This window comes from Fructilactobacillus sp. X3R2C1 (assembly GCF_059901235.1).
Genome location: NZ_JBWXVA010000006.1, coordinates 1 through 57,671 on the forward strand (window position 1 = coordinate 1; position 57,671 = coordinate 57,671).

Annotated in this window: 60 protein-coding genes, 1 other RNA gene and 1 other annotated feature (1 of these 62 running past the window's edge); of the genes, 7 read left to right on the forward strand and 54 right to left on the reverse strand. The window is 38.9% G+C overall.

What is annotated here, in order from left to right; all coding sequences use genetic code 11:
- The 17 genes from AC6UDB_RS06320 to AC6UDB_RS06400 all read right to left on the reverse strand — a co-directional run.
- Window positions 1-1,940 (reverse strand): KxYKxGKxW signal peptide domain-containing protein (locus tag AC6UDB_RS06320; RefSeq protein ID WP_500709473.1); only part of this gene is annotated, 1,940 nt, incomplete at its 3' end.
- A 772-nt stretch (window positions 1,941-2,712) separates the two neighbouring features.
- Window positions 2,713-2,982 carry a CsbD family protein gene (locus AC6UDB_RS06325; RefSeq protein WP_500694432.1) on the reverse strand — a complete coding sequence of 90 codons (270 nt, stop codon included), beginning with the start codon at window positions 2,980-2,982 and terminating at the stop codon, window positions 2,713-2,715.
- A gap of 147 nt (window positions 2,983-3,129) precedes the next feature.
- A complete protein-coding gene (locus AC6UDB_RS06330) occupies window positions 3,130-3,669 on the reverse strand; it encodes an HdeD family acid-resistance protein (protein WP_500696117.1) in 540 nt (179 codons plus the stop codon).
- 44 nt (window positions 3,670-3,713) lie between these two features.
- Window positions 3,714-6,581 carry an excinuclease ABC subunit UvrA gene (gene uvrA, locus AC6UDB_RS06335; protein ID WP_500696118.1) on the reverse strand — a complete coding sequence of 956 codons (2,868 nt, stop codon included), beginning with the start codon at window positions 6,579-6,581 and terminating at the stop codon, window positions 3,714-3,716.
- A 9-nt stretch (window positions 6,582-6,590) separates the two neighbouring features.
- The gene (gene uvrB / locus AC6UDB_RS06340) at window positions 6,591-8,606 is read right to left on the reverse strand and encodes an excinuclease ABC subunit UvrB (protein ID WP_500709474.1); all 2,016 of its coding nucleotides are present in this window, start codon (window positions 8,604-8,606) and stop codon (window positions 6,591-6,593) included.
- Window positions 8,607-8,758: 152 nt separating this feature from the next.
- The gene (gene trxB / locus AC6UDB_RS06345) at window positions 8,759-9,691 is read right to left on the reverse strand and encodes a thioredoxin-disulfide reductase (protein ID WP_500694436.1); all 933 of its coding nucleotides are present in this window, start codon (window positions 9,689-9,691) and stop codon (window positions 8,759-8,761) included.
- Window positions 9,692-9,707: 16 nt separating this feature from the next.
- On the reverse strand, window positions 9,708-10,217 hold the full coding sequence (locus AC6UDB_RS06350) for a thiol peroxidase (RefSeq protein WP_500694437.1): 510 nt from the start codon (window positions 10,215-10,217) through the stop codon (window positions 9,708-9,710).
- Window positions 10,218-10,335: 118 nt separating this feature from the next.
- A complete protein-coding gene (galU, locus tag AC6UDB_RS06355; protein WP_500709475.1) occupies window positions 10,336-11,235 on the reverse strand; it encodes a UTP--glucose-1-phosphate uridylyltransferase GalU in 900 nt (299 codons plus the stop codon).
- A gap of 23 nt (window positions 11,236-11,258) precedes the next feature.
- Window positions 11,259-12,275 carry an NAD(P)H-dependent glycerol-3-phosphate dehydrogenase gene (locus tag AC6UDB_RS06360; RefSeq protein ID WP_500706801.1) on the reverse strand — a complete coding sequence of 339 codons (1,017 nt, stop codon included), beginning with the start codon at window positions 12,273-12,275 and terminating at the stop codon, window positions 11,259-11,261.
- Window positions 12,276-12,301: 26 nt separating this feature from the next.
- Window positions 12,302-13,114 (reverse strand): prolipoprotein diacylglyceryl transferase, encoded by an 813-nt coding sequence (gene lgt / locus AC6UDB_RS06365; RefSeq protein ID WP_500709476.1) that lies wholly within the window; start codon window positions 13,112-13,114, stop codon window positions 12,302-12,304.
- An 11-nt stretch (window positions 13,115-13,125) separates the two neighbouring features.
- On the reverse strand, window positions 13,126-14,142 hold the full coding sequence (gene hprK / locus AC6UDB_RS06370; RefSeq protein WP_500694441.1) for an HPr(Ser) kinase/phosphatase: 1,017 nt from the start codon (window positions 14,140-14,142) through the stop codon (window positions 13,126-13,128).
- A 116-nt stretch (window positions 14,143-14,258) separates the two neighbouring features.
- Window positions 14,259-15,416 (reverse strand): PDZ domain-containing protein, encoded by a 1,158-nt coding sequence (locus tag AC6UDB_RS06375; RefSeq protein ID WP_500706803.1) that lies wholly within the window; start codon window positions 15,414-15,416, stop codon window positions 14,259-14,261.
- Window positions 15,417-15,434: 18 nt separating this feature from the next.
- A protein-coding gene (prfB, locus tag AC6UDB_RS06380; protein ID WP_500709477.1) for a peptide chain release factor 2 occupies window positions 15,435-16,551 on the reverse strand; the annotation gives its coding sequence in 2 pieces (ribosomal slippage) (window positions 15,435-16,478 and window positions 16,480-16,551; 1,116 coding nt in all).
- Window positions 16,552-16,603: 52 nt separating this feature from the next.
- Window positions 16,604-18,970, reverse strand: coding sequence for a preprotein translocase subunit SecA (secA, locus tag AC6UDB_RS06385; RefSeq protein WP_500694444.1), 2,367 nt, complete (start codon window positions 18,968-18,970; stop codon window positions 16,604-16,606).
- Window positions 18,971-19,102: 132 nt separating this feature from the next.
- Entirely contained in the window at window positions 19,103-19,636 is a 534-nt protein-coding gene (gene hpf, locus AC6UDB_RS06390) for a ribosome hibernation-promoting factor, HPF/YfiA family (RefSeq protein WP_500709479.1), read from the reverse strand.
- An 88-nt stretch (window positions 19,637-19,724) separates the two neighbouring features.
- Entirely contained in the window at window positions 19,725-20,414 is a 690-nt protein-coding gene (locus AC6UDB_RS06395; RefSeq protein ID WP_500709480.1) for a ComF family protein, read from the reverse strand.
- On the reverse strand, window positions 20,407-21,747 hold the full coding sequence (locus tag AC6UDB_RS06400) for an ATP-dependent helicase ComFA (protein ID WP_500709481.1): 1,341 nt from the start codon (window positions 21,745-21,747) through the stop codon (window positions 20,407-20,409). The genes AC6UDB_RS06395 and AC6UDB_RS06400 overlap by 8 nt, the downstream gene beginning before the upstream one ends.
- 46 nt (window positions 21,748-21,793) lie before the next feature.
- Between AC6UDB_RS06400 and AC6UDB_RS06405 the strand changes: the two genes are divergently transcribed.
- Window positions 21,794-22,426, forward strand: a complete 633-nt coding sequence (locus AC6UDB_RS06405) for a YigZ family protein (RefSeq protein WP_500709482.1) — start codon at window positions 21,794-21,796, stop codon at window positions 22,424-22,426.
- Window positions 22,427-22,455: 29 nt separating this feature from the next.
- Here AC6UDB_RS06405 and AC6UDB_RS06410 read toward each other — a convergent pair whose 3' ends face one another.
- Window positions 22,456-23,607 (reverse strand): glycosyltransferase family 4 protein, encoded by a 1,152-nt coding sequence (locus AC6UDB_RS06410; protein WP_500709483.1) that lies wholly within the window; start codon window positions 23,605-23,607, stop codon window positions 22,456-22,458.
- Between the two features lie 202 nt (window positions 23,608-23,809).
- Between AC6UDB_RS06410 and AC6UDB_RS06415 the strand changes: the two genes are divergently transcribed.
- Both AC6UDB_RS06415 and lrgB read left to right on the forward strand, forming a co-directional pair.
- Window positions 23,810-24,184 (forward strand): CidA/LrgA family protein, encoded by a 375-nt coding sequence (locus tag AC6UDB_RS06415; RefSeq protein ID WP_500709484.1) that lies wholly within the window; start codon window positions 23,810-23,812, stop codon window positions 24,182-24,184.
- Window positions 24,185-24,238: 54 nt separating this feature from the next.
- Complete coding sequence (gene lrgB, locus AC6UDB_RS06420; RefSeq protein WP_500694451.1) at window positions 24,239-24,976, forward strand: antiholin-like protein LrgB; 738 nt, start codon at window positions 24,239-24,241, stop codon at window positions 24,974-24,976.
- Between the two features lie 53 nt (window positions 24,977-25,029).
- Here lrgB and kimA read toward each other — a convergent pair whose 3' ends face one another.
- From kimA to AC6UDB_RS06520, 20 genes are all read right to left on the reverse strand, one after another.
- Window positions 25,030-26,865, reverse strand: coding sequence for a potassium transporter KimA (gene kimA / locus AC6UDB_RS06425; protein WP_500709485.1), 1,836 nt, complete (start codon window positions 26,863-26,865; stop codon window positions 25,030-25,032).
- Window positions 26,866-27,014: 149 nt separating this feature from the next.
- Window positions 27,015-28,640 (reverse strand): chaperonin GroEL, encoded by a 1,626-nt coding sequence (groL, locus tag AC6UDB_RS06430; RefSeq protein ID WP_500694453.1) that lies wholly within the window; start codon window positions 28,638-28,640, stop codon window positions 27,015-27,017.
- A 34-nt stretch (window positions 28,641-28,674) separates the two neighbouring features.
- Entirely contained in the window at window positions 28,675-28,959 is a 285-nt protein-coding gene (groES, locus tag AC6UDB_RS06435) for a co-chaperone GroES (RefSeq protein WP_500694454.1), read from the reverse strand.
- Between the two features lie 144 nt (window positions 28,960-29,103).
- The gene (locus AC6UDB_RS06440; protein WP_010021811.1) at window positions 29,104-29,739 is read right to left on the reverse strand and encodes a redox-sensing transcriptional repressor Rex; all 636 of its coding nucleotides are present in this window, start codon (window positions 29,737-29,739) and stop codon (window positions 29,104-29,106) included.
- A 151-nt stretch (window positions 29,740-29,890) separates the two neighbouring features.
- Window positions 29,891-30,919: a tRNA (adenosine(37)-N6)-threonylcarbamoyltransferase complex transferase subunit TsaD gene (gene tsaD / locus AC6UDB_RS06445; protein WP_500709486.1), complete on the reverse strand. Its 1,029-nt coding sequence runs from the start codon at window positions 30,917-30,919 to the stop codon at window positions 29,891-29,893.
- A gap of 20 nt (window positions 30,920-30,939) precedes the next feature.
- A complete protein-coding gene (gene rimI / locus AC6UDB_RS06450) occupies window positions 30,940-31,536 on the reverse strand; it encodes a ribosomal protein S18-alanine N-acetyltransferase (RefSeq protein ID WP_500696132.1) in 597 nt (198 codons plus the stop codon).
- Window positions 31,520-32,245 carry a tRNA (adenosine(37)-N6)-threonylcarbamoyltransferase complex dimerization subunit type 1 TsaB gene (gene tsaB, locus AC6UDB_RS06455; RefSeq protein WP_500709487.1) on the reverse strand — a complete coding sequence of 242 codons (726 nt, stop codon included), beginning with the start codon at window positions 32,243-32,245 and terminating at the stop codon, window positions 31,520-31,522. The genes rimI and tsaB overlap by 17 nt, the downstream gene beginning before the upstream one ends.
- A gap of 1 nt (window position 32,246) precedes the next feature.
- Window positions 32,247-33,014 carry an acyl-[acyl-carrier-protein] thioesterase gene (locus AC6UDB_RS06460; RefSeq protein WP_500709488.1) on the reverse strand — a complete coding sequence of 256 codons (768 nt, stop codon included), beginning with the start codon at window positions 33,012-33,014 and terminating at the stop codon, window positions 32,247-32,249.
- 16 nt (window positions 33,015-33,030) lie between these two features.
- Window positions 33,031-33,912 carry a 16S rRNA (cytidine(1402)-2'-O)-methyltransferase gene (gene rsmI / locus AC6UDB_RS06465; protein ID WP_500709489.1) on the reverse strand — a complete coding sequence of 294 codons (882 nt, stop codon included), beginning with the start codon at window positions 33,910-33,912 and terminating at the stop codon, window positions 33,031-33,033.
- A 5-nt stretch (window positions 33,913-33,917) separates the two neighbouring features.
- The gene (locus tag AC6UDB_RS06470) at window positions 33,918-34,244 is read right to left on the reverse strand and encodes a DNA replication initiation control protein YabA (protein WP_500694460.1); all 327 of its coding nucleotides are present in this window, start codon (window positions 34,242-34,244) and stop codon (window positions 33,918-33,920) included.
- Window positions 34,241-35,281: a DNA polymerase III subunit delta' gene (holB, locus tag AC6UDB_RS06475; protein WP_500709490.1), complete on the reverse strand. Its 1,041-nt coding sequence runs from the start codon at window positions 35,279-35,281 to the stop codon at window positions 34,241-34,243. The genes AC6UDB_RS06470 and holB overlap by 4 nt, the downstream gene beginning before the upstream one ends.
- A gap of 12 nt (window positions 35,282-35,293) precedes the next feature.
- A complete protein-coding gene (gene darA / locus AC6UDB_RS06480) occupies window positions 35,294-35,620 on the reverse strand; it encodes a cyclic di-AMP receptor DarA (RefSeq protein WP_500694462.1) in 327 nt (108 codons plus the stop codon).
- A gap of 11 nt (window positions 35,621-35,631) precedes the next feature.
- Window positions 35,632-36,282, reverse strand: coding sequence for a dTMP kinase (gene tmk / locus AC6UDB_RS06485; protein WP_500709491.1), 651 nt, complete (start codon window positions 36,280-36,282; stop codon window positions 35,632-35,634).
- A gap of 97 nt (window positions 36,283-36,379) precedes the next feature.
- A complete protein-coding gene (locus AC6UDB_RS06490) occupies window positions 36,380-36,625 on the reverse strand; it encodes a YaaL family protein (protein ID WP_500696139.1) in 246 nt (81 codons plus the stop codon).
- A gap of 10 nt (window positions 36,626-36,635) precedes the next feature.
- The gene (gene recR / locus AC6UDB_RS06495) at window positions 36,636-37,235 is read right to left on the reverse strand and encodes a recombination mediator RecR (RefSeq protein WP_500694465.1); all 600 of its coding nucleotides are present in this window, start codon (window positions 37,233-37,235) and stop codon (window positions 36,636-36,638) included.
- Window positions 37,236-37,249: 14 nt separating this feature from the next.
- Window positions 37,250-37,567, reverse strand: coding sequence for a YbaB/EbfC family nucleoid-associated protein (locus AC6UDB_RS06500; protein WP_500696169.1), 318 nt, complete (start codon window positions 37,565-37,567; stop codon window positions 37,250-37,252).
- Window positions 37,568-37,581: 14 nt separating this feature from the next.
- Entirely contained in the window at window positions 37,582-39,381 is a 1,800-nt protein-coding gene (gene dnaX / locus AC6UDB_RS06505) for a DNA polymerase III subunit gamma/tau (protein WP_500709493.1), read from the reverse strand.
- 132 nt (window positions 39,382-39,513) lie between these two features.
- An RNA gene (gene ffs, locus AC6UDB_RS06510) (signal recognition particle sRNA small type) lies at window positions 39,514-39,600 on the reverse strand.
- A gap of 50 nt (window positions 39,601-39,650) precedes the next feature.
- Complete coding sequence (gene tadA, locus AC6UDB_RS06515; RefSeq protein WP_500694467.1) at window positions 39,651-40,112, reverse strand: tRNA adenosine(34) deaminase TadA; 462 nt, start codon at window positions 40,110-40,112, stop codon at window positions 39,651-39,653.
- On the reverse strand, window positions 40,105-40,719 hold the full coding sequence (locus AC6UDB_RS06520; RefSeq protein WP_500699867.1) for a class I SAM-dependent methyltransferase: 615 nt from the start codon (window positions 40,717-40,719) through the stop codon (window positions 40,105-40,107). The genes tadA and AC6UDB_RS06520 overlap by 8 nt, the downstream gene beginning before the upstream one ends.
- 159 nt (window positions 40,720-40,878) lie before the next feature.
- Between AC6UDB_RS06520 and nrdH the strand changes: the two genes are divergently transcribed.
- The 3 genes from nrdH to nrdF all read left to right on the forward strand — a co-directional run bounded on the left by nrdH (window position 40,879) and on the right by nrdF (window position 44,379).
- Window positions 40,879-41,109 carry a glutaredoxin-like protein NrdH gene (gene nrdH, locus AC6UDB_RS06525; protein ID WP_500699868.1) on the forward strand — a complete coding sequence of 77 codons (231 nt, stop codon included), beginning with the start codon at window positions 40,879-40,881 and terminating at the stop codon, window positions 41,107-41,109.
- A gap of 79 nt (window positions 41,110-41,188) precedes the next feature.
- Window positions 41,189-43,354, forward strand: a complete 2,166-nt coding sequence (gene nrdE, locus AC6UDB_RS06530; protein ID WP_500699869.1) for a class 1b ribonucleoside-diphosphate reductase subunit alpha — start codon at window positions 41,189-41,191, stop codon at window positions 43,352-43,354.
- Between the two features lie 17 nt (window positions 43,355-43,371).
- A complete protein-coding gene (gene nrdF, locus AC6UDB_RS06535) occupies window positions 43,372-44,379 on the forward strand; it encodes a class 1b ribonucleoside-diphosphate reductase subunit beta (RefSeq protein WP_500694471.1) in 1,008 nt (335 codons plus the stop codon).
- Between the two features lie 47 nt (window positions 44,380-44,426).
- Here nrdF and mprF read toward each other — a convergent pair whose 3' ends face one another.
- The 14 genes from mprF to AC6UDB_RS06605 form a co-directional block, all read right to left on the reverse strand.
- Window positions 44,427-47,012 (reverse strand): bifunctional lysylphosphatidylglycerol flippase/synthetase MprF, encoded by a 2,586-nt coding sequence (gene mprF / locus AC6UDB_RS06540; protein WP_500709495.1) that lies wholly within the window; start codon window positions 47,010-47,012, stop codon window positions 44,427-44,429.
- A 124-nt stretch (window positions 47,013-47,136) separates the two neighbouring features.
- On the reverse strand, window positions 47,137-47,502 hold the full coding sequence (gene rplL, locus AC6UDB_RS06545; RefSeq protein WP_500694473.1) for a 50S ribosomal protein L7/L12: 366 nt from the start codon (window positions 47,500-47,502) through the stop codon (window positions 47,137-47,139).
- Window positions 47,503-47,540: 38 nt separating this feature from the next.
- Window positions 47,541-48,059, reverse strand: coding sequence for a 50S ribosomal protein L10 (gene rplJ, locus AC6UDB_RS06550; protein ID WP_500694474.1), 519 nt, complete (start codon window positions 48,057-48,059; stop codon window positions 47,541-47,543).
- Between the two features lie 26 nt (window positions 48,060-48,085).
- Window positions 48,086-48,202: a sequence feature (ribosomal protein L10 leader region), on the reverse strand.
- 56 nt (window positions 48,203-48,258) lie between these two features.
- A complete protein-coding gene (gene rplA / locus AC6UDB_RS06555) occupies window positions 48,259-48,951 on the reverse strand; it encodes a 50S ribosomal protein L1 (protein ID WP_500696148.1) in 693 nt (230 codons plus the stop codon).
- Window positions 48,952-49,042: 91 nt separating this feature from the next.
- Window positions 49,043-49,468, reverse strand: coding sequence for a 50S ribosomal protein L11 (gene rplK / locus AC6UDB_RS06560; protein WP_010021774.1), 426 nt, complete (start codon window positions 49,466-49,468; stop codon window positions 49,043-49,045).
- A 124-nt stretch (window positions 49,469-49,592) separates the two neighbouring features.
- On the reverse strand, window positions 49,593-50,153 hold the full coding sequence (gene nusG / locus AC6UDB_RS06565; protein WP_500696800.1) for a transcription termination/antitermination protein NusG: 561 nt from the start codon (window positions 50,151-50,153) through the stop codon (window positions 49,593-49,595).
- A gap of 102 nt (window positions 50,154-50,255) precedes the next feature.
- The gene (secE, locus tag AC6UDB_RS06570; RefSeq protein ID WP_500694477.1) at window positions 50,256-50,435 is read right to left on the reverse strand and encodes a preprotein translocase subunit SecE; all 180 of its coding nucleotides are present in this window, start codon (window positions 50,433-50,435) and stop codon (window positions 50,256-50,258) included.
- A 14-nt stretch (window positions 50,436-50,449) separates the two neighbouring features.
- Window positions 50,450-50,599, reverse strand: a complete 150-nt coding sequence (gene rpmG, locus AC6UDB_RS06575; protein ID WP_500694478.1) for a 50S ribosomal protein L33 — start codon at window positions 50,597-50,599, stop codon at window positions 50,450-50,452.
- A gap of 48 nt (window positions 50,600-50,647) precedes the next feature.
- Window positions 50,648-51,229, reverse strand: coding sequence for a sigma-70 family RNA polymerase sigma factor (locus AC6UDB_RS06580; protein WP_500709496.1), 582 nt, complete (start codon window positions 51,227-51,229; stop codon window positions 50,648-50,650).
- 192 nt (window positions 51,230-51,421) lie between these two features.
- Entirely contained in the window at window positions 51,422-52,174 is a 753-nt protein-coding gene (rlmB, locus tag AC6UDB_RS06585; RefSeq protein WP_500701487.1) for a 23S rRNA (guanosine(2251)-2'-O)-methyltransferase RlmB, read from the reverse strand.
- Window positions 52,164-52,589, reverse strand: a complete 426-nt coding sequence (locus tag AC6UDB_RS06590; RefSeq protein ID WP_500696797.1) for a Mini-ribonuclease 3 — start codon at window positions 52,587-52,589, stop codon at window positions 52,164-52,166. Before AC6UDB_RS06590 ends, rlmB begins: the two co-directional genes overlap by 11 nt.
- 4 nt (window positions 52,590-52,593) lie before the next feature.
- Window positions 52,594-54,003, reverse strand: coding sequence for a cysteine--tRNA ligase (cysS, locus tag AC6UDB_RS06595; RefSeq protein ID WP_500709497.1), 1,410 nt, complete (start codon window positions 54,001-54,003; stop codon window positions 52,594-52,596).
- An 87-nt stretch (window positions 54,004-54,090) separates the two neighbouring features.
- Complete coding sequence (radA, locus tag AC6UDB_RS06600; protein ID WP_500699878.1) at window positions 54,091-55,473, reverse strand: DNA repair protein RadA; 1,383 nt, start codon at window positions 55,471-55,473, stop codon at window positions 54,091-54,093.
- A 15-nt stretch (window positions 55,474-55,488) separates the two neighbouring features.
- Entirely contained in the window at window positions 55,489-56,025 is a 537-nt protein-coding gene (locus tag AC6UDB_RS06605) for a dCTP deaminase/dUTPase family protein (RefSeq protein ID WP_500699879.1), read from the reverse strand.
- Window positions 56,026-56,182: 157 nt separating this feature from the next.
- Here AC6UDB_RS06605 and rpiA point away from each other — a divergent pair, with 157 nt between their 5' ends.
- A complete protein-coding gene (gene rpiA / locus AC6UDB_RS06610; RefSeq protein WP_500696793.1) occupies window positions 56,183-56,872 on the forward strand; it encodes a ribose-5-phosphate isomerase RpiA in 690 nt (229 codons plus the stop codon).
- A gap of 91 nt (window positions 56,873-56,963) precedes the next feature.
- Here the strand turns inward: rpiA and AC6UDB_RS06615 are convergent, their stop codons facing one another.
- Both AC6UDB_RS06615 and AC6UDB_RS06620 read right to left on the reverse strand, forming a co-directional pair.
- The gene (locus AC6UDB_RS06615; RefSeq protein ID WP_500701483.1) at window positions 56,964-57,635 is read right to left on the reverse strand and encodes a 2,3-bisphosphoglycerate-dependent phosphoglycerate mutase; all 672 of its coding nucleotides are present in this window, start codon (window positions 57,633-57,635) and stop codon (window positions 56,964-56,966) included.
- Between the two features lie 23 nt (window positions 57,636-57,658).
- On the reverse strand, window positions 57,659-57,671 hold the end of the coding sequence (locus AC6UDB_RS06620; RefSeq protein WP_500706817.1) for a DMT family transporter. Its footprint extends 965 nt past the window's final position; only the last 13 of its 978 coding nucleotides appear in the window; its start codon lies off the right edge, out of view — the gene reads right to left on this strand; it ends in the stop codon at window positions 57,659-57,661.

Below are 57,671 nucleotides of genomic sequence, written 5' to 3' on the forward strand. Positions count from 1 at the left end.
TCTGAACCTGGATCCGTAATTGGGTATGGATAAGTCCCATCTGGACCTGGTTTTAATGGTTGACTTGGATCATGGGGATCCATTGGAATCATGCCAGGAATATTAGGTAATTGAGGCTGTTGTGCTTTAGTAGGATCGTCTGGTTGCGTTTCGTATGGAACATCGTGGGATCCATTGTCAATCGGATTGCCATTGGAATCAACTGGAACTAATTTTCCCAGTTGAGCAACTTGATAATCGATCTTACGGGTTTGTGGAACATAAATTGGTGATAGAAGAACATAACCGTAACCTCTAACATTCCAGGAATACCTCTGGGTAGCTGGATCATAGTTGTAACTAGCATCAATATGATAAGTCGTTTGGCCATCGGTACCAGCAATTGCGTTTCCATTAGGATCGAGTAATTGAACACTCATACCACCATGGTCATCGGTTTCCGTATAAACTTCTGTATATCCACCCTTAAAATGTTTTTGCCACTGGGTACCCACAACCCCGAAATTTGAAATGGTTCCTGAAGCATTTGATGGCTTTGTGGAAATATAATAAGTGGTTGGAATTTCTGGTGGCATACCCGTAATATCATATGTCTGACCAGACATTCCGGTAAACTGATGGGTAGCCATCACTGCACCAGTATCTCTGTTAGTCCACGTGACGGTTTGTGTAACCAATTGAGGAGTGAATACTGATATTTGTGCAAGTGTAGAATTGACACCTTCCGTATTATCGTAAAACCAATCCTTCGTAAAGGTGTAATAACCATTGTTTAATGACATACCAGTACTATTGTCATTCCATCTTCGATAAACAAGACCATCAAGAGTGTTGGAATTAATGGTTTGCCCATTTTGATTAAGAACATAAGTCTTAATCAAGTTTCCATTAGCGTCAATTTCATTTACATAAACAATACCATCACCAGTACGATCAGTTGACCAAACAATCCACTTTAGTTTACTGCGGTTGTTAGAAGAAGAATTTATAGTAACAAAACCATACGTAAAGTGTTGTTCGTCTGGATCAACCCAAGGAACATTGTTAGCTTGATAGTTAGGATCATTAACAGTAATTTTAAATGGTTCAGCAGCAAGATCAGTAGTGGCATTCTTTAGCTGATTCTGGGGATCATTGGTAGCTAAAGCTGCCGCCGTTTGATTCATGGTTGCTGCTTGATCATCAGTCTTTTGGTTGGCAGCTACCGCAGCGTCTTGTTTGTTTGCTGTGTTATCACTTGTAGCTGCCTCCTGGTCAGACTTTTGATCTGCTGATTGATCTCTTAATGCATCGGCTACTTTATTAGTAGTGTCATCATTCTTAGTTGCGTCTTGTTTAGTGGCATCAGAGTCAGCTTTTTTATCAGTTGATTGATCCTGTGTGGCATCTTTCTTCTGGTTAGAAGCATCGTCGTTCTTGGTGGCGTCTTGGTCAGTCTGCTTGTCAGCTGATTGATCTTGTGCGGCATCTTTCTTTTGGTCAGATGCATCATTATTTTTAGTGCCACTTTGGTCAGTCTGATTATCTGATGTGGTGTCATTATTTTTGGCTATGTTTTGATCAGAAGACTTATTTTGTGATGAGTCGGTCTGCTTAGCTGAAACATCATCATTCTTGGTAACATTCTGATCAGTTGTATCGTTTTGTGATGAATTAGCTTGTGTATTTGCTGCCTCATCACTCTTGGTGACGTTCTGATCAGTTGCCGGATCATTGGTAGTCTGATTTTGCGGTACTGTTACTTGCTTATCAGACGAATCACTATTTTGTGAATTCATCTGAGCGTTGTTAGTAACGTCCGCTTTCACATTATGTTGATTAGACATAAGGATTCCGCCTGAAATCCCGGCTGAAAACATGGTGACTGTAATGGCGCTGAACAGCCATCGTTTACCAGCCTTATACATCTTATAATGTGTTTTGCTATCACGATTAAACATATAAATAAAAACCTGCCCTTCTAATTTCAAATTAATCTATACTTACCGGCCTACTTAGCCTTAAGTAATTATTGCACAATCTGAAATTAAATTGAACACAATCGTATTTTATACAATATGAGTAAAACAAAGGCATACATAGCAGTGTTTTCCACGATTAACCAATGCGTGGAGGTAATTGTTTCTCATTGTGTGTAAATAAAACGAAAAATCGTAATAGTTTTGTAACATTAGCTGCGTAAGTCCAATGATAGCAACGTAATTCTTACTTTTTCCTAATAATAATTTTAAATGTTAATTAATGATTGTACATAATGAAAATGACAGCCAAATTCAACGCCAAGTATAGCAACAAGATACTCCGCAAGCCCCGTTTACTCGCACTATGTGAGAATTACCGTGAAAATTAATTTGCTAATAAATCATTAGCAAAACATAAAATCATTTCTTGTGATGTTTGCCAACATTGGTTTTTACTGGGTTACATGGTCGCTTGTGAATAAAATTATAAAAGAAATCACATTATATTAATTATAATTAAATTCACATTCATTATTCTCTTAATGTGTAAAAAGCCTTAATTACCCGAAAGAGTTAGAACAATTCTCGCTAGTGAATAACTCTCTTCAAACGGTTTGATGATAAACGAATTTCTAAAAAAAAGGATTCATACCAATTTAAATCGGTATGAATCCTTAGAAGTATAAATTTATATAAAAATCTAAATATTATACGACGCTTTATTATTGCTAATCGCTTTTTTCCCATCTAATTATTCGTTATCAAGGTCACTGTCGATGTCATCTTTAACATCTTGGGCTTTGTTCATAAAGTTCCCCTTACTGCTTTGTAGGTCACCTTTGATCTTATCCATGGTGTCACCAGAGATTGCACCCTTAATTTGCTGTGCCTTACCTTGGGCAACGTCACTCAAGTTATCGATGCGGTCAGCAATATCGTCTAAATCATAACGATCTTCAAGTACTAAGTAACCTAACACGATGTTTGCACCCAAACTAAAACCTAAAAGTAAATTCTTCATAATGACCCTCCTAATATTGATTAATAATTCAATATAATAGTATCATGCCTGTAAAATAATAACTAGTAAAGACTTCCCCCATTAAGATATTAATTAAGAATTAATCCAAAAAAGACACCTCATTAATTTAAGGTGTCTTAATTAATTTTATAGTTTGTGAGCAAATGCCAGCATAATCATGTTAATTCCTGCCACTAACAGGACAATTCCCACAATTATAGCTAAAACCTTAGCAGCTAGACTTGGGTCTAACAGTAAGAAAATTCCTAAAAATAGTGTAATAAGATCAAAAACAAGTGACGTCCAGAAGACCCCACCGTTAAACTTACGAATGTGATCAACTACAATCAACTGACAGATTGAGTAAACCAGAATCCAAACTGCAAATAGGATCCCGAGGGTAAAGGTCCCAGCATGAACGTTAAACAGGAACAATAGTGCTAACAAGATTTCAATCGCACCACCAATTAACATCGTAAAACTTCGATAGCCAATTTCTTGACTTAACTTTCGATAGACCCAAATTGATTTTACTCCGGCAACTAATGCAACGACGGCGAATATGATTGCCAAAACAGCAGCACTTGTAGTTGGGTGGAAGAACATCAAAACAGCGGCTAATAATAAGACAACGCCAAATAGACATTCAAACCAATCAAATCCCCATTTTTTATCTTCGTACATCATAAATATGACCTCCAATTGTTTGTTTCAACCATATTTTACCACATCTACTTTTGCTGATGCTGTTGAGCTTCAATGGTTCGCTTGGTGTCACGCTCTAGGACGGGTTTTAAATATTCACCAGTATAACTATTTTTCAGTTTGACAATCTGTTCGGGTGTTCCGGTTCCAACTACGTATCCACCAGCTGCTCCACCTTCTGGACCTAAGTCGATCACGTGGTCAGCCTCTTTAATAACGTTTAAATTGTGTTCAATGATCAGAACGGTATTTCCCTTATCAACAAGTTTAGAAAGGACCCCAATTAATCGCTTAATGTCGTCAGTATGAAGTCCCGTAGTGGGTTCGTCAAGAATATAAAAGTTATTTCCAGTTGAACGCTTATGGAGTTCAGAAGCTAACTTCATTCGTTGTGCTTCTCCACCTGACAAGGTATTAGCTGGTTGACCTAATTTCACGTAACCAAGTCCCACGTCAGAAATGGTCTGCAACTTTCGCGTAATCTTTGGGATGGCTTTGAAAAACTCTAACGACTCATTCACGGTCATGTCAAGAACTTCAGCGATATTTTTTCCCTTGTATTGAATCTCAAGCGTTTCAGAATTATACCGTTTCCCATGACAAACTTCACACGGAACGTAAACATCGGGTAGAAAGTTCATCTCAATCTTCAAGATTCCATCACCATGACAAGTCTCACAACGACCACCCTTGATGTTAAAACTAAACCGTCCCTTTTTATACCCGCGAAGTTTGGCCTCGTTAGTTTGGGCAAACAAGCCTCGAATATCATCAAAGACTCCAGTGTATGTAGCTGGATTACTTCGAGGGGTTCGGCCAATCGGACTTTGATCAATACTTACTAGTTTTTCAATGTTCTTCCATCCAGTGATTGATTTATACTTACCTGGTTTTTCCGAATTATGATTCAACTTCTGGGCCAAGGCTCGTTTTAAGATATCATTAACCAACGTAGACTTTCCGGAACCAGAAACTCCCGTCACCACGTCAAACTTACCAAGTGGAAATTTAACGGTAATGTCTTTGAGATTATTTTCTAAAGCACCCTTTAGGGTGACGTTCTTGCCGTTCCCTTTTCGTCGTTTTAAGGGAACGGGAATAAACTTTTTTCCAGAGAGATACTGACCAGTTAATGATTTCGGATTTTGAGCCACTTGTTCTGGAGTTCCGGTGGCAACAATCTTACCACCCTTCTCTCCTGCTCCTGGGCCAACATCAATTAAATAATCGGCTGAACGCATCGTATCTGAATCATGTTCAACAATGACCAATGTATTACCTAGATCACGCATCTTTTTCAGGGACTTAATTAACCGATCATTATCACGCTGATGAAGACCAATGGAGGGTTCATCAAGTACATACAAAATTCCTGAGAGATTTGAACCAATCTGAGTTGCAAGTCGAATTCTCTGTGCTTCACCACCAGAAAGCGTTCGGGCCGATCTGGAAAGGGTCAAATAATTCAATCCAACGTTTTCCAAAAATTCCAGTCGGTCACAGATTTCCTTAATAATTGGATGAGCAACAACCGTATCTTGTTCACCAAAAGTAAGGTGACTAAAGAATTGGCGTTCGTCAGCAATATTCATATCAGAAACCTCACCGATGTGTTTACCATCAATTTTAACGGCCAAAGCCTTTTCGTTTAATCGGTACCCATGACAAGTCTGACAAGTTAATTCTGTCATGTACTTTTCCATTTGTTCTCGAGTGAAATTACTGTTGGTTTCATGATAACGGCGTTTAACGTTGTTAAGGACTCCTTCAAAGGGAGCATCAACATCACGAACTCCACCAAAATCACTCTTGTAGTGAAAATGGAACGTTTTCCCCTTGGAACCATTCATCAATAGATCACGCTGTTTCTTTGGTAATTTACGGTATGGAGTATCCATATCAATATTAAAGGCTTTACAAGCCTGCTCTAACATTGCTGGATAGTATTTTGAGCTAATTGGATTCCATGGTTCAATTGCTCCCTCATTAAGCGTCTTATCTTGATCTGGGACCACTAAATCGTTATCGACTTCCAACTTAACTCCTAATCCATCACACTCAGGACATGCTCCATATGGGGCATTAAATGAAAAAAGACGTGGTTCCAGTTTCCCAACCGTAAAACCACAAATCGGACAAGAGTAATGTTCCGAAAACACCATCGGCTCTCGCTTACCAAGAAAGTCGGCAATGGCATATCCATCACTTAGACGTAAAGCTGTCTCAAGTGAATCTGACAATCGTGAATTAATCCCGTCTCTAACGACAATTCGGTCAACTACCACGTCAATGTTATGACGCTTATTTTTATCTAAATCAAAATCTTCGGTCGCATCATGGATTTCACCATCCACTCGGACTCTCACGAAACCTTCGCGCTTAATTTTTTCAAAAACTTTTTTATGTTGTCCCTTTTTATCACGGACAACTGGTGACATAATCTGCAATTTAGTTCGTTCAGGGAGGGCCATGATTTCGTCAATCATTTGATCGACGGATTGACTAGTAATGACCGTTCCATCATTTGGACAAATTGGCGTCCCAACTCTTGCCCACAATAAACGTAAATAATCATTAATCTCAGTGACAGTTCCAACGGTTGAACGAGGATTTTTTGAAGTTGTTTTCTGATCAATTGAAATGGCTGGACTAAGTCCCTCAATCGAATCAACGTCAGGTTTATCCATTTGACCCAAAAATTGTCTAGCATAAGAGGAAAGACTTTGGACATAACGGCGTTGACCTTCAGCGTAAAGGGTATCAAAAGCTAAAGAACTCTTACCTGAACCAGATAAACCGGTCATTACCACCATTTTATTCTTGGGGACATCAACATTTACGTCTTTTAGATTATGTTCACGGGCGCCTTTAATTTTAATGACGTCATTTGCCATCTAACCACCTCACTTTTTCTTTTTCTCACCCTTAAGCTGCATCACGGTATCCCTTAAGTTAGCAGCTTGCTCAAAATCAAGTTTTTTGGCTGCCGCTCTCATTTCGTCCTCTAAATTATCAATCATTTCCTTTTGATCCTTAGCACTCATTTGGTCAAAATCGGATTCAACAAAGCTTCCATTAGTATTATCATCGTTGTTTTTCTCGCCCTGTTTATACGCAGAAATGGCCTTAGGAATTGGTTTGATAATGGTCTTAGGGGTAATGTTGTGTTCCTGATTGTACTTCATCTGAATGGAACGACGACGGGCAGTTTCATCCATCGCGTACTTCATCGAATCGGTAACGTTGTCCGCGTACATAATAACATGTCCGTGTGAATTACGAGCTGCTCTTCCAATTGTTTGTACAAGGGAACGTTTGTCACGCAAAAAGCCTTCCTTATCAGCATCCAAGATTGCAATCAATGATGTTTCGGGAACGTCAATCCCTTCACGCAACAGGTTAATTCCAACTAAAACATCAAACTTACCCAAACGCAAATCACGTAAAATTTGGGTTCTTTCGAGGGTTTTAATATCACTGTGCAAGTATTTTACTTTAATTCCCAAATCTTTTAGATAATCGGTTAAATCTTCTGCCATCTTCTTGGTTAAGGTCGTAACGAAGGTACGCTCGTTATTTTGAACTCGTTTATTGATTTCACCAACCAAATCATCCATTTGATCTTTCGTGGGACGAACTTCAACGGTTGGATCAAGTAGTCCAGTTGGACGAATAATTTGTTGGACAACGTGATTAGTCTTGTCCTCTTCATATGGACCCGGAGTGGCTGACATATAAACTACTTGATTAACCCGTTTTTCAAACTCAGGTAACTTTAATGGTCGATTATCAAGCGCGCTGGGAAGTCTAAATCCATAATCAATTAATTGCTGCTTTCTAGCCTTATCACCGTTAAACATTCCACCGATTTGCGGAACCGTTCGATGTGATTCATCAATGAACATCAAATAATCTTTGGGGAAAAAGTCCAATAATGTGTATGGAGCTTCGCCAGGTTTTCTGCGGTCCATATAACGAGAATAATTCTCAATCCCAGTTGTATATCCCATTTCACGCATCATTTCAATGTCATAGGTGGTCCGTTGCTTCAATCTTTGAGCTTCAAGTAGTTTGCCCTTTTTCTCAAAGTTAGCAACCTGTTTTACCATTTCATCCTTGATTTCAGGTAAAGCCACATCCATCGTTTCCTTGTTAGTCAAGAAGTGAGTGGCAGGAAAAATTGTAATCTGTTTTCGTTCACCGATAACTTCACCAGTCAACGTGTCAACTTCAGTAATTCGGTCAATCTCGTCACCGAAAAATTCGATCCGATAGGCATGTTCATTTCTAGAAGCCGGAAAGACTTCTACTACATCACCATGTACACGAAAGCGACCACGTTGAAAATCAATGTCGTTTCGATCGAATTGAATGTTAACCAACTGACGCAAAAAGACATCGCGCTCTAGTTGTTGTCCAACGTGCAACGAAACCGTATGGTCCTGATATTCTTTTGGACTTCCTAAACCAAAGATTGAGGAAACTGAAGCCACAACGATAACATCGTTTCGTTCTAGTAGAGCACTCGTTGCTGCGTGGCGGAGTTGATCAATCTCGTCATTAATCGAAGCATCCTTTTCAATATAGGTATCACTGGAAGGAACATAGGCCTCAGGCTGATAAAAATCATAATAACTCACAAAATATTCGACCGCATTATTAGGAAACAACTGCTTGAGCTCACTATAAAGTTGCCCAGCTAAAGTTTTATTGTGCGATAAAACCAGCGTTGGCTTGTTAATGTTCTTAATGACATTTGCCATGGTGTAGGTTTTACCAGTTCCAGTAGCACCCAAAAGGACCTGATCACGATCTCCATTTCTAATTCCCTGGGTTAATTCTTTAATGGCTTCCGGCTGATCACCAGTTGGAGTAAATTTCGAAACTAGGTCAAAATTATTATTCGTTTTTTTAATCATATTGGCACCTCTTCTTAAACTCGGAAAAAAAGGAGAAAGCATTAACTTTCTCCCGTTACTTATAATAATTCTAGCATACGAACATACTTTCGCAAAGCAATTAGACCAAAGCTTCCATACAAAAAGAGCAGATCGACTCTGCTCTTTTTCGTTTAATCTTTAGTTTTAAGCTCTTCGACGTAATTGAAGACGCCCTGACCTGCAGTTCCGCCATCGCCGACCGCAGTCGTAATTTGACGTAAGTGTTTCTTTCGTACGTCACCAACCGCGAAGACACCGGGAATCTTAGTCTTCATTTCATCATCGGTGTCAATCCAACCTTGTTCATCAGTAATTCCAAGGTTCTTGAACGCATCAGTCATTGGTAAAATACCAACGTAAATAAAGACACCAGAAGCTTTAATGTTTGAAGTTTCACCGGTTTGGTTGTTTTTAATCGCAACCCCGGTTACTTTTTGACCGTCACCTTCAATATCAGTAACGTTACTGTTCCAGACAAAATCGATATTGTCCTTATCAAAGGCCCGCTTCTGCAGAATCTTCTGGGCCCGAAGTTGATCACGTCTGTGAATGACCGTAACGTGCTTTACGATATTGGATAGATAAGTAGCTTCCTCAATTGCAGAGTCACCACCACCAACGACAACAACGTCTTCGCCTTTAAAGAAGGCGCCATCACAAACCGCACAGTAAGAAACACCTTTTCCACTGTAGTCTTGCTCACCGGGAACTCCGAGTTTCTTGTACTCAGAACCAGCACCAATAATTACAGAAGGAGCCTCATAGTCACCGTCTTCAGTCTTAACAATCCGTTTATCGCCATCAATGTCAATGCCAGTAACGGTTCCGTAGCCATACTCAGCACCAAACTGAGTACTCCCATCGTACATTTTTTTAGATAGATCTGGTCCTAAGACTGATTTAAATCCAGGATAATTCTCAATTTCGGCAGTGTTGTTCATCTGTCCACCATAGATCCCACGATCAAGCATTAATACAGATAGTTCGGCTCGTGATGCATACAATGCCGCCGTCATTCCGGCTGGACCAGCACCGATTACAATTACATCATACTTTTTTGCCATTATATCGCCTCAATCATTATTTATTGTTTGTTACTTTCTTTAACTCGTCAAGAACTGGTTCGTAGTTTGGTTGATGAGTAATTTCTGGAACTGCTTGACAATACAAAATTTTGCCTTCAGCATTTACCAAGTAAACCACCCGAGCTAAGTGACCAAAAGCCGGGATGTATAAGTGCATGGCTTTTCCAAATGAACCATTAAAATCAGAAAGAATTTCCATGTTGTTGACACCGTGAGCGGCACACCAATTTTTTTGGTATTCAATTGGGTTATTTGAAATGGTAACAAATTTAATGCCCTTAAACTTTGATGCTTCCTGGTTAAAACGAGCAGTTTCTAAACTACATACCTTTGTCTTTAAGTTAGGAACCACACTAATCAACGTTGTCTGACCCTTTAAATCATCAGTCGTAACATCTTTCCCTTCAGCATTTTTTACGGTAAATTTTGGTAGATAATCGCCAACCTTTGGTTGATCATCACCCATTAACCATGATACTGGTAGTCCACCTAATTTAATTTTCATAACCAAAAACCTCCTTGACTAATATCAATTGTACAAAATTATATTATCATAAACTGAATTAAATGTTTAATCATTATACTTCAAAATAAAAAATGCCGGCAAAAGTCGGCATTTTAATCTAATTTTTCTTTTGTTCGTCTTCCTTAGTCAGCTTTTGACCAAGGTTCTTAATGTATTCACGTAATTCTTGCTCAATTTCAGGGTGTTTTAAACCAAAGGTAATGTTAGTCTCAAGCCAGCTAAGCTTATTGCCAGTATCGTACCGATCACCCTTAAACTCATGAGCAAACACTCTTTGAGTTTGATTTAAAGTATTGATGGCATCGGTTAGCTGAACTTCATTCCCCTTACCTGGCTTAGTGTGTTCCAAAACGTCAAAAATCTGTGGAGTTAACAAGTAACGTCCAATAATTGCTAGATCACTAGGAGCATCCTTGGGGTCTGGCTTTTCAACGAAGTTTCTCACATTATAAAGTCCCTTTGAAACCTCGCTAACTGGTTCAATTACTCCGTATTTAGAAGTCTCCTTATGAGGGACTTTCATAACGGCAAGGGTTGAAGCTCCCGTCTTTTCGTAACTATTCATCAATTGTTTGGTGAGCGGAGTCGTATCTTCCATCAAGTCGTCTCCAAGCATAACCACAAATGGATCATTTCCAATGAAACTTTTGGCCGTTAAAACAGCGTCGCCAAGTCCACGTGGATAAGATTGTCTAATAAAGTAAATGTTCATATCATTAGTCTTCTGAATTGACTTGAGCATCTTTTCTTTACCCTTTTTTTCAAGGTTTTCTTCAAGCATTACGTTTGAATCAAAATGATCTTCAATGGCACGCTTGCCCTTACCAATCACAATGACAATGTCTTTGATTCCAGAAGCCTTAGCTTCTTCAACAATGTATTGAATGGTTGGAATATCAACAATTGGTAACATTTCCTTTGGAAGTGCTTTCGTTTCAGGTAAAAATCTTGTTCCTAAGCCAGCGGCAGGAATAACAGCTTTAGTTACTTTTTTCATCTTCTTATATACCCCTTTTAGAATTAACCTTGTTCTGAACGTCCCTCTCTAGACATTAAATTAGAAATCGCGTCAGAAACGGTTTCTTCATTATTAATTACTGCATGAATTGCGGATGTAATGGGCATTTCTACCCCACGTTGTTTTGATAATTCAAATGCAGCTTGATTGGTGTCGATTCCCTCGATCACCATGCCCATGTCTTTAACAACGTCATCCAATTTCTTACCCTTGCCGAGCTGATAACCAGCCCGCCAATTGCGAGAATCAGAACTAGTTGCGGTGACAATCACGTCACCTACACCAGACAATCCGCTAAAAGTTAATGGGTCCGCACCAAATGATACACCTAAACGTGATATTTCCGCAATACCACGGGTCATGAGGGCTGCTTTTGCATTATCACCGTAGCCCAAACCTACCAAGGCTCCAGCTCCTAATGCAATAATATTTTTTAAAGCCCCACCAAGTTCAACCCCAATAATGTCGTTATTAGTATAAATTCTGAAATAATCATTCATAAACAATTTTTGAAAATGCTCAGCAGATGGCATATCATCACTGGCGACTGTAACTAAGGTAATATCACGTCTAGCAACATCTTCAGCTTGACTAGGTCCAGAAAGGGCTGAAATCGACTTACGATTTTGAGGATCAATTTCTTCTTGCAATACCTGAGACATTCGATCATAGGTACCCTTTTCAATGCCCTTACTTCCATGGATGATATATGGTTTCATTTCTAACTTGCCCAAAATTTTGTTAGCTTGATTTGCAACCGAACGAGTTGCCTGTGATGGAACAATGAATAAAACATCATCGGCTCCTTTAAGTGCCTCTTCCATGTCAGCATAAGCTTTCATCTCTTTTGGAAAGGTAAAGTTCTTGATGTAATGGGAATTAGTGTGCTGATTATTTAACTCATCCACCTGTTCCTTGCTTTTCGACCAAATTTTAACTTCATGCCCATTTTCAACTAAAATATCGGCGAGCATGCTGCCCCATGATCCTGCACCGAGTACTGCGATTTTTTCTGTCATTATTTAAATTATCTCCTACAAATCACTTAACTACCGTAGTACCAGACTAACTGGTCGTTTCGTCTACGATAAATTAAAACAAATAGTGCTACTACGAATAATAAAATGGAAAGCAACTGTGATACCCGGATTACCCCGAATAACATTAAACTATCGGTCCGCATGCCCTCGGTGAAAAAACGTCCAAACGAATACCACATCACGTAACTTAAAAAGACTTCCCCACGCTTAAAGAACTGCGGGGCATGTCTCATAATCATCAAGACAGCAAATCCTGCTAAATCCCAAAGTGACTCATATAAAAACGTTGGCTGGCGGTACGCCCCGCTAATAAACATTTGATTGATGATAACGTCAGGTAAATGTAAATGCTGTAAAAATTGAAGTGATGTTACCGCTCCAAATGCTTCCTGATTCATGAAATTACCCCAACGGCCAATTCCTTGAGCCATAATGACGGTTGGAGCGGCAATATCTAAAATCTGCCAGACTGACAAATGATGTTTAAAACAAAACCACCAAATAAATAATCCAGCCCCGATTAAAGCTCCATAAATGGCAATTCCACCATCCCAAATTTGAATAATCTCATCTAGATGATGGCGATAATATCTCCATTGAAAAACCACATAATAGATTCGAGCCGAAATAATCGCAATTGGAATCGCCCACAAAATCAAATCATATAAGACATCTTCATTTAAGTGTTGTCGCTTAGCTTCTTTCATTGAAAGGTAAACGGCAATCAAGACAGCGGCAGCGATAAAAATACCATACCAGTGGACCGCAATTGGTCCGAGATGAATCGCAACCGGATTTAATGCCAATATGCTAAACACAACTTCCACTCCTATTCAGGATCCTTATTAGCATCTTGGCTAATATCTTTCTTATTTTGTTCAACTGCTTGTTCTTCGTGTTTTTGCTCCTGGTTGTTTTTAGAAGCATTTTCTTTGATCAACTCATTTAAGTTGTTATCAAAGACCTTAGTCGCATCGTATCCCATTGAACGAGCCCTAAAGTTCATCGCAGCGGTTTCAATAATAATGGCTAAGTTTCGTCCGGGTTTTACCGGAATTGTCAATTTCTTCAAATCAACGTCAAAGATTCGAGTTGTTTCACGGTCGGTCCCAAGCCGATCATACTTAGTATCCTTGTTCCACTGGTCCAAATGAACGATTAAGTCCACTTTTGATTGGGAACGAACGGCACCCGCACCAAATAGGTTCATCACATCAATAATGCCAATCCCACGAATTTCTAGTAAGTGATTAAGAATCTTGGGAGCTTGACCAATCAAGGTTTGCTCATCTTGTTGATAAACCTCAACTCGATCATCAGCAATTAAACGATGACCACGCTTAACAAGTTCTAGCGCCGTTTCACTCTTACCAATTCCAGAATCACCGGTAATTAAAACACCAAGTCCATAAACTTCAACCAAAACCCCATGAATGGACTTTCGTTCGGCTAACTTAGCTTCAAGATACGTCGTCATATTGCTTAGAATTCTAGAGGTGGTTAACTTTGAACCTAAGATTGGAATGTGAGCCTTTTTGGCGGCTGCCACTAACTGCTCAGGTGGTTCTAGTTGAGTAGAAATAACAAATGCAGGCGTTTCTGGTTGACACATTTTGGTCATTACTTCTTTTAATTTTTCATCACTCATTCCCTTTGCAAATGAGGTTTCAGTTATCCCAAAGATCTGAATTCGCTTGGCTGGGTAGTAGTTAAAATATCCAGTCAATTCCAGTCCCGGACGTGAAATGTCACTAGTGGTAATGGGACGGTCTAAATATTCACGACCCCAAAAGACACTAAGATGAGTGTTCTTTACTAAATCAGCTACCGTTACACTCTGAGCCATTGGACCTACCTCCAAATAAAATTAATTTACTTAATTCTAACACAATCAGACCTAATTTAGGCGGTTCTTAATTTTATGCAAAATAAAAGAAGCGCCCATTAACTAGGTGCTTCTAACTAATTATTTTGAAACATTTCAATTCCAATCTCATGCGGTGAACCATCGTAAATTGCCGTTTCTTTAATCTCTAATTGATTCTTACGATTTTTAACCTTCATGTGAACAAAGGTCGGATCATCTTGTAAAGCAGAATACAATTGACTTTCCGAATTTACCGGAACGTTGTTAACTTCAACAATTAAGTCACCCGTTTTAAGTCCCATCTTATCGGCTGGAGTGCGGGGTTTAATCCCAATGATTCGGATTCCATCAACCGCTTGACTAATCTGATTTCCGGTCTTTCGGTCAACGCGATGGAAGTGATACATGATGATTACATAAACCACTGCCAATAAAGCAATCGCGATGATAACGTAGTAACTATTTCTCATAAAGTAAGCACCCGCCGTTAGTAAAATGGCTAACAATGCGAGTTCTCCAATCGCGTTTGAAATCCGTGGCATTAATTCATTTGGCAAATGGTTAACAAACTTGAAGCGAAAACCAATCAAAAACGGAACAACCAAGAAGGTTACATGTGCACCAAAAATATTAAAAACTGGCCACATTGGTACGATCGTTTCGATTAATTTACCAGGAATCATCAGTACCAGCGGAATCACAGCTAACTCATTGTATCCATAAGATGCCACTCGGTTTCCGCGCCGATTCTTTGAAACCTGAGGAGAGTTAATTGTCCTACCATTCATCTTCAAAAAGATAAACATTAGAACCAGCATGATTGTGATTAAGGCTAAGTAATTGGCCGATCTTGATGCGTTCATATTCACGGCACCAATAAAGTCGCCACCCTTAATCATCGGGATTGAATAATCATTGAAGAAGACCCCAACAAAAACTGATCCAAATAAAATCAATGTCGGCACTAAGATTCCTGGGATCAGTAAACTAATGGCGATCAATAATTCATATAATAAAATCCAATTTAAGGACACTTCAATCCCAACCAAAGCAGTTAAAATTGATCCAACAATTCCCAGCACAATTAATGATTTAAAAAAGACCCATCCTTCGTGAAATTTAGGGTTAACAGCACTTTCAAATAAGCGTCGTTCTCGATTTACTCTTCGATTATAAACGAAGAAAACGCGAATAAGTGCAAACCAAAAAGCTGGCATAAAGACAAAAAACAAAATATTAGTCGCAACTGACATAATGAACTTCCTTTTTCGTTATTTTGGGTTCTTCTGTTTTAAATTCCACTGCAAATACGCGTTAATGAATGGATTCAAATCACCATCCATCACTGCTTGACCATTACCAGTCTCATAATTGGTCCGATGATCCTTAACCATTGTATAGGGATGAAAAACATAAGAACGAATTTGTGAACCCCAACCAATATCAAGCTGCTTACCCTCAATCTTGGCTTTCTCTTCTTCTTTTTTCTCTTGTTCACGTTCGTACAACTTTGATTTTAACATATTCATCGCTGTAACTCTATTCTGTAATTGTGAACGTTGGGCCTGACTTGAGGTGACAATTCCAGTTGGTAAGTGGGTAATTCGAACCGCTGAAGAGGTTTTATTAATATGCTGACCACCAGCACCGCTCGACCGAAAAACATCAATCCGGAGATCTTCTGGGTTAATGTCAACGTTCACAGTTTCATCAAGCTCTGGCATAACATCAACGGAGGCAAACGACGTATGACGCCGCCCTGCTGAATCGAAGGGTGAGATCCGCACTAACCGGTGAACGCCTTTTTCTGATTTCAGGTAACCATAGGCGTTGGTTCCAAATACTAAAAATGTCACACTGTTGATCCCAGCAACGTCACCTGGTTGATAGTCTTCGACTGAAACCGAAAAGCCGTTTTGTTCGGCCCATCGTTGATACATCCGAAATAACATGGACCCCCAGTCTTGTGATTCAGTTCCACCAGCTCCAGGATGGATCTCAACAATTGCATTATTTTCATCGTATTTCCCATTCAAAAGTAAACTCAGCTGATAACTACTAAGTTCCTTTTGGGTCTTGGCTAATTCGTCATCGAACTCTTTCTTTAAATCATCATCACTAACTTCTTCAAGGAGTTCGAGGTTAACCTTTAAATCTTCCACCTTTTTAGCCAGTGAATTAAAATTATCATATTTTAATTTTAATCGATTGTTCTCATCAATTAATTTCTGGGCTTTTCTTTGGTCATCCCAAAATCCCGGTTCAGCCATTTTAGCCTCATTAACCGAAATATTTTCACTTAGTTGATCCAGGTCAAAGTGACCCCCTAAAGCCAGCTACGGCTTTTTTAATCTTTTCGACCTGTCCACGTGCTTCACTTAATTCCATTTCATACTCCTGAAGATGAAAAAACGGAGACCAAAAGTCCTCCGTTCTTAAACTATCTTTCCATATTTTGTCTGATCTCAGCTTTCATAAACAACCTAGTGACATCGTAGTCAATATCAGAGACCATTTCTTCAAACATTCTAAATCCTTCACGTTGATACTCAACTAATGGGTTTAATTGACCATAACCACGAAGACCGATTGACTCTCGTAATTGGTCCATTGAATCGATGTGGTCAGTCCAGTGTGAATCAACCACCCTAAGCACAACCACTTTTTCAAATTCAAGCATCTGTTCGGGATCCTGGAGCTCTTTTTCTTTCTTATCATACTCAGTATCAACGAGTCCCATCAAGTATGCCTTAATTTCATCACTTGATTTTCCTTTTAAGTCATCAATGCTGATTTGATCGGGACTAACTAATGAATTAATCGCAAAATCAAGGATGGTTTGGAGATCCCATTTCTTTTGATCTCCCTGAGTGTGCAAGTTGACAATTCGATTAACCGTTCGTTTGATCATTGGCATAATAACCCACTTAAGTGACTTATTTTCGTCAATCACCTTACTACGCTCGCCATAGATTACATCACGTTGTTGACGCATCACATCATCGTACTTTAACACGTTTTTACGTGAATCATAGTTATTACCTTCAACTCGTTTTTGAGCCGATTCGACCTGCTTCGTGATCATGTGACTCCGGATAACCGCATCATCGCCCTCAACCTTCATTGAGTCAAGAATACTTTTAACCTTATCAGACCCAAATCGACGCATCAAATCATCTTCAAGTGAAAGATAGAATTGGGAATAACCAGGATCACCCTGTCTTCCAGAACGTCCACGTAATTGATTATCAATTCTTCGTGACTCGTGTCGTTCGGTCCCGATAACCGCTAATCCACCTAATTTGACCACTCCAGGTCCAAGCTTAATATCAGTTCCACGACCGGCCATGTTGGTTGCAATGGTAACAGCTCCTTTTTGACCGGCGTTAGCAACAATGTCAGCTTCTTTGGCATGATTTTTTGCATTCAAAACTACGTGAGGAATTTTTTCTTCATCAAGTCGCTCTGAAAGATATTCAGAAGTTTCAACCGCAACCGTACCAATCAGGATTGGTTGTCCCCGTTTGTGTAAATCTTTAATTTTGGCAATAACAGCGTCAAATTTTGATTCCAAACTTGGATATAAAACATCTGGCTCATCAATTCTAACAACCGGTTTATTGGTTGGAACCGCAATGACATCCATGTTGTAAATTTCTCGAAACTCATCCTGTTCCGTTTTAGCGGTACCAGTCATTCCAGCTAACTTACTGTACTGTCTAAATAAGTTTTGATAGGTGATGTTAGCCATCGTCTTGCTTTCTTCTTGGATGGTAACACCCTCTTTAGCCTCAAGTGCTTGGTGAAGCCCATCTGAAAAACGACGACCTTCCATGATTCTTCCGGTAAAGGAATCAACGATTAAAACCTCGTCTTTTGAGACAACATAGTCTTTATCCTTTTCCATCACGTAATTGGCACGTAAAGCCTGATCCAAATGGTGGGTTAAAGCAGTGTTTTCCGTATCGTAAAGGTTATTTAAATTGAAGTACTTTTCGGCTTTTTCAATTCCAACATCCTTCAAAGAGACCGTTTTAGTCTCTAAATCAACCTTAAAATCCGTTTTAGGATTTAGTGTCTTGGCAAATTTATCTGCCTGCATGTAAAGCTTGTTTGACCCACGAGCTTCACCAGAAATGATCAATGGGGTTCTGGCTTCATCGATTAAGATCGAATCAACTTCGTCGACGATGGCAAAATTAAGTGGGCGTTGAACCCGATCTTCTTTATAAACCACCATGTTATCCCTTAAATAATCAAATCCAATCTCACTATTAGTTGAATAAGTGATGTCGCTATCATAGGCAGCTCGTTTTTCTTCCGGATTCTTATCAGCCGAGTTCACCCCGACCGTTAAGCCCAGCCAATTGTATAACTGGCCCATTTGAGTGGCATCACGTTGTGATAGGTATTCATTAACCGTAACGACATGAACACCTTTTCCTGATAAAGCATTCAGGTAGACGGGCATTGTAGCCGTTAACGTTTTCCCTTCACCAGTCTTCATCTCAGCAATATTACCCTCATGAAGGACAATTCCACCCATAATCTGGACTCGAAATGGATTTAACCCGAGCACTCGTCTGGCACCTTCACGGGCAACCGCAAAAGCCTCAGGTAACATGTCATCTAAGCTTTCACCATTTTGATAACGCTTTTGAAATTCTGGGGTTTTAGCTTGTAATTCTTTATCACTTAATTTTCGATATTGTTCTGAGTATGAGCTGACCTTATCGGCGAGCTTTCCTAATCGTTTCAGTTCGCTTTTGTCGCTTTCAACCCATTTCTTTAAAAGGTTTGTTGCCATTGATTGATTTCTCCTCTAGTGTCTAAACCGTTTTTGTTTCTCGAATGATCAGTCTATTTTCTTATTCTAACATTTTATCAAATCAATTAAAAATTCATCACAAAAAAACAGAAATATGCTATTTCTGTTTTTCTAACGATCGGTTTTAATTAGTCCATAGTCTCCATCATGTCTTCGATAAACAATGTCAGTGGTGCCATCGGTGACATCAACATAGACAAAAAAATCATGCCCAATCAAATTCATCTGAATAATGGCATCTTCCGAAGTCATCTTCTGTAAAGGAATCCGCTTTTTCCTAACGATCTTAGATTCGGCTAATCGTTTATTGGGATCATTAAAAACGTGGGATAACTTATGCTCAGTTAATTCTTCATTTACCTTTGAGCCATATTTATCGATCTGCTGCTGGATATCGTGAATCGCGATATCAATGCTTTTGTGAATGTCATCAGAGTTGCCCTCACCTCGCAGTAAAAAGTTCGGTAGGATAATAGTGATTTCAGCTTTGATTCGTTCGTTAGAATAGTTCATAAGATCAACATGAGCAGTCCCTTTCACGTTTGCATCAAAACGTTTATCAATTGTTTTGACGTGATGATTAATGTAATCACGGAGATCACTGGTGATTTCAACATCATCACCTCTTAATTTAGTTTCAAGCATTTTAATCTCTCCTATGCTTAGTATCATTGTCTTCAAACGAATCTCTTATAACTATTATAAATTCTAATCGATTAAATAACAATCAATACTAACGTGCAAGGGTAATACTTGAGACTTTCTTAACCCCATACGAATATAACAGTTTGGCCGCTAAGTGCAGGGTGGTTCCAGTCGTATACACATCATCAATCAAACAAACCTTTCTCCCACGTAGGTTGTTAGTCGACCACTCCGGCTCAACGTAAAATGGTTGTTTTAAATGCATCCTATCAAATTTATCTTTTTTAGACTGGGGTAAGCCCTTTTTTGACACCGCTCCTAAGACCTTTTGATATTTCACACCAGCTAACCACCCCTCAACCTGATTAAACTTTCGCACCTCAAACGTTTTCTTACTAATCGGGATGGGAACAATCATACCGCCGTCGTTATGGTCAAATATAAAAGACTGAAACTGACTTTGAAATAGTCGCCTTAACCGATAATCACCCTGAAACTTGTACCGAGCCATGTAATCACTCACTTCATCGTATGGAAACAACGCGTAGTTAATTAATTTGGGACCAGATTGATCTTCCCAAATCTTACAATCATCACACAACTCTAATTTTGCTTGCTGCTTGCCACAATCTGGACACGCCGTTTTTAAATCAATGGGGCAAAAAAGTTTTTGACATTCATCACACATAATTGGCGGGACAAAGGAACGAAAACTTAAAATAAAGGAAATTCTCACATCACTTCTAATAATTTGATTACACCATAAACATTTATTCATGACTTTTTAATTTCATCCCTCTGCGATTCATAGCCTTAATCTCATTTTGGGCGCTAGTAATTCGTCTTGAAAAACTTCCCACAAAAAAATCAACGTTACCGGTCGGTCTGGTCTTTTTTCGGCCCACTCTTCCTGCCATCTGAACTAATGACGACGTAGAAAAGACCTTATCGTCGGCCCCCAGTACCATTACATCAATATCCGGAAAAGTCACTCCTCGTTCTAAGATGGTCGTAGTCACTAAAAATAACACTTGCTGGTCACGCATGGCTTGAACCTTTTCCATTCGTTTCTTGTCCGCCGAATAAACAGATTCCCATACCTTTGAACCACGGATTTGTTTGCTTAAAATCCGATCAACCACCGGTAAATCTTTAATCTTAGGAACAAACAATAAAAATCTTCTTCCAATTGCAACGTTACGCTGACACATTTTAATTAATTGATGGGGTAACCTTCCCTTTGATAATTGCATCCGCCACTTTCTTGACAAGTGAACTTTAATCACGGGCAACAAATGACCATGAAACCTGATCGGCAAATAACTCATATCTCCATTTCCACGCGTGATTTGGGTTTTCAGTCGTTTACTTGGAGTGGCACTTAACATGATTCTTTGACCCGTAGTCTTTAAAGCATGCTTTACGGAAAATTCCAGGTTAACGTTATTAACGAATGGAAACGCATCAACTTCATCAATAATCAACAAATCAAAAGCATGAAAGAAACGCATGAGTTGGTGGGTCGTACAGACAGTCAGTTGACAATAATGGTACTTGTCTTTACTTTTACCATGCAATAAAACCATATCAAGGTTAGAAAAAGCCGCTTTAAGACGCGGATAAAGTTCCGAACACACGTCCACTCTGGGAGAAGCAATGGCAATTCGAAATTTACGTTCAATCGCCCATGTTAATACCGGAAAAAGCATCTCGGTCTTACCCGCTCCAGTAACCGCCCACAGTAGATGATCACGGTGATGTTTTACTGATTCAATCATCCTTAACGCACAGTCTTTTTGATTTACAGTTAGCGTCCCATCCCAAGTCAAAACATTACTTGGAACCACAACACGATTTGTTTCTAGGACACTAACCAGTTTCATCGAAGAATCAATTCGCCCCATTTCGATGCAATTGGGGCAGTAAAAAATATGATTGGGAAGTTCACATTTTGATTTTTCACAATTGAATCCACATCGGTTACAATGAATAGTAGTTTGATTAACCGTTACCGCTAATTCAAAATTAAGAAGTGGATCACTTAAAAGCATCGGATCAATCAAAGTGCTTGGCGTAAGTCTTCCCATTAGTTCTTTTTGATCTTTGATCATTAACTATCCGCCTCCATTTTTAAATACGAAGAACAGGAATAATTTAATGCAAAATTCTTTTTTAACCATTAAACAAGCTGGTCAAAATGAAATTATTATCAAAAAATCAAAGTTTATTGCTTCTGTATCTCGTGTCACGGACGAAGCGAGTGCTCAAGCATTCATCGCCAGTATCAAAAACCAAAATAAAAAGGCTAACCACAATTGTTTTGCCTATGTCATTGGCCCAAATGATGATGTCCAGCGAGAAAGTGACAACGGCGAACCCAGTGGGACTGCCGGCATTCCAATCCTGGAGGCCATTAAAAACATGGAGCTTCACGACACAGTAATCGTAGTAACAAGGTACTTTGGTGGCATCAAACTAGGTGCTGGTGGCCTAATTCGAGCATATAGTAACTCGGCATCGGATGTGATTGAAAGGGTTGGAATTAGTAAAATGACGCTTAAAACTGCACTTACTATTTCAGTATCCTATAAGTTAAATGATAAACTCCAATATTTTCTTAAACAAAATAATCTACCAATTACTAACGTTGAATATGACACCAGTGTTCGGGTAAGCACCGCCATTTCAAATCATGTGATTGATGACTTCAAAACAAAAATCAACAATTTGCTTGCAGGAGACGTTCAATTCAAGATTGGTAAGGAAGCTTATTTTGAGAGTCCAGTTTAGTCTAAAAAGAGTAGTTCACCTTCAATGAACTACTCTTTTTTGTTTGATTTGGTTTTATGCTTTGCCTTGGTTTTAGTGATTTCGGTTTCGTGATTAGCCTTACTGGTTGTTCCAGTCACAACGCGTTTAATCAAATTAAGCAAGGGTTGCCGGTTCTTTCCGACTAATCCAATGGCTTCCACAAAAAGCTCAATCCCAATCAAAGTGGCAACCGTCAACAACACTGATCCCCAGAAACTGGACAATGGATAGAGTAAAGAGATGAAAGCGAAAATTAACGCAATTCCGTAAATCACCAAAACCGTTTGTCGATGGGTCAAACCAATCTGCATCAACCGATGATGTAAATGGTGCTTATCAGCGTGAGAGATAGGCTGTTTGTTCAAAATCCGCCGTAAAATTGCATAAGCGGTATCCGAGATTGGAACTCCCAAAATCACAACGGGAATAATGACTGATATGAAGGTGGCGTTTTTAAGACCTTGTAAGGAAAAAACCGAGATCATAAAGCCAATTAATAGGGATCCCGTATCCCCTAGATAGATTCGAGCTGGGAAAAAATTATACGGTAAAAAGCCCAAACAGGAAGCGGCAAAGGTAAAAATCATGATTGACACGTAAACGTTACCGACGTTTAAAAAGAATAAGCCGATGATTCCCATCGTAGTCAGAGCAATAATGGCAATCCCCGTCGCTAGTCCATCCAGTCCATCGATTAAATTAATTGAGTTCGTAATCCCGAGAATCCATATCCAGGTAATTGGTAGACTTAACCATCCCAGACTAACATCACCAAAGAATGGGAGCGTGATAGAACTCATCTGAATGCCCGCAAAAATGTACACCCATAGTGCCGCTAGTGAGATCCCAATCACCTTTTGCCGTGGCGTCAATTCAAAAATATCATCAATGACCCCCGTCATAATGATAATAATTTCTCCGCCCAGAATTCCCCACAACTTACTAGATGGAATTTGGTTTCGCAAAAAAACGCAAGTCGTAATGGTATAAGCAATAAAAATTGCCAGACCACCTAACGTTGGCATTGGAATTTTATTTACACGTCTTTTATTCGGTTTATCAATGGCGCCAATTTTGAATGCTAAAATTCTGATAAAAGGGGTTAAAACCGCCGACATTATCATCGTTGCAAACAAATAGACGAATATTTCAAATTTCAATTAAGTATGGCCTTCCACGATTAAGTTTATATTCAATTATACAAACGGAAAATAACAAACACAAGCTTCCCTTTATTTAATTTATGATAATTAAATCTAATGATAACAATTAAAATTTTGGTTTGTTTTTTAGTTCATTTCATATATTATATTAAATATAGAAATAGCTAAATCAATCACATACTTTTGAAAGGAGTCAAACATGCAAAATAAAGAAGAAAAATCTCAAAAAGATGCTCCATTGTTAACTCAACTCGGTATCTTTGGGGTCATTTTATTCGTCTCAAGTCTAATCTCAGCACTCTTTCCAGCCAACTTTCCAGTTCCAACCCCAGTAATTGGGTTGGTGATATTATATTTGTTATTGACCTTTAAAGTCATTAAACCAGAACAGGTCGAAAAGGTCGGATCATTTTTTATTGGAATCCTAGGATTCCTTTTCGTCCCTTCTGGAATTCAATTAGCGGCCTCCCTCGACATTATGAAACATTCTGGCGTCAAACTAGTGATTATGATCATTATTTCGACAGTCGTCATGTTGGTGTCGGTGGCTTTAGTTGCTACTTTTTTGATATGAGCCCGCAATAAAATTTTTGGCAAAAAACAAGACATTGATAAGGAGTAACCAAATATGCAAACGGAACTATTAAAATTTTTAGGCAATCCAATGTTTGGAATTGCTCTATCATTGGTGGTCTATCTGATTGGATCATTTCTATTTAAAAAATTTAACGGCTTTTTTCTTTTTCAACCATTATTTGTTGGGATGGTGCTCGGGATCTTTGTTCTCTGGTTAATGAGCAAAGCAACGGGGATTAACATTACCTGGATTTACACCAACTTGTATAAGCCAGGTGGTGATATTATTTTTTGGTTCCTCTTCCCTACCACGATTGCTTTCGCAGTCCCACTCTTCAAGCGAAACGACATCGTGAAAAAGTACTGGTTTGAAATTTTGTTATCACTAATAATCGGTTTAACCATTTCGGTAATCATCATGTACTTTGTCTCCAAGTTAATTGGATTAAACAAGTCGGAAATTGCTTCCATGCTTCCGCAGGCTGCCACTACCGCAGTTGCAATGCCAATCGCTCAAGGCATTAACGGTGTGCCAGCAATTACCGCCATGGCATGTATCTTAAACGCTGTTATTATTTACGCACTTGGCGACTGGATCATTAAAATATTCAGATTGAAGAACCCCATCGGAATTGGATTGGGGCTTGGAACGGCAGGACACACCCTTGGATCAGCTAAAGCCCTTGAGCTTGGTGAAGTTCAGGGCTCCATGGCTGCGATTGCGGTGGTCATTATTTCGGTGGTCGTTGATATCATCGTCCCACTATTTGCTCATATTGTGAACCTTTAAAGTCAAATCAAAAAAGCTAGGCGATGTTAAACATCGCCTAGCTTTTTGTTCTATTATTCACTTAAATGATAGTTATACGTCGACACAATGATGTCCTGACGTGAATTCAAGGCACTTCTTAATCGAACAGCGGTCTGGTTATGAAGGACTTGTTGCCAGTAGTGTCTTGGTACAAATTGAGGAACCAGAACCGTCGTAGTATAATTACGATCCTCATCCTGTTTCGCAATAACGTCACAGAAACGAAGCACCGGATCGACAACCGAACGATACGAGGTATGAATATCGACAAATCGAATGTCTGGATACTCTTCTTTAAACTTCGTTGAAATTTTCTCTTCTTTTTGCGGATTATCGGCAAACGAAACGTGCATGGCAATAACGTTGTCACCAATCGATCTCGCATAGTTAATTGCTTGTCTAGTAACTTGGGTAACATTTCCCACTAACACGATTACCGTTGAACCAGCATAGGTATGATTCTCATAATTCGGATCAGTTGAAATACGCAGCTGCTCAGCAATTCGTTGATAGTGAAGATGAATTTTGTAAAACATCAAAAGGAGCAACGGCATGATAATGAGGTATGGCCAAACGTTTGCAAAATGAAGTGCAAACAGGAAGAAGACTAACATCACTGAGATGAACGCTCCAATAAAATTAATGACAGCCTTCACCGGCCACAAGCCATCTTTATTTCTGAACCAGTGAACAATCATTCCAGATTGAGACAACGTAAATGGAACAAACACACCAACAGCATAAAGTGGAATTAAGAGATTGGTTTTACCCTTAAAGAGGACAATTAAAACAATCGCCCCTAAAGCTAACGAAATAATTCCATTTGAATAACCTAGTCGGTCACCCTTATCCAGGTAGGCATGTGGCAAATATTTATCCTTAGCCATGTTGTAGGCCAAAATTGGAAAGGCAGAGAAACCAGTGTTAGCAGCAACAGCTAAAATCAAGGCAGTTGCAAGCTGAAGTAAGTAGTACATGATTCCGTGACCAAAGACATTGGTACCAATCTGTGATAAGACGGTATCCTTAGCGTTAGGAATAACTCCCATGTAGTAACTTAGAAAGGTAATCCCAGCAAAGAAGATTCCTAAAATAATGGCCATGATACCTAATGTATTGGCAGCGTTCTTTCGTTTTGGTTGTTTAAAGTTCGGAACCGCATTACTAATGGCTTCAACTCCAGTTAACGATGCTGAACCAGATGAGAATGCCTTAAAGAATAATACCAAGGTCATTCCCTTAACTGAGGTATTCAGTGGAGCATACGCATGATAAGTAATTTTATTAGTTAAAATATTATAGGCACCAACAATGATTAAAATGATAATCATCACAATAAATAGGTACACTGGAATGACCAGGAATGAAGCTGAATCATGCATTCCACGAAGATTCAAAATCATGATAAATATTACAATTAAGATTGCAATCGGAACCTGATAATTATATAGCGCAGGGATAGCAGAAGTAATCGCTTCAGTCCCAGAAGTCGTTGAAACGGCAACCGTTAACATATAATCAACTAATAGGGACCCACCGGCAACTAAACCAGCAGTGTCACCCCAATTGGTTCGGGCAACAACGTAGGCACCTCCACCAGATGGATAAGCATAAATAATCTGTCGATAAGATAATGTGATTGCGGCTAACAGAACCAACACTAGCAGTGCGACCCACATTTGATACATTAATGCCGCGGTCGATAAGGTAATCAAAACGGCAGTAATCTGTTCAGTACCATAAGCAACTGATGATAAGGCATCAGATGATAGCAAAGCTAAACCTTTGAACTTAGTGAGAGATTGACCAGAGCCTTCCGTTGTCTTAAGCGGACGTCCAATAATTAATCTTTTTAAATACCGCCACATTTAATCCATACTCCTTTAATATGTCATATTTAACCTAGTAAAACCGTAATTTTAAAGTCAAATGCAATTGTACTACATTAAACTAGATAATTCATCATAATTGGAAATAAAAAAGAGTCCATTCGGACTCTTTTTTATTAAAACTTAAATTACATCATTCCACCCATTCCAGGTTGTTGTGGAGCAGCTGGTTGATCATTATCATTTTTTGGTTGTTCGGCAACAACGGCTTCAGTAGTTAATAGAAGAGCTGAAACAGATGCAGCGTTTTGAAGTGCTGAACGGCTTACCTTAGTTGGGTCAACGACACCAGCTTTGATCATGTCTTCGTATTTGCCAGTCAATGCATTGTAACCAATGCCTGGTTTTTCGTCTTTCAAATGATCCACAATAACTGAACCGTCAATCCCAGCATTTTCAGCAATTTGTCTTACTGGTGCTTCTAGGGCTTTAACAACAATGTTAACTCCAGTTGCTTCATCACCTTCAGCGGGGATTTTATCAACGTCATTCAAGATGTTGATAAAGGCTGTACCACCGCCGGGAACAAATCCCTCTTCAACAGCGGCTCTAGTAGCATTCAAAGCATCTTCAATCCGGTACTTACGTTCTTTAAGTTCAGTTTCAGTGGCTGCACCAACTTTGATAACAGCAACTCCACCAGCCAACTTAGCTAAACGTTCCTTCAACTTATCACGGTCAAAGTCAGAATCAGTGGCATCAATTTGTTGTTTGATTTCATCAATTCGTTTGTCGATAGCTTCTTTGCTACCCTTACCTTCAACGATAGTTGTGCTGTCTTTAGTAACGTTAACCTTATTAGCTTGACCTAATTGATCAATGGTAGTGTCTTTTAGATCTAATCCAAGATCAGAAGTAATTACAGTACCACCAGTCAAAGTAGCAATGTCTTGGAGTTGTTCTTTACGACGATCACCAAAGCCAGGAGCCTTAACAGCTACAACATTAAAGGTTCCACGCATCTTGTTCAAAACTAAGGTTGGAAGAGCTTCTCCACCAATATCATCAGCAATGATCAAGAGTGAACGACCTTGTTGTACGACTGATTGAAGTAATGGCAAAATGTCTTGGATATTAGTGATTTTCTTGTCAGTAATTAAAATGTAGGGATTATCTAGGTTAGCTTCCATTTTTTCTTGGTCGGTAACCATGTATTGTGACATGTATCCACGATCAAATTCCATACCTTCAACAACGTCTAAACTAGTGTCAACACCACGTGATTCTTCAATCGTAATAACACCATCATTACCAACTTTTTCCATTGCGTCGGCAATCAAATTACCAACCTTTTCGTTAGCTGATGAGATTGAAGCAATTTGAGCGATATCTTCCTTGCTAGTTACTTGGTGACTCATCTTGTGAAGACTGTCAACGGCTGTTCTAGTAGCCTTTTCGATTCCTTGACGAACTCCAACGGGATTGGCACCAGCGGTAACGTTCTTCATACCCTCTTTAACGATTGCTTGGGCAAGAACAGTAGCAGTAGTAGTACCATCACCGGCAACGTCATTCGTTTTAGAAGCAACTTCAGATACTAACTTAGCACCCATATTTTCAAAGTGATCTGGAAGATCAATTGCCTTAGCAATGGTAACACCATCATTTGTGATTGTTGGATCTCCAGCTTTTTCTTCTAGAACAACGTTACGTCCCTTTGGACCCATAGTTGTTTTTACAGTGTCAGCTAACTTGTCAACACCATTTAACATCGAATTTCTAGCATTTTCAGAAAACTTAATTTCTTTAGCCATTATTATCACCTCATATTAATTAATTTATTTTTTATTATTTAACGATTGCAAGCAAATCTTTTTCGTGCATTACAAGGTATGGAGTACCATCATATTCAACCTTTGTCCCTGCATACTTATCAAACATGACCATGTCGTCTTCTTTAACAGAAGGGGCAACTTTTTGTCCGTTATCAAGAACTCGACCTTCGCCTACAGCGACAACTTTACCCATCTGTGGTTTTTCTTTAGCGTTATTTGCTAAAACAATTCCACCGACGTTTTTTTCTTCTGGTTCTTGCACTTCGACAATTACGCGATCTCCTAATGGTTCTAACACGTTAATCCCTCCAATAAATATCTTTATTAAATTTTAGCACTTGCACTTATCAAGTGCTAACTTACATTCTTAATATATTATTTTTTCACAACTAATGCAAGAACTTTGCCCGATAAAAATAAAAAAGCATCCAAAATTGGATGCTTAATCTTTATCATAATGATCAATAAAATAGATCAATGTTTGCAGTTCATTAGTTAAATCAACATTATGAACTCTAATTTCCTTTGGAACCGATAATCGGACTGATGTGAAGTTTAAAATTCCCTTTACACCCGCCTTGGCAACTTGATCAGCAACTTGTTGAGCAACTTTACCAGGAACTGTGAGAATCACAACGCTGATTTGTTGATCTTTAAGCTGTTTTACCAATTGATCCATTGGGTAAATTGGAACCCCACCTTGAATGGTATTAACATTTTTAGGATTAACGTCAAAAGCAGCGGAAATTCTAATATTACTATCCATGTGGAAGTTAAAATTCAAAAGGGCATGACCCAAGTTACCAACACCAATCAATGCTACATTGGTTAATTGATCTTGGTTCAAGATCTTCTTGAAAAATTCTAGTAAACTGTCTACGTCATATCCATAACCTCGCTTACCAAGGGCACCAAAATATGAAAAGTCACGACGAATTGTAGCAGAATCCACTTGAATTGCGTCGGCCAATTCATTTGATGATATTCGTTTCTTTCCACCGTCATGTAAAATATTTAAATAACGATAGTAAAGCGGCAATCGTTTCGCGGTTGCACGTGGAATTTTTGTCTCAGCCATTTTCAAATCTCCTATTATTATTGTCGAGATTAATAAGTCACAAAATTAATTCTAACATAAAGAAATTGTTTGTGAAATAATATAAAAATGAAATCAGCTGAAAAGCCCCACAGGGCAGGATAAATTAATTTAATAATTTGTTGTTAACGATTTATTTTTCATTTTCAGCCCACTCAAATTCTAATCCTGGATCAGCATTTAGTGAAGCTTTTCCTTTTTTCTGATGGTGCTGCATTGCCGCTGCAGCAGCTCCTATCATGGCTGCATTATCTCCACACAACTTAAGCGGAGCCTTGACAAATTCCACATTTTCCTTACTAGCAATTGCATCTAGTCGATTTCTAATGCCCTTATTCGCGGCAACTCCGCCAGCTAAAATAAACTCTTTTACAGGATAATTTTCAAGCGCACTTTGTGATTTTTTTGCCAAAACGTCCACTACGGCAGCTTCAAAACTAGCAGCTAAATCGTTCTTATTTAGAGTCTTTCCAATCTGATCGGCATGGTGAACGGTATTGATAAAAGCACTTTTAAGTCCGCTAAAACTAAAATCATAATTACCATCTGATTCCATCGCGCGTGGAAAATTAAAAGTATCCTTTCCCTTTTGAGCCATTTTGTCAACGGTTGGACCAGCTGGATAATTAATTCCTAAAACTCTCCCAATTTTGTCAAACGCTTCACCCGCGGCATCGTCTCTAGTCTCACCGATGATCTCAAACTTACCTTCTTCGGGCATAAAAACAAGCTCCGTATGACCACCAGATACCACAAGTGCCATTGCCGGAAACTCAATTGGCTTAATAAAGTTAGTAGCATAAATATGTCCTGCAATGTGATTAATTGGAATGAGGGGTAGATGATGAGCCCAAGCTACCACTTTGGCAGCGGTGACTCCAATCAAAAGTGCCCCAACCAATCCTGGGCCATAGGTCACAGCTACCGCCGTTAAATCATCGTATGTGACGTTTGCACGTTTCAAAGCATCATTTATACAAATGGTAATCTCTTCAATATGATGACGACTAGCCACTTCTGGTACCACACCACCAAATCGCTGATGACTTTTAATCTGAGTTGCAACGACGTTTGATAAAATTTCTTTACCATCCTTGATAACAGCAACACTTGTTTCATCACAACTACTCTCAAACGCCAAGATCACACTACTATCTTGCATTAATACTCACCCGTCTCTAATTATCTTCCAAAATTATTTGGTGCCACTTTTTGCTTGGATAAATCCAGTTTCATTACCACAGCATCTTCACCATCATTATAGTAATCTGGATCAATTCCAACCTGAACAAACCCAAGATCCCGATTCAAATCTTGAGCTTTAATATTTCCTAATCGAATTTCGATTGAAACACTTTTAAGTCTCATCAGTCGTGCTCTTCTGATAACCATGGTAAGCAAAAAATATCCCAATCCGCGATTTTGGAATTTGGGTAACACCGCAATATTTTCAACGTGACAATTCTTACTATCACGAGAAATCGAACAACCGACAAAAGCAATCAATTCGTCGGCTTTCCTAATTACCAAGTATAAACTGTTTTTGTGCTTTTTTAGATCATTTAGGAAACGTTCTCGATCCCAAGCTGCCTTTTTGTCGTAAACCTCTTCTTCAACATTCACAATGTCAGGGATATCAGTAATAGAACCCTTGCCAAAATAGTAATCGACTCCATTCACATCAACAATGTGATTTTTAATCTGAAGTCCACGCTGAATCTTGGCTTCTTCCTTTTTTTTAACGTTCTTTTTTAACCATGCCTCAATTTTCTTCAACATAAGACTCGTTTTCCCTCCCCGGGTTTAACTTTTGCCAGTCTGCTTGTGCTTTGGTTAAACGAAGATAATTGGGATTAAAATTGTTAACATCAGCAACTGGTTCTTGCTTTTCCCCATAGATACCAATTTTAGCTGCCTGTGGCAGGTTATCAATTCCAGTCATATATTTGAAATCTTTCCCGAAATGTTGTTTTAAGCGCTCGGAAAAATGAGCAACATCACTTCCAACGAATACGATGGGCTCATCAAACTTGTCCAGTTCGGTCATCCACTTATCAAAATTAACGTGTTGATCTTTAATTACCGACTCGGGACCACGATCGGAAGTACGGTACAGACCAGTAAACAAATTATCGTTTCTACCATCAAATAATGGCACTACCAACTGGTCGTGTTTTTGCACGTTTAAAACAAGCGCCATGAGACTTGAAATGCCAACCAAATCAATATTCAATGTATCAGCCAAAACTTTTCCAACCGTGGTGGCAATTCTAATCCCAGTGTATGAACCAGGACCATTACTTACGACTACCCGATCCAGATCTTGTGGAGTTAAATTGGCATACTTAACCAACTCTTCAACCACTGGCATTAAGTATTCAGCATGTTTTCTATGCGTTGTCATCGTGGTTGTTGCTAGCACCTGTTCGTTTTTTAAAACTGCTACAGTTAATGGTTGATTAGAGGTATCAACTGCTAAAACGTGCATATTATTTGCTTCCTTCTTTATTCAGCTTCTCCCATTTAATTTCGGCAATCGATTTAGTATCATCGTTGACCGAAATATCGTGGATCGATTGAATTTGATCACCGGTCTTAATGAGTTTGCTTCGACTTACGACCGGATCACCATATGTAACTTCATCTTCATACTTAATACTTACTTGCTTTGGAACGTGAGTTGCCAAAAAATCATAGGATAAATCATCAACCATCCAACCAATGTATTTGGCATTATTGACATGAGAATTCCAATCAATGTCAGTAAAACGAACATGATACTCAGTCTTCATAAGATTTTGTTCATCATGAATTTGAGGAATCTTTCTTAACCGTTGAATCCTTCTTACTCGATCACAATGATAGGGAGTAATCATATCTTCCTCTAATCGAACCATTTTTCTGGATTTAATGTCCATCATAACCCACAAACTGCCAACATGAACTAATTCATTCCCGTTAACGTCTCTAACCCAGAATTCACGGTACGCAAAGTACTTAGTGTATGAAGTTCCCCTCGTTTGAACCTGAATCTTTTCATGAACTTTAGGAAGACGCGTAATATCCATGTCGGTTTGAACAACAACCCAAGTTACGCCATGTTCAATCACATGTCTCGTACTTACACCGAGTGCTTTTGCTTGGTCCTGTGAAATCATAATGATCACGTCAATTAACATTGAAAGAGTAATGTTACCCAGTAAATTGGTTTCATAGTACTCAACTACATGGTCTTCAGAAAAAATATCTCCAGTCATCTTAATTCCTCTTATCTTATTCTATGTGGTGGTATTGATTATAAACATCCTGACGGACTAACCCATTTTGCTTAGCGACTTGCTTAATCGCGCCATTTGGCTTTTCACCGTTACTAATTAATTGATCAACCTGCTCGTAAACCGACAATTGAGCTTCATTTTGCTTCTCTTCATGAAGTTTAAACCCGGCTGGATTCCCAGAAACTAGAATGACAAACTCTCCTCTAATCTCATTTTGTTTGGACCATTCCACTAAATCGTCAAGACCACCACGAACGTATTCTTCAAACTTTTTAGTGAGCTCTCTTGCAAGCACTGCCTGCCGATTTCCAAAAACCTTTTGCATGTTTAAGAGCGTCTTTTTAAGTCGATGAGGCGCTTCATAAAAAATCAAGGTCGGATATTCTTGTGCTAAAATCTTTAGTTCATCAACCTGCTCTTTGGGTTTCCGTTTTAAAAATCCATAAAACAAAAACGGTTGAGGTTTAAGTCCTGAAGCAATTAAACTAGTAAGGCCAGCGTTTGGTCCCGGAATGCTTATCACGGAAATATCATGTTCAATGCATTGCTTTACTAATTCACGTCCAGGATCACTAATTGACGGCATCCCTGCATCACTAACCTGTGCAATCGAAATCCCATCAATTAATTTTTCGACTAATTCAGGTGCTCGCTGTTCAGTATTATGCTCATGAAAACTAATTTGTTTGGTCGTAATATCAAAATGATTTAAAAGTTTCTGGGTATTCCTCGTATCTTCAGCGGCAATCAAATCAACATCTTTTAAAATATTGATGGCTCTAATCGTCATATCATCAAGATTACCAATTGGTGTAGGAACCAGATATAAACTGCCCTTATTATGATCTGCAAAACTTTTTTGAACTGATAAATCCAATGGAATTACCTTTCTCCGTAAATGATATCGGTACAAAACATACAACTACTATTACTGTTACGCCGTTTTCCATAAAACTGTGTGCAAACATGAAATCCTTCGTTATACAACTTTTCCAAATTCTTCTTAGACATCGAAAGTTGCTGCTTCTTTTTGTTTTTCCCATCTTTTCCCGAAATTAACTCTCGAAGATGTTCATTTTCAATCTTCAGTTCTGAATTTTCCTCGATGACTTTATCAATTTCATCCCGAAGATCACCAATTTTTTCACTCATTAATTCCGATTGTGATTCCAAATTATTAAATTCTTCGTTAACATCTGATTCTTTCAATCGACTTTTGCTCCTCCTTCAATGACTGCTAAACATTTCAGGGTAATAACCTCCAAAATATTTTGGAAGCTAACGTTTAGATCTTGTTTTTTGGCACTGTTCAAGACCGTTGTGATGATTTCAATTAATTGATCATCTGATAACTGGTTAGCCATCTGTTTCAAAAGGGAATACTGATCACCAAACCCTAAACTATCAGGCTTTAATTCCCTAAACTTGACATCAAAGACATCCTTAAAAATTTGATAAATCATTTTTAAAGTCATCTGTTGTTCAAACCGACCCGTTATATTAGGCATAAAGCTAATTTGAACGCTCGTAAAAGCGCGATAATCATCATTAACTAATTCATTAAACCAGTGCTCAACTATCTCTTTAACCTTGTTAAACCAACCGTCTTCAAGCATTTTATCAATTGAAGATAAGTCCTCAGTTAATTCTAAAATAAGATTACTAGACGTTTTCGATAACCCTCTATCAGTTACGTACTTAATCAAGTTATCTTCGTTAATTTTTGGAAATTCTACTAACTGCGTTCTAGATATGATGGTTGGTAATATCTTTCGATAGTCATTGGTAAGTAAAAAGGAATTAACTTGCCCATTTGGCTCTTCAATAAACTTCAAAAGACTATTAGCAGCACTAGTAGTCATCGTATCGGCCCCGTCAATAATGAAAACCTTCTTGTTTCCTTCAACCGCACTTTTAGAAAATTCATGTTTTAAATGTCGAATTGAATCAACTTTGATACTTCTGCCATCGGGTTTGATCATCACCACATCAGGATGTTCGTCTTCTGCGATCCGGACACATTCATTACAGATGCCACATGGCATGCCATTTTGAACGTTATTACAAAACAAACGCATTGCAATCGTCTTTGCAACCGCTAATTTTCCCAAACCATCCGAACCCGAAAAAAGATACGAGTGACTGAGATCTTGAGCCGAAATAACGCCCATAAAGTGTTGTGTTAAAGTAGCTTGTTTTTGGGTAGCCTGTTTAATTATGGTCTGAGCTAAAGTTTCTTCTACCATTATATTAACTAACTAGAAGCGATTTAATGATTCCATTGGCAAAATCATAACCGTTGCTCCTCCAACCTGAACTTCAACCGGATAAGACGTCTCACTAATGCTTCCAGCTAAACTAACCGGTGGTGTCATGTATTGTTTTCTAGTTTCACAGGTTGTTTTAATGATATCCAAAATCTCGTCGACCTTATCATCTTTAGCTCCAATCAAATAAGTGACGTTTTTAGCCTTCAAGAATCCACCTTTAGTGGATAATTGGGTTGCCTGGATCTTATGTTTGATGAATTCAGATTGTAATTTGGCTGCATCCTTATCTTGGACAATTGCAATAATTAACTTCATAACTGATCCTCCTATTTACTTTCGTTAAAATATCTAGCTGCTCTCTTATACAATACGGAAATGACCTGATCTACTACTTGTTCAATTGGCTTAGTAGCATCAACCTTAATAACCCGCTTGGGATCCTGCTTAGCAATTTCATCATAAGCTTCATGAACCCGAACATAAAAATCGTGTTCTTGAAGATCCAAACGATTAACTTCCCCACTCCGATGTTCAGCAATGCGATCTAATCCAACGTCGACTGGGACGTCAAAATAAATGGTGGTATCGGGCATTAAACCCTCAGTAGCAAACTGATTCATTGATAAAACGGCGTTTTCACCAAGTTCTCGGCCCGCTCCTTGATACGCAATTGAACTGTCAAGATAGCGGTCGCACAAAACTAATTGACCGGACTTTAAAGCTGGCAAAATAGTTTTAACTAAATGTTCTCTTCTGGCCGCCGCAAACAAAAGCGCCTCACAACGGTCATCCATATCTGACTCGTTTTTATTCAAAATTATCTGACGAATTTGCTCGGAGACTTGGTTTCCACCTGGTTCACGAGTAGTTAGCAATTGGTCTTTAAGCATTGGTTTAATTTTATCAACCACCTGATTTAAAACGGTGGTTTTTCCAGCACCATCAGTGCCTTCAAATGTAATAAATTGTCCAGTCATATTAGATTCAGTCCCAGCATTTTTGCTATTTTCATTGTACTTTAAGTTATATTTATTGTCTATTTAAAAAGCCAGCTAGGATCTAGCTGGCTTACGTTTAGTTTTCATATACTGACGGTTGAATCCGATCATTTTTAATGTTTCGTTTTCGTGCTTGCCGATACATAAACATGTATTTTTGCTTTGTAAGCATCGTTTGTGCAAATAAGTGACTGTCCGTTTCGGAAACAGCTTGTTCAGTTTGCACAGCCTGATCCCAATCATTTTTTAAAAAATTGATGGTATCAAGCAATTGATCATCATAATTTTGCTTCATAGAACTATATCTAAATAACGAAAACATCGTTTATCCCTCACATTTCGGTGCGTCCAGAAACTGCCTTTGAAAGGGTCATCTCATCTGCATATTCGATATCACTTCCAACTGACAATCCATGAGACAATCTGGTAACTTTAATGCCTGCTGGCTTAATTAACTTTGCCAAATACATTGCCGTTGCTTCTCCCTCAGGAGTTGCATTAGTAGCAATGATGACTTCTTTAACTTCTTCGTTTTTTTGCAGTCGTTTGATTAAAGAGCTGATATTGATGTCTTCAGGACCCTTCCCCTCAATTGGGGAAAGCACTCCGTGTAAAACGTGATAAAGACCATTATAATCCTTCATTTTTTCCATCGTCATCACATCTTTAGACTGTTCCACTACCATAATCTTACTTTGATCACGACTTTCATCGGTACAGATCTCACAGGGATCGGTCTCGGTGATATTGCCGCAAATTGAACAAAAACGCAAATCATTCTTAGTTGAAGTTAAGGCATCCGCAAAGTTTTTTACATCGGTTTTATTCATATCAACCGTATAAAACGCCAATCTAGTAGCGGTCTTTCTGCCAATTCCTGGCAAATGCATGTAACTATCGATTAGCTTAGCAATTGGTTCTGGGTATTGCATTTAAATCCCTTCTTCTACATACCTGGAATATTCATTCCCTTGGTATACTTCCCCATCTTATCTTGAGTGGTCTTTTCAATCTGTGAAAGTGCATCGTTAACCGCACTGATCACTAGATCTGAGAGCATGTCTGGATCATCTGGATCAATGGCCTCTGGTTTGACGTTCATGTCTTTCATCTTGCGATCACCAGTAAAGGTAACGGTCACCATATCTTCTGGAGCTTTTCCAGTGAACTCACTCTTCTCAATTTCTTCTTGTTCATTTTGCATTTGTTGTTGCATCTTACGAGCTTTTTGCATCATCTTTCCCATGTTCATTCCGTTCATAATTATTCTCCTTTTAATTAATCATCTTTAACATCAATTATATCATCACCAAACATCTGCTTGGCAGTATTAACCGAATCATTGTTATCTTTATCTTTGGTCGTTTCAGTTTGTTCTTGCTTTTCATAAGCTTTATTCGTATTAGAAGCCGCTTTTTCTGACTTGGGGGTTGACTTAGTCTTTTCATTATGAGACCGGTGATTTTTAAGATAGTTACTTCTAAGTTGTGGCCATTCATCATTTGGTACAAACACCACCATTGGAACAAATCCTAAAATACGATCAAGGCCATTTTGAAGTGCATCCATCAAATCACCATCGGTTCCAGCCTTCTGATACAAAAAGCCATAATCAAAGGCAACAACAACTCCCTTATCACTCGCAGCAACGGGGTTTGAGACATGCATCACGGCTCGTTGCGTGACCGACAACGACTGAAGTAATTCCTGCCAGATATCCTGATAGGTAGTCAGATCTTTTCTAGTGGCCTTTTCTAGGATATCGTAAACTTTCGTCAAATTAACTCGGACCTGTTTGGTGGAATCATAATGAGGGGAATCAGCGATTGGCTTAGATTTAGTTGATTTAGGTTGCTTATCATCAGCAGTTGACGTTGACCCATTGCCCAGTTCCGACTTTAACTCACTAACTTGATTTTGCAGTTCGGACAGTTGCTTTTTTAAAACTTTCGTATCCTTATCATCGCTTTTTGATTCGTTATCTGGGTCACTTTCTTTTTGATTTGCCAGTTTAACCGTTAAAATATCCAAATAAACATCGGGATGAGACGAATAACGCATCTGACTTTGAACGTCACTCATAATTTCAACGTAATGATATATTAGATTACTATCCACCTTATCAGCAATCGTCTTAAAATTGTCGCCTAAAAGTCCAAGTTCGCTCTTTTGGACCATTTCTGGATCCTGATGATATAACAAAATATTCTGACAATAATCAATTAAGTCCTCAATAAACTGATTAGCGTCTTTGCCGTCATCAAGAATTTCTTGAACCATTTTCAAACCCGTCGAAACGTCTGAATTAAAAACAGCCTCAAAGTACGACTGAATTCGATCCCTGGTGACACTACCAGTGACTGACAAGGCACTTTCATATGTCACCTTATCATTACTGTAGGAAAGAGCTTGGTCAAGGATACTAAGTGCATCACGCATCCCACCCTCAGCACTTTTAGCGATTACCTTTAGCGCCTTGTCATCGTACTCAATGCCCTTTTTTGAAAGGATGTATTCCATTCGTTGCAGGATATCACTAGCCTTGATTCGCTTGAAATCAAAACGTTGTGTTCGTGAAATGATGGTAGCAGGAATCTTTTGGGGTTCAGTGGTAGCCAATATGAAAATGACGTGCTCCGGCGGCTCTTCTAGTGTTTTAAGCAAGGCATTAAAGGCCCCCGTCGACAACATATGCACTTCATCAATGATATAAACTTTATATTTACCTTCCGTTGGGGAATACTTCGCCTTATCGCGAATATTTCTGATCTCTTCGACCCCATTATTAGAAGCAGCATCAATTTCAATGACATCATTAAACGCACCTTTATTAATTGCTAAGCACGTTTCACACTCATTACAGGGTTCTCCATCCTTTAAATTAGGACAGTTAACTGCCTTGGCCAAAATTTTAGCGGCAGAAGTTTTTCCCGTTCCACGCGGACCCGTAAATAAATACGCATGACTAATTTGGTTAGTTATCAATGCGTTTTTTAAAGTCTGAGTGATGACTGGCTGCCCGACAATTTCATCAAATCTTTGTGGACGCCAGGTCCGATATAGTGCTTGATAACTCATGAAATGCTTCCTTTCACTGAAAATTGATACCATTAATTATTATATCTTGAAAATTGACGAAATGCTAATAACTTTAAACGACAATTTGTCCAAAAAAAATCTCCCAGTCAAACGACTAGGAGTTTAATTTCTAAAAACGAGAAGCACAAGGCAAAAGATACTTAGTGCTGCTTCCTTCCGGACCTGACACGGTTCGTAAGTCTGCCCTTGCTTCAGGGCCTTACGGCATTAATTATCATAACCGAAAAATCCACAAATGTCTAGGAATATTACCGTGATTTGCGTTTATCTTTAAAGAATTTCTTCATCATATTACCAGATTGGGTGGCTTTCAATCCACTTGTCACTTGAACCTGATGGTTTTGTCTTGAATCATTCAGGGTGTGGTAAAGACTTTCAACGGCTCCAGCTTTTTCATTTTTTGCTCCATATACTAATCTTTTAATCCTGGTATTAATAATCGCACCAGCACACATTAAACAAGGCTCAACCGTCACGTACATCTCACAATCATTTAAACGCCAACTCTTTAAATTGATACACGCTTCTTCAATCGCAATGATTTCAGCATGCTCGGTTCCAATCTCCGTGTGTTCACGCAGATTATGTCCCTTCCCAACAATTTGACCGTCCTTAACGATTAATGCTCCAATCGGTACTTCACCAATGACGTAAGCATGGTTAGCTTCATTTAAAGCTTGGTCCATAAAATACGCATCATTTTCATTCATTTATGACTTCCTTTCTACTCTTTAAAATGTAATATCCCTTATCCCGTTTAACGATTTGTACGTTACCAAAAACCTTATTCATTAATTTTTTAGCTGAGGGTGCTCCCTGCTTCTTTTGTAAAACCACCGTCAACGTTCCATCATTAACCAGGTGGTCATAAGAACCCGTAATCATTTCATCGACAACTTTTTTTCCGGCACGAACGGGCGGATTAGTTATAATGCCCGCATACTTTTGGGAAATATTATGGTACCCATCAGAAGCAAAGATATCTACGTTATCAATCTGATTGAGATCCGCATTCTGTTTAGCCAGTTTTAATGCTAAATTATTGACGTCTACCATAGTAAAATGCCGTTCTGGATTTGTCTTGGCCAAAAACAGACCAATCGGGCCGTAACCACATCCCATGTCTAAGATTGCTCCCTGAGGCATTTCATTAACATCGACATTATTAATCAAAACCCGCGAACCATAATCCACGGTATTTTTAGAAAACACACCGTTGTCTGTCACAAAACTTAGCGTGGTTTTAAGTAAAGAAAAGTTCCAATGTTTTTCCTCATGTTTAACATCAGGATTTGCGGTATAATAAAAGTCGTTCAAAATTAATCACATCCTAAAAAAATAATATTTAAACCATAAACACTATATATAGCGTCTAATTCCTATCAATTTCACTATATATGGTGTTTTTTTCTGTTGAAAATTTCACTTTTTGAGAGTAAACTCATCAAGTGAAAGATATCAAGGAGATGAAACAAAATGAAAAAAATTACTGTATTTACCAAGAACAATTGTATCCAATGCAAGATGACAAAACGTTTCCTTAGCGAACACAACGTTGACTTCGTTGAAAAAAACACATCCGAAAATCCGGAATACGTCGATTACCTGAAGGGTGAAGGCTTTCAAGCTGTTCCAGTTGTTGAGAGTCAAGCACTTGAAGCATTTAGTGGGTTTCAACCTGACCAATTAAAGAAACTAGTTGGTTAAATTTTTCATATTTATAGTATAATACAAAACCAACGTTTCAGATATTTCGTACGACACGATTAAGGGAGAGTAATCCAATATGTCTTTAAAAGATTTGCACGATGTTACGTATTACGAACTAAATAATGAAATTAATATCCCTGTCGATGGCAGAATCCAATTGGAAAAAGATCAGGAGGCTTTAAAAGCCTTTTTCAAAGAAAACGTTAATCCAAATACCGTTAAGTTTGATTCTTTAAAAGATCGTTTTGATTATCTAATTAAGCATAATTACATTGAAGAGGATTTTGTAAATAAATATCCCTTTTCATTCATTGAAAAATTATACAAGTATTTGGAAAAACAAGATTTTCACTTCAAATCATTTATGGCTGCATACAAGTTTTATGCTCAATACGCCATGAAAACTGATGACAATTCCATGTACTTAGAAAGCTACATAGACAGAACCGCAATGAACGCCCTGTTTCTTGCTGATGGCGATCAAAAGCTTGCCATGGATCTTGCTGATGAATTAATTCATCAACGCTTTCAACCAGCCACTCCAACTTTTTTAAATGCTGGAAAGAAACGCAGGGGTGAGTTGATTTCGTGTTTTCTACTTCAAACCACCGATAACATGAATACCATCGGTCGTACCATTAATTCGGCCCTTCAGTTATCCAAAATTGGTGGTGGAGTTGGGATCAACCTTTCTAACCTTAGAGCGGCCGGCGACCCTATTAAACACATTCAAGGAGCAGCTAGCGGCGTTCTTCCAGTAATGAAGTTACTAGAGGATAGTTTTACCTATTCTAATCAATTAGGCCAAAGAAACGGTGCTGGGGTTGTTTATTTAAGTGTCTTCCATCCCGACATCATCGAGTTCTTAGGGGTTAAAAAGGAAAATGCCGACGAAAAAATTCGGGTTAACACTCTTTCCCTGGGTGTAGTTGTCCCAGATAAATTCTATGAACTAGCTAAAAACAATGAAGATATGTACTTATTTAGTCCGTACGACGTTGAACGTGAGTATGGCGTTCCCTTTTCTTACGTCGATATCACTAAAGAATACGACAACATGGTCAACAACAAGAATATTCGCAAAAAGAAGATCAGGGCACGTGAACTAGAAACAGAAATTGGTAAGTTACAACAAGAGTCCGGCTACCCATACATTATCAATATCGACACCGCCAATCGCGACAATCCAGTTGATGGCAAAATCGTCATGAGTAACTTATGTACTGAAATTATGCAAGTCCAAACCCCATCAATTGTTGATGATGAACAAAATTACGAACAGCTCGGAACCGATGTTTCTTGTAATTTAGGGTCAACGAACGTTGTCAATTTGATGGCTTCTCCCGACTTCGGTAAATCAGTCGAAGCCATGGTCAAAGCTCTAACTTTTGTGACCGATCATTCATCAATTAACGTTGTTCCATCAGTCAGACGTGGCAATGAATTAAGTCACTCAATTGGTTTAGGAGCTATGGGTCTTCACTCTTATTTTGCTAAAAATCATATGTATTATGGTTCAAAAGAATCCATTGAATTTACCAGCACCTATTTCATGTTATTAAATTACTGGACCTTAAAGGCCTCAAATCAAATGGCAAAGGATCGCGGTAAGGTCTTTCATAACTTCGACAAGAGTAAGTACGCTGACGGTTCTTATTTTGATCAATACGTAAATAAAAGTTGGACGCCAACTTCCAAAAAAGTCAAGTCATTGTTTGATGGCGTCTTTATTCCAACTGAAAAAGATTGGGAAGATTTAAAGAAGTCAATCATGGAATATGGTTTGTACCACCAAAACCGAATGGCAGTTGCTCCAAACGGTTCCACCGCTTACATCGGTGATGCTACCGCTAGTTTGCACCCGATTGTTCAAAAAATTGAAGCCAGACAAGAGTCCAAAATCGGAACAATTTACTATCCGGCCCCCTACCTTTCTAATGACACCATTCCTTACTACGAATCAGCTTACGACACGGACATGCGAAAGGTGATCGACGTTTACGCCGCCGCTCAAAAACACGTCGATCAGGGAATGAGTTTGACTCTCTTCATGCGCTCAACCATTCCTGAAGGGCTATACGAATGGAAAGACGGTCGAAGTAACAAAATGTCCACCAGAGATTTAACGATCCTTCGTAATTACGCCTACAAAAAGGGAATTAAATCGCTCTATTATGTTCGGACATTTACCGACGACAACACTGAAGTTGGTGCTAACGAGTGTGAAAGCTGTGTAATTTAATCTTTAGGAGGGAATTTATGGACATTAATAAAGTTTTAACCGGAAAGTTACAGGGAAACTACAAGGCCATTAATTGGAATTCCATTGGCGACGAGATTGATAAAGCCACCTGGGAAAAACTAACCGAACAGTTCTGGCTTGATACCAGAATTCCTTTGTCAAATGATTTAAAGGATTGGCGTTCGCTTGACGATGATCATAAATGGATTGTTGGTCACGTTTTTGGTGGCTTAACTTTACTGGATACCTTACAGTCTCAAGACGGAATGGCCGCCCTTAGAAATGATGCTGTTACCCAACATGAAATTGCGGTTTTAAATAACATTCAATTTATGGAATCCGTTCACGCCAAAAGCTATTCATCCATTTTTTCAACTTTAAACACCCCTGATGAAATTGATGAAATCTTTCATTGGAGTGATACAGAAGAATTCCTCCAAAACAAAACGAAAAAGATCTATTCGTTATACCATGACGATGGTCATCCATTAAAAAAGAAAATTTCTAGTGTGTTCCTTGAAACTTTTCTTTTTTACTCTGGATTCTATACTCCCATCTGGTACCTGGGTCATAACGAGCTTCCAAACGTTGCTGAAATCATTAAATTAATTATTCGTGACGAATCGGTTCACGGAACATACATTGGCTATAAATTCCAAGTTCAGTTCAACCAATTAGGTGAAAATGAACAAAATGATTTAAAGGATTGGATGTATAACTTCTTGTACGACCTTTATCAAAATGAGGAAAAGTACACCCATTTGCTTTACGACCAAGTGGGATGGTCTGAAGATGTTTTAACTTTCATTAGATATAACGCCAATAAGGCCCTCATGAATCTAGGACAAGATCCAATGTTCCCTGATACTGAAGCAGACGTTAACCCAATCGTTATGAACGGAATCTCCACCGCTACGGTCAATCATGACTTCTTCTCCCAAGTCGGTAACGGTTATCGACTTGGTAACGTTGAAGCAATGAGCGATTCCGACTACGATATTGGTAATAAAAAGAACCCAAAATAATTGTTCAACTAAAAAGAGGTTTCAGAATTAATTCTGAAACCTCTTTTTTATGGCATATTTTCTTCAACATTTTCAATCGTGGGACGTTCACTAACCACCGATAAGAGCTGTAGCATCGTGAATACCAATGAATTATCCTTACGGTATACGAAGTACTTAGACACCCAGTTATCGACGTATTTCTGCTTATAAGACCGCAATCCTTGAAAGCTATAGAACGCATCACCATACTGATAAATTAAGTGAGCAATTTTTTCGTTAATAAAACTAAATTTTGATTCACCCACATTAGCTAGGGGTGCCATTCCTAAGTTAAACCACTTGTAACCCTCATCCTTTGAATACCTGAAGAGATGAATGAAGATTCCATCCATAATTCCAGACGGAGCATCATTTCCCGACCGCATTAAGTCAACCGAAGTCATCACTCGATCACCCGTTGGCATGATGTTAGCAAAAGCTACAATCGCATCATTTTTATCGCGAATGACCGCAATTGGAGCCTGGTTTAAGTAATATGGATCAAAGAAGCCCAGAGAGAAGCCCTTTTCATCACGTCCATTGAGCCACTCATCAGAAATTCGTTTAAATTCACCCATCTGTTCTTTAGAAAATGGTGGATCTAAAACCTCAAAACGATAGCCTTCCCGATCGAACTTGTGCATTAACGCCCGTTCACCTCGATGTCGCTTACCGGTAAGCGAAAAATCCGTTAAATCAACGTGACCTTCCTCTCCAGCCTTAATAAAGTCAAAGCCCTTTTCGTGAAGCAACATTGTTAGTGATTCTCCAACTTCGTAAAACACCAGGGAGAAATCAGCTTTGTCAGCATCACTCATGAACTGGTCTATCGCTGGATCTAATTTATCCTGATTTCCAATTGGTTCACCCATCACAATTAACTTATTCGCCTTCTGTTTATACATGAAAATGACTTCGTCTTCACTATCTTCAGCGTAGAAGTAAACCTTTTTATCACGCAAGAAGACTAAGTGACTAACTTCGTTTCCACCAAATTTGCGAATAACATTGCGAATTCTAACTTCATCAAAGGGTTGATTCAACCATGGAATGCGAGCGTACGTTAAGTACTTGTACAACATAAACAGGATAATAAAAGCGATGATAATGCCCACAAATCCAGTTAACCAGACCTGTTCAGATGGTAAAAGATACACATTCATCATTTTGACGGGAGCGTGACTACTAGACAAGTTATGATTACTCATGTAGATTCCGATGATGGAATACATTAAGAAAGTACCAATGAAAATGATGCCGTCAAAAATTGCATTCCCCCACGAGTACGTGAGTTTTTGCCGATACATGCCCTTTCTTGATAACCACAAACAAATAATGATAAATCCTAACAGTAACGTTAATTTTAATGGAAAGTCCTCTTTCCACAGGGTATTAGCAATGGCAAACAACAAAATGATAACGGTCGGCCAAAAAGCTTTGTGGACTCTTGATCCTACTCCACGTGCTAATCCAATCAATAAAATCCCAATAATCACGTTCGACAACTGTCCTAAAAAGAACAGCGTGTATGGTGCCAGTGATAAATAGAGTGGATTAACAAGAGCCAAATTAGGAATAGTCGCATACAAAATCATCATGATTCCCGAAAAGTACATAAAAATCGTAATGACCAGCTGGGCCGACCTATGAACAATCGTTTTCGGAATATCATCCAGAAAATTGTTAATTCGTGCTCCCATTTCGTGGAAAAAGAGAAAGGCCCCCACGAAAAACGGGAGAAAATAGTAGAAAATTCGGTACAACAGCACCCACACGGCAGCAATTGTCGGTGACACCCCAAGTAAACTCAGGCTACCAATCATCATCGTATCAAACGACCCAAGACCACCCGGAAGCATTGAGACAACTCCAAAAACATTAGCAGCAATAAAAATGGGGAAAACGTCCCAAAGGTTAATGTTAAGTTTCATGAAGTATCCAATAATTAAAAACAACATGGCACAGCTCCCCCATTCGAGGCAGGAACCGAGGATCAGTTGAAACTCCCGTTTTAAGGTCAAATCACTAAAAAACTCAGAATTACTGAATCTAGTAACTAGGAAAATCACTGGAAAATAAACTCCTCCACCTACTAACCAAATCCAATCCTTTGCATACTGATATCCAATGCCAAATCCAAAGATCAAAACTAACGAAACCAAACAATAGGTGGAAAGTCCTGCCAGTAAGAACAAGGCAATCTTAGAAATGGCATATAATACCTGTTTCTTACTAGCATTTTTACTGTAAAACATGGCTCTCAAACTAGCACCAAGAAAGCCACCAAACCCAGCAATATTAGTAAATGTGTTAACGATCCACCCGCTCTTGACGATGTAGGACGGTTTAAACTTGCCAGGCAGAAACTCCGTAATGGTAAAATCATATATTAACATTGGTAACACAGCCACAAATCCTAAAATCGTTAAAATAATTAACGTTGTTGGTGACTGTGACGCAAGGCTCGCTCGCATTTCCTTTCCGTTAATCTCAGAAAGTACGTGGGTCGCCTCGTAAACAACAAACACAAGGACCAGGGTGACAAAAATCCCCTTAATCCAGGCAGAATATTTGTTATAGAAATCTATAACTTTATTTAATGCTTTTTTCAATTGTTAACCCCCAAAAAATCGGCTAACTTCATTCTCTCAATTTTTATGACATAAAACAACTTTATTTAAACAATATTAAGGCAAAAAAAAGAACGTGCTTTTGCACGTTCTTTTTAGTCATCGACTACTTAAGAGTTACAGTAGCACCAACGGCTTCAAGCTTGTCCTTGATGTCGTTAGCATCTGATTCTGAAGCGCCTTCTTTAATAGCTTTAGGAGCGCCATCAACTAAGTCTTTAGCGTCTTTCAAACCAAGACCAGTGATATCTCTAACTGCCTTGATAACCTTAATCTTTTCTTGACCTGCTTCAGTAAGTTCAACGTCGTATGAATCCTTAGCAGCACCTTCACCACCAGCAGCACCTGCAGCTGCAACTGGAGCAGCAGCAGAAACATCAAATTCATCTTCGATTGACTTAACCAAGTCGTTTAAATCAGTGATTGAAGCTTCTTTTAATTGAGCAATAATATTATCTTTATCAAAAGCCATTTTAATTTCCTCCTATTAGGACATTTAATCTATTTTTATTAAGCTGCATCACTATCGTCACCATTGTCATCTTTATCAACAACGGCATTAACAGCATAAGCAACCTTACGGATAGGATCTTTCAAGATGTTAGCAAGAGTTGAAAGCAATTCTTCACGGCTTGGTAGAGCAGCAAATTCATTGATTTCATCAAGTGAAGCGATCTTTCCTTCGATAATTCCACCCTTGATTTCAAGTTCAGGATTATCATCAGCGAAGTTCTTCAAAATCTTGGCTGGAGCAACTGGGTCTTCATCAGAAAATGCAATAGCAGTAGGTCCAACAAAAGTATCTTTCAAATCCTTAACGTCTGCTTTATCAGCAGCACGCTCTAAAATTTTATTTTTAATAACACTCATTGAGACATCATTATCACGCAATTGTTTACGTAAATCAGTATCTTGAGCAACACTTAAACCTCGGTAATCAACAACAATTGCTGATACAGCTTTTTGAAATTGGTCAGCAACTTCATCAACCTTTTTGGCTTTAGTATCAATAACTTCTTTTTTTGGCATATTATTTCACCTCCCAATGTATTTTGGGACTTAATAAAAAATCCCTATGTTCGCCAAAACATAGAGAAAGAGTGTATTACTCCTCGGCAGGCATAATTAAGGTCAAAAACCACCTGAGTCTTAGGCGAATCATATTCAACTAATAATCTATCATAATGATAAAAATTAGTCAATTAGGGATTATTTAATTAGTTAGTAACTAAAATGATTCAGGATCAACTGAGACACCAGGTCCCATTGTTGATGAAACTGAGATGTTACTAATGTAAGTTCCACGAACAGATGCTGGACGATTCTTAACAATCACATCGTTGATGGTGTTAAGGTTTTCGGCCAACTTGTCTGCGTCAAATGAATCTTTACCGATTGAAACTGCGACATTTCCATCACGATCAGTTCTGTAAGTAACCTTACCGGCCTTAGCATCAGAAACCGCTTTTGAAACATCCATGGTAACAGTTCCAGTCTTAGGGTTTGGCATTAATCCCTTAGGTCCAAGAACACGACCTAAACGACCAACTTGAGCCATCATGTCAGGAGTAGCAATTGCGACATCAAAGTCGAGCCATCCGTCTTGAATTTTTTGAGCTAAGTCGTCATCACCGACAAAATCGGCACCTGCGTTCTTAGCATCTTGAGCCTTTTCACCCTTGGCAAATACTACAACTGTTTGATCTTTACCAGTACCATTAGGTAAAACCACGGCACCACGTAATTGTTGATCAGCTTGTTTAGTATCAACGTTTAATTTATAAACAACTCTGATAGTGTCATCAAAGTTTACTGAATCTAATTTTTGAACTAATTCTACAGCATCTTGAGCAGCGTATTTTTTACTCTTGTCAATTTGCTTTGAAGCATCTTCGTACTTCTTACCTCTCTTACGAGCCATTGTGTCTTCCTCCTTGCAATTGTGGTTATAACGGAATTTCCTCCCACTAGCACATTATCTTTCGACATTGTGCTGTCCGGGCATAGTGAAATTAACCTTCAACAGTGAATCCCATACTACGTGCCGTACCTTCAACCATGCGCATAGCTGCTTCTACATCAGCTGCGTTTAGATCTTGCATTTTGGTTTCGGCAATCTGCTTAACTTGGTCTTTGGTAACTTTTGCGACCTTGTTAGTGTTAGGTTCACCGGAACCGTGTTCAACACCAGCGGCTTTCTTTAATAGGACAGCAGCTGGAGGGGTCTTGGTTACAAAGTCAAATGAACGATCTTCGTAAACAGTAATCACAACTGGAATCAGCATTCCTGCTTGATCAGCAGTACGTGCATTAAATTCCTTAGTGAATCCCATAATATTAATTCCAGCTTGACCTAAAGCAGGTCCAACTGGAGGAGCGGGTGTTGCTTTACCCGCAGGTATTTGTAGTTTAACTACATTAGCTACTTTTTTAGCCACGAGACATACCTCCTTAAGTCCGTGTGTGGTAAATGAAGATCAAAATTTCTTCTCCCACGTTAATTTATGCAATACGCATACTAGTTAAATATACCACGTTTATTGAAACGTGACAATGAATATTTTACTCAGAATCGGCTTCTAGGGGCTTAACTTGGTCAAATTCCAGTTCAGTACTAGTCTCTCTACCAAACATGTCAATATTAACCTTGAGTTTACCCTTAGTGTTGTCAATCTCAGTGATCTTGCCAGAAAGTCCCTTAAAGGCTCCCTCAACGATGGTAACCGTATCACCAACCCGGCTATCCAATGGTTTAACTCGCTTCTTTACCCCAATCGTTGACATAACGTTTTCAACCTCTTCGGGTAACAACGGATTGGGCTTTGAACCTTGACCGTGAGAACCAATAAATCCAGTCACTCCGGGAGTATTTCGAACGACATACCAGGCTCTATCAGTCATTACCATTTGAACCAGCACGTATCCTGGGAAGGTCTTGTTCATAACCACTTTCTCTTTACCGTTTTTAACCTCGTGTTCTTCGGTTTCTGGAACAACAATGTCAAAAATATAGTCTTCCATTCCCATGGATTCTTTTCTAGATTCAAGATTCATTTTAACTTTGTTTTCATAGCCAGAGTATGTATGTAATACATACCATTGCTTTTCTGCAGTCTCTACCACAATGATTATCTCCTTTAACTTAAAGCAAAATAAAAAAACCTCGCGTAAACGAAGTTCTTATCATCAAACTAACTATAACAGAAATTATCACACTAATCTAGTTTAGGCTAGTAACTTCAAAATGGTTTGAATTGCCCAATCAATTACACCAAGAAAGATTGCAAAAAAGATGGTAGTCCAGATAACGATTGAAGTATCGGTTCTAGTTTGCTTAGCGTTCGGCCAAACAACCACCTTCATCTCTGCAATAACGCTCTTAAAAAAGTTCCATAATCGTTTCATGTAAAATTCCCCTCTTAACGAGTTTCTCGGTGCAACGTATATTTTCCACAATGCTTACAAAATTTCTTTACTTCCAATCGTTTGACGCGATTCGGATTGCTGGAAATGGTGTAGTTTCTTGAACCACATACAGAACAAGCTAATGCTACCTTTTTCTGTGCCATAAGCTGCACCTCCTTAATAACTAACTAATCGTATCATCAATTTCAACGTTAGTCAATTTTATTAAATCTATAGTACTTCTGCCGACAACGTGCAATCGCATTTTTCAACTTCACAACATTCACATCAGAAACCTGGGCCATTTTTTCAAACGAATAATTCTCAAGCGAACGAATAATCACCATTCTCTCAACTACTGAACTCCTTTTCATCAAGCCTTGTAAGTTCTCATACGTTGAAAGAACTCGTTCTGGACTGGCAGCATGAATATCGGCAATGGTATCAGAATAAAATTGAAAATACGCACTAAGAGAAGCTTTTTTAGAATCGGGCACGCGCTTTTGAGCTCGCTTTTTTCTTAAAATATCATATAAGCGGTTTTTTAAGTTAACTTTATAGTAACTGCCAAAGGTAACCTTACGACTGGCATCATACCTAATAATTGTTCGACTAAGCACAATGGCCGCTTCCTGTTTCCAATCTGAGAGTTCCATACCTGATAAGTAGAAATCGTTCCACAACTTTAGATAAATTGGCGCATATTTTTTAAACAATTTGATGAAACCGACATCGTTCTTTTTTGCATCCTCAACCATTTCTAATTCTTTAGCCCGTTTCTCTTCTTTATTCATCAATTGGCCCTCCTCTTAATCAATTAATTAACACTTAGTATCGTATCGAAACGAGTTGAGCTCAAACAAGCGAACAAACGTTCGATATGTGATATTATCTGCTAACCAATTTTTAATATCGAATTTACGATATTAAACGGCCCAATAAAAAAGAACAATGTGCTGGCATTGTTCTTTAGTTCAGTCATTTCATTATAAAGGATGGCGCGAGTTAAAACCTTGATACATAACTAATCCGGCAGCAACCGACGCATTCAAGCTCTGAATATCCCCCACCATTGGAATGGTAAGTGTTTCATCAACCTGTTTTTTAAGTAAAGGCGAAATCCCCTTACCTTCACTGCCAACGATAAGAGCACTCGGACTTTTAGCATCCCAGCGCCGATAATCAGTTCCTTTCATATCAGTACCAAAGACCCACAACCCACGTTCTTTTAATTCTTTAACGGTGTTGACCAAGTTAGTTACTCTGGCGACCGGAACACGTTCAATTGCCCCCGCAGAGGTTTTCGCTACCGTTGATGTTAATCCAACAGCACGACGCTTGGGAATGATCACCCCATGAACGCCGGCAGCATCTGCGGTTCTAATAATTGACCCCAAATTATGAGGATCGGCAATGTTATCCAGAACAATGAAGTATGGTGGTTCACCCTTTGATTCAGCATTTTTAAATAAATCATCAATCGATGCATAATTAAAGGATGCAATTGATAACATGACTCCCTGATGATTCTGGTGGTCTGACATCAAGTCTAACTTTTGCTTTGGCACCTTAGAAATTACTAAATGACGACCCTTGGCCAAACGAATAACCGCCTTAATGGTGTCATCTTCTTGACTGACTCCATTTTGTAAAAATACCTTGTTAATTTCTTGATTTTCATTGCGCAGTGCTGAGACTGCCGGGTGTCTCCCAATAATAAAATCTTCATTATCTCTCATACTCAACCCTCCCAGAATCAACTTGATCAATGCACCACTGCGCCAGTTCATTGAGTCTTTTATCTTGGCCACTAAGGGACAGGAAACCAAAGAGGGCTTCAAAGCCAGTGGAAATCCGATAGGTAACAACACTCGTATTCTTGGCGTGAGTATAGCTCTTGGCGTTACGTCCCCGTTTAAAAAAGTACTCTTCTTCATCACTTAAGATTGCATCCTGATTCATCAAAGCAATCAATCCGGCCTGAGCCTTGGCTGACACATATTTAGTAGCAAAATGCTGCAATTGATTTGGCCTAGCGATGCCCTCGTCAATCAAATGCCGTCTCACGTATACCTCATAAACCGCATCACCTAAATAAGCTAGTACAATACCATTTAACTGTCGATATTGAATATTATCGTCCGCTTCACTCATTAAACTAATTTTCCCTTCTGAATCGGGTCCCCTGTGGTGTGTCTTCTAAAATAATACCCTTATTTTTTAATTCATCCCGAATTTCATCACTTCTAGCAAACTGCTTGTTAGCTCGCGCATCGTTTCTTTGCTTAATTAATTTCTTAACTTTGTCGTCATTTAACTCACTACTTTGTAGTTTAATTCCAAAGATAGCGGACAACTGTTCTAACCGTTTCATAAGTAACTTAATCGAATCCTTAAAAACCACTGGTCGTTCCGCATAAACGTTTCCAAGCTTAGCCAGCTCATAGATCTTGGCAATCCCATTTTGAACGTTAAAGTCATCATCCATGGCATCCTGAAAATCAGCCTGAATTTGACGAATCTCTTGGTCTAATTTCGGATCGTTATAAGGATCAGCGTCTTTTAACCGATAGTTCAAATTATCGTAAGCCGTCTGTATTTTTTGCAGATTGGTGGCAGCTTCATCAACTCCCTGCTGGCTAAAACGAATTGGACGGCGATACTGAGTGGTCGAAATGAGAAAACGCAAGGCTTGAGGATTATCTTTCTTAAGCAAATCATGAACCGTAACAAAGTTCCCTTTAGATTTGCTCATCTTCTCGTCTTCATCACCGACGGTCACAAAACCATTGTGAAGCCAGTAATTAACAAACTTTTGACCCGTTTTGGCCTCGCTCTGTGCCCGTTCATTTTCATGATGAGGGAACTCTAAATCAATCCCACCACCGTGAATGTCAAAGGTGTTACCAAGGTACTTAGTTGACATTACCGAGCACTCAATGTGCCAACCGGGACGGCCTTTTCCCCACGGAGAATCCCAGGAAATTTCGTCTGGTTTAGCTTTTTTCCAAAGTGCAAAATCAATCGGGTCTTCTTTTTGGGCTAATTCTTCACTTGAAACGTGCTCACTTGCACCACTCTCAAGGTCATCGATGTTTTCGTGTCCTAGTAAGCCATAAGATTTAAACTTACGAGCCCGATAGTAAACCGTCCCGTCAACGTTATAAGCATATCCCTTTTTAATTAAGTCAGAAACAAAGGTAATAATGTCCTTAATATTATCCGTGGCACGCGGATTCACGGTTGCAGGTTGCACGTTTAACGCTTTCGTATCTTCCATAAAAGCCTTAATGTATTTATCGGCTAATTTAGAAACCGTGGTTCCCTCTTTTTTGGCTTCGTTAATCATTTTATCATCAACATCGGTAAAATTAGACACATAATTCACCTTATAACCACAATATTCAAGATAACGACGAATGGTATCAAATGCCACTACACTTCGCGCATTGCCAATGTGAATATAGTTATAAACAGTTGGACCACAGACGTACATGTTAACCACACCCGGTGTGATTGGTTCAAACTTTTCTTTTTCATTTGTAAGTGAATTATAAACTTTTAACATGTCCAACCTCCTAATGATTGTTCAATATTAACATCATAATTAACCCTTCAGTTCATTATGAACTAGACCAATTGAAATGAAAATATTTTACTTTTTTAATGCTGTTTTGAGAGCTTCGGTAATGGTTGAAACTCCTATGACCTGAATATTTTTAGGTGGAGTCCATCCCTTTAGATTATATTTAGGAACCAATACGCGCTTAAAACCTAGTTTCTGGGCCTCAATAACGCGTTGCTCAATTCGATTGACCCTTCTAATCTCACCAGTCAAACCAAGTTCACCAATGTAACACTCTTTTGGATCGGTTCCAATATTCTCATAACTTGACGCAATGCTAATTGCCATTGCCAAATCAATGGCTGGTTCATTAAGTTTGACCCCACCAGCAGCTTTTAAATAAGCATCCTGGTTTTGTAACATCAATCCAGCCCGTTTCTCAAGAACCGCCATAATCAGTGAAACACGATTTCGATCCAGTCCAGACGCAGTTCTTTGCGCATTCCCAAAAACCGAGGGAACAATTAAGGCTTGAAGTTCAACCAGAATCGGACGAGTTCCTTCCATTGCTACCACAATTGCTGATCCGGTAGCGTTCTTCAAACGCTCCTCTAAAAAAATCTCAGATGGATTCTTGACTTCTTTTAGCCCATCTTCATCCATTTGAAAAATTCCGAGCTCATTCGTAGATCCAAATCGGTTTTTAACGGCGCGTAGTAATCGATAAGAATGATGTTTGTCCCCTTCAAAATAAAGAACGGTGTCAACCATGTGCTCTAAAGTCTTTGGGCCGGCAAGAGTACCACCCTTAGTAACGTGTCCCACCAAGAAAATGGTGATACCATTGGTTTTTGCGATGTTCATTAAATCCGAGGTAACGCCTCGAACCTGCGTAACAGACCCAATCGCAGACGGGATCTCATCTTCTTGCATGGTTTGAACGGAGTCAATGATAACGGTGTCCGGCTTCACTTCTTCAATTGCCTTCCTGATTGAAGTCATATCCGTTTCTGGATAAAGGTATAAGTTCCCTTTTTCAGAAACATTGAGGCGATCAGCTCTCATCTTAATTTGATCGGCACTCTCTTCTCCTGAGACGTACAGTACCTTTTGTCCTGAGGCTGCTAATTGACCGGAGACTTGGAGAAGTAACGTTGACTTACCAATCCCCGGATCACCACCGATTAGGACCAGTGAACCTGGAACCACGCCTCCGCCAAGCACCCGATTCAGTTCATTTGAATCAACCTGAATCCTCGGAGCACTTTCAGCGCTAACTTGTCTAATTAGCTGGGGTTGCGACTTAGTCCCGCTCAGTGAAACCCGACTCACGTTCGCCTTTTTGGTATCATTTTTTTGGACCGTTTGTTCAACCATCGTGTTCCATTCACCACAGTTAGGACAACGACCTAGATATCGTGGTGATATATATCCACAGTTGGAACAAACATATTGCGTTTTTGCTTTAGCCATTAAATCATTTCCTAACTATTTGCCAGAAGAACCAAATCCCCCATTTCGAGTCAGCTTTGGTCCCTCATCTTGATCCGCAAGTAAATAAGGCATAAAGATTCCTTGTCCAATTCGATCACCTTTTTTAATCTTACGGTCGACGATTCCAAAGTTTAGAATCTGGACAAAAATTTCACCCTCATTACTTTCATTATTGTAATAATCAGCGTCAATAACACCGATCCCGTTTGGAATTACCAAGTTTCGTTTTAAAGGATTACTTGAGCGATTCGCGATTATCAACACTTCATTTGGCTGCATGTAAGCCTTAATTCCCGTTGGAACCAAAAAGGGCTTTAAAGCATTCTCTGAATCCATGATGTCTTGTTGATCCAACTTTCTTCTAGCCTTAATGATACCAAATGACCGAATTAAACCAGTTTTCCAGATTGACGGAATAACCATGTCAACGGCACTGGCAAAGTCATATCCGGCAGCCTTTTCAGTTGCTCGTTTTGGCAAAGTCAAGCCGTCATTCTGATATTTTGAAACAATCTCAAAGCCTCTTTGCATCTTCTAATACCCCTTTATTCTCAAAAATTCCTACTATTATTTTACCAGTATTTCTTAAATTTTGACATTGCTTGACAAAATCATAAAGACCATTGAAAATTAATAATAGTGGTCAAGTTACTAAAAGTAACGACTTAATTTGAAGGGGAACAATCAAATGAATTCAGCAGATCAGCGAGAATTAAAGAAACACGTTGGAAAAGAAGCTGTTAAGCACGTTAAGGATGGGATGGTACTGGGTCTTGGATCTGGTACCACCATCAAGTACATGGTAGACGCACTGGGAGAGCGCATCAAAAATGAACATCTAGATATTATCGGTGTGCCCACTTCCAGTAAAACTAAGCGTCACGCGGAAAGCTTAGGCATCACTACTAAGGATGTTGACGAAGTCGACCACATTGATTTAACCATTGATGGGGCCGATCAAATTGACAAAAATTTTCAGGGAATTAAAGGCGGTGGAGCCGCTCACCTGATGGAAAAAATCGTTGCCATTAATTCTGATCGTAACATGTGGATTGTTGACGAAAGTAAGATGGTTAAAAAACTCAATTTTCCACTTCCGCTTGAAGTAATCCCTTATGGCAGTGGCCAACTATATCGTCGTCTCAATCGGATGGGACTTCATCCGAAATTTCGTCAAAGCACGAATGGAGGGAAATTAACAACCGATTCTGGTGACTACATTATTGACTTAGGCTTACCTGAAATCACGACTCCCGTTCAACTGGGCAAAAAACTTGATAGTATGACAGGAATTGTGGAACATGGGCTGTTCTTGAACATCGTAAATACCATTATCGTAGAACATCCCGACGGACCGGAAACAATTGAAGCTCGCTAATGATTTAACCGACCCAAAAATAACTACGCAACTATCATCAAAATCTAAATAACAAAAGGACGAAAACTTTGATTGAGTTTTCGTCCTTTTGTTATTTAAGGTAGGTCTTATCTAAAATATCTAAATCTGGGTCAAAGGTATAAATGATCGGCTTCCCGTTTTTAACTTCCACGCCATCAATTCCTTTATCACTGATATTTTCTAAATATTTAATTAAAGCTCGCAGTGTGCTTCCGTGAGCAACTATCAGTTGATTTTTACCATCCAGCAATTTGGGGGCAATCGAATCCTGCCAGTACGGAATCATCCGGTCATAAGCCATTTTAAGGCTTTCAGCTGGTGGCTCAATTACACCTAAGCGCCGATATTTTCGAATCGGGGACACCTGATCTAATTTAGGGGGAACAGCGTAAAAACTCCTGCGCCACTTCATAAACTGTTCGTCTCCGACCCGCTTTCTAACTTCCTCTTTATTTTGACCCCTAAGAGCACCATAGTGTCGCTCATTTAAGCGCCACGTCTTATGTTCAGGAATAAAATCCTGATTGATCACGTCCAAAACAATGTCAGCGGTGACAATCGCCCGTTTTAAGACTGATGTATGAACATCACCGAACTGAATCCCGGTCTGACCTAAGCGTTTGCCGGCCTTAATTGCCTCTTCTACGCCCTTCTTAGTCAGTGGAACATCACTCCATCCAGTAAAGGTATTAGTGTGATTTGCGACACTTTCGCCATGTCTCATAATTACTAACTTACTCATACAACCGCCTCAATAAACTAAATTTATTTACCTTCT

What these genes read in the sequence shown, in the direction of transcription:
- tmk (WP_500709491.1), bottom strand. Translation starts at nt 36,282, where the DNA reads ATGACTGGACAATTTATTACATTTGAAGGCACTGATGGTGCTGGAAAA.
- AC6UDB_RS06350 (WP_500694437.1), bottom strand. Translation starts at nt 10,217, where the DNA reads ATGAAAATTAAATTAGGTGGACTACCAGTATCATGGTTAATGGGTGAT.
- recR (WP_500694465.1), bottom strand. Translation starts at nt 37,235, where the DNA reads ATGCAATACCCAGAACCAATTGCTAAGCTAATCGATAGTTACATGCAT.
- AC6UDB_RS06440 (WP_010021811.1), bottom strand. Translation starts at nt 29,739, where the DNA reads ATGGCTGAGACAAAAATTCCACGTGCAACCGCGAAACGATTGCCGCTT.
- AC6UDB_RS06360 (WP_500706801.1), bottom strand. Translation starts at nt 12,275, where the DNA reads ATGACAGAAAAAATCGCAGTACTCGGTGCAGGATCATGGGGCAGCATG.
- kimA (WP_500709485.1), bottom strand. Translation starts at nt 26,865, where the DNA reads ATGTGGCGGTATTTAAAAAGATTAATTATTGGACGTCCGCTTAAGACA.
- trxB (WP_500694436.1), bottom strand. Translation starts at nt 9,691, where the DNA reads ATGGCAAAAAAGTATGATGTAATTGTAATCGGTGCTGGTCCAGCCGGA.
- AC6UDB_RS06605 (WP_500699879.1), bottom strand. Translation starts at nt 56,025, where the DNA reads ATGCAAAGAGGCTTTGAGATTGTTTCAAAATATCAGAATGACGGCTTG.
- galU (WP_500709475.1), bottom strand. Translation starts at nt 11,235, where the DNA reads ATGAAAAAAGTAACTAAAGCTGTTATTCCTGCCGCTGGCTTAGGAACA.
- hpf (WP_500709479.1), bottom strand. Translation starts at nt 19,636, where the DNA reads ATGCTTGAAACTAAATTAAGAGGTGATGATGTTGAAATCACCAGTGAT.
- AC6UDB_RS06395 (WP_500709480.1), bottom strand. Translation starts at nt 20,414, where the DNA reads ATGAATAAATGTTTATGGTGTAATCAAATTATTAGAAGTGATGTGAGA.
- tsaB (WP_500709487.1), bottom strand. Translation starts at nt 32,245, where the DNA reads ATGCACGTTTTAGCAGTTGATACCTCTAATCAACCATTAACTGTAGCA.
- darA (WP_500694462.1), bottom strand. Translation starts at nt 35,620, where the DNA reads ATGAAGTTAATTATTGCAATTGTCCAAGATAAGGATGCAGCCAAATTA.
- AC6UDB_RS06490 (WP_500696139.1), bottom strand. Translation starts at nt 36,625, where the DNA reads ATGTTTTCGTTATTTAGATATAGTTCTATGAAGCAAAATTATGATGAT.
- AC6UDB_RS06330 (WP_500696117.1), bottom strand. Translation starts at nt 3,669, where the DNA reads ATGATGTACGAAGATAAAAAATGGGGATTTGATTGGTTTGAATGTCTA.
- AC6UDB_RS06375 (WP_500706803.1), bottom strand. Translation starts at nt 15,416, where the DNA reads ATGTCAGTTGCGACTAATATTTTGTTTTTTGTCTTTATGCCAGCTTTT.
- secE (WP_500694477.1), bottom strand. Translation starts at nt 50,435, where the DNA reads ATGAAACGATTATGGAACTTTTTTAAGAGCGTTATTGCAGAGATGAAG.
- radA (WP_500699878.1), bottom strand. Translation starts at nt 55,473, where the DNA reads ATGGCTAAAGCAAAAACGCAATATGTTTGTTCCAACTGTGGATATATA.
- AC6UDB_RS06580 (WP_500709496.1), bottom strand. Translation starts at nt 51,229, where the DNA reads ATGAATAAAGAAGAGAAACGGGCTAAAGAATTAGAAATGGTTGAGGAT.
- secA (WP_500694444.1), bottom strand. Translation starts at nt 18,970, where the DNA reads ATGGCAACAAACCTTTTAAAGAAATGGGTTGAAAGCGACAAAAGCGAA.
- tsaD (WP_500709486.1), bottom strand. Translation starts at nt 30,919, where the DNA reads ATGCAAGATAGTAGTGTGATCTTGGCGTTTGAGAGTAGTTGTGATGAA.
- lrgB (WP_500694451.1), top strand. Translation starts at nt 24,239, where the DNA reads ATGCAAACGGAACTATTAAAATTTTTAGGCAATCCAATGTTTGGAATT.
- nrdE (WP_500699869.1), top strand. Translation starts at nt 41,189, where the DNA reads ATGTCTTTAAAAGATTTGCACGATGTTACGTATTACGAACTAAATAAT.
- AC6UDB_RS06415 (WP_500709484.1), top strand. Translation starts at nt 23,810, where the DNA reads ATGCAAAATAAAGAAGAAAAATCTCAAAAAGATGCTCCATTGTTAACT.
- rplL (WP_500694473.1), bottom strand. Translation starts at nt 47,502, where the DNA reads ATGGCTTTTGATAAAGATAATATTATTGCTCAATTAAAAGAAGCTTCA.
- groL (WP_500694453.1), bottom strand. Translation starts at nt 28,640, where the DNA reads ATGGCTAAAGAAATTAAGTTTTCTGAAAATGCTAGAAATTCGATGTTA.
- cysS (WP_500709497.1), bottom strand. Translation starts at nt 54,003, where the DNA reads ATGTTAAAAGTTTATAATTCACTTACAAATGAAAAAGAAAAGTTTGAA.
- AC6UDB_RS06400 (WP_500709481.1), bottom strand. Translation starts at nt 21,747, where the DNA reads ATGATCAAAGATCAAAAAGAACTAATGGGAAGACTTACGCCAAGCACT.
- rplJ (WP_500694474.1), bottom strand. Translation starts at nt 48,059, where the DNA reads ATGCCAAAAAAAGAAGTTATTGATACTAAAGCCAAAAAGGTTGATGAA.
- tadA (WP_500694467.1), bottom strand. Translation starts at nt 40,112, where the DNA reads ATGAATGAAAATGATGCGTATTTTATGGACCAAGCTTTAAATGAAGCT.
- AC6UDB_RS06590 (WP_500696797.1), bottom strand. Translation starts at nt 52,589, where the DNA reads ATGAGTGAAGCGGACGATAATATTCAATATCGACAGTTAAATGGTATT.
- rpiA (WP_500696793.1), top strand. Translation starts at nt 56,183, where the DNA reads ATGAATTCAGCAGATCAGCGAGAATTAAAGAAACACGTTGGAAAAGAA.
- rlmB (WP_500701487.1), bottom strand. Translation starts at nt 52,174, where the DNA reads ATGAGAGATAATGAAGATTTTATTATTGGGAGACACCCGGCAGTCTCA.
- nrdH (WP_500699868.1), top strand. Translation starts at nt 40,879, where the DNA reads ATGAAAAAAATTACTGTATTTACCAAGAACAATTGTATCCAATGCAAG.
- uvrB (WP_500709474.1), bottom strand. Translation starts at nt 8,606, where the DNA reads ATGATTAAAAAAACGAATAATAATTTTGACCTAGTTTCGAAATTTACT.
- rimI (WP_500696132.1), bottom strand. Translation starts at nt 31,536, where the DNA reads ATGTTGAAGAAAATTGAGGCATGGTTAAAAAAGAACGTTAAAAAAAAG.
- uvrA (WP_500696118.1), bottom strand. Translation starts at nt 6,581, where the DNA reads ATGGCAAATGACGTCATTAAAATTAAAGGCGCCCGTGAACATAATCTA.
- rplA (WP_500696148.1), bottom strand. Translation starts at nt 48,951, where the DNA reads ATGGCTCGTAAGAGAGGTAAGAAGTACGAAGATGCTTCAAAGCAAATT.
- AC6UDB_RS06405 (WP_500709482.1), top strand. Translation starts at nt 21,794, where the DNA reads ATGCAAAATTCTTTTTTAACCATTAAACAAGCTGGTCAAAATGAAATT.
- hprK (WP_500694441.1), bottom strand. Translation starts at nt 14,142, where the DNA reads ATGGCTCAGAGTGTAACGGTAGCTGATTTAGTAAAGAACACTCATCTT.
- dnaX (WP_500709493.1), bottom strand. Translation starts at nt 39,381, where the DNA reads ATGAGTTATCAAGCACTATATCGGACCTGGCGTCCACAAAGATTTGAT.
- holB (WP_500709490.1), bottom strand. Translation starts at nt 35,281, where the DNA reads ATGGTAGAAGAAACTTTAGCTCAGACCATAATTAAACAGGCTACCCAA.
- nrdF (WP_500694471.1), top strand. Translation starts at nt 43,372, where the DNA reads ATGGACATTAATAAAGTTTTAACCGGAAAGTTACAGGGAAACTACAAG.
- rpmG (WP_500694478.1), bottom strand. Translation starts at nt 50,599, where the DNA reads ATGGCACAGAAAAAGGTAGCATTAGCTTGTTCTGTATGTGGTTCAAGA.
- AC6UDB_RS06325 (WP_500694432.1), bottom strand. Translation starts at nt 2,982, where the DNA reads ATGAAGAATTTACTTTTAGGTTTTAGTTTGGGTGCAAACATCGTGTTA.
- AC6UDB_RS06615 (WP_500701483.1), bottom strand. Translation starts at nt 57,635, where the DNA reads ATGAGTAAGTTAGTAATTATGAGACATGGCGAAAGTGTCGCAAATCAC.
- AC6UDB_RS06460 (WP_500709488.1), bottom strand. Translation starts at nt 33,014, where the DNA reads ATGACTGGAGATATTTTTTCTGAAGACCATGTAGTTGAGTACTATGAA.